Source organism: Herbaspirillum sp. NPDC087042 (genome assembly GCF_044745245.1).
In the GTDB taxonomy this organism is placed as follows: Bacteria; Pseudomonadota; Gammaproteobacteria; order Burkholderiales; family Burkholderiaceae_D; genus Herbaspirillum.
Window position 1 is genome coordinate 1 of the sequence record NZ_JBIUZW010000007.1, and the last position, 56196, is coordinate 56196.

The 56196-nt window shown below is 63.8% G+C and carries 53 protein-coding genes (1 of these 53 only partly in view); 37 read left to right on the forward strand and 16 right to left on the reverse strand.

The features are described from left to right. The 5 genes from rpsI to erpA all read left to right on the forward strand — a co-directional run. Window positions 1-281, forward strand: a 281-nt coding sequence (gene rpsI / locus ACIPHN_RS11135; RefSeq protein ID WP_400436095.1) for a 30S ribosomal protein S9, incomplete at its 5' end; no start/stop codon positions are given. A gap of 298 nt (window positions 282-579) precedes the next feature. After that, window positions 580-1617, forward strand: a complete 1038-nt coding sequence (gene argC, locus ACIPHN_RS11140; protein ID WP_400436097.1) for an N-acetyl-gamma-glutamyl-phosphate reductase — start codon at window positions 580-582, stop codon at window positions 1615-1617. 23 nt (window positions 1618-1640) lie between these two features. After that, window positions 1641-2351, forward strand: coding sequence for a DUF6776 family protein (locus ACIPHN_RS11145; RefSeq protein WP_400436099.1), 711 nt, complete (start codon window positions 1641-1643; stop codon window positions 2349-2351). 9 nt (window positions 2352-2360) lie between these two features. Further along, window positions 2361-2756, forward strand: coding sequence for a polymer-forming cytoskeletal protein (locus ACIPHN_RS11150; RefSeq protein WP_400436100.1), 396 nt, complete (start codon window positions 2361-2363; stop codon window positions 2754-2756). A 73-nt stretch (window positions 2757-2829) separates the two neighbouring features. Then, a complete protein-coding gene (erpA, locus tag ACIPHN_RS11155) occupies window positions 2830-3195 on the forward strand; it encodes an iron-sulfur cluster insertion protein ErpA (RefSeq protein WP_400436102.1) in 366 nt (121 codons plus the stop codon). Between the two features lie 150 nt (window positions 3196-3345). On the opposite strand, the gene hemL is transcribed toward erpA, so the two are convergent. Together hemL and ACIPHN_RS11165 are read right to left on the reverse strand one after the other, a co-directional pair. Further along, window positions 3346-4629, reverse strand: a complete 1284-nt coding sequence (gene hemL / locus ACIPHN_RS11160; RefSeq protein ID WP_400436103.1) for a glutamate-1-semialdehyde 2,1-aminomutase — start codon at window positions 4627-4629, stop codon at window positions 3346-3348. A gap of 30 nt (window positions 4630-4659) precedes the next feature. Continuing rightward, a complete protein-coding gene (locus ACIPHN_RS11165; protein WP_400436104.1) occupies window positions 4660-5508 on the reverse strand; it encodes a hydroxymethylpyrimidine/phosphomethylpyrimidine kinase in 849 nt (282 codons plus the stop codon). 104 nt (window positions 5509-5612) lie between these two features. Here ACIPHN_RS11165 and ACIPHN_RS11170 point away from each other — a divergent pair, with 104 nt between their 5' ends. The 4 genes from ACIPHN_RS11170 (at window position 5613) to ACIPHN_RS11185 (ending at window position 11102) form a co-directional block, all read left to right on the forward strand. Next, window positions 5613-5765 carry a rubredoxin gene (locus ACIPHN_RS11170; protein WP_006461975.1) on the forward strand — a complete coding sequence of 51 codons (153 nt, stop codon included), beginning with the start codon at window positions 5613-5615 and terminating at the stop codon, window positions 5763-5765. 318 nt (window positions 5766-6083) lie between these two features. Then, window positions 6084-6674, forward strand: coding sequence for a chemotaxis protein CheW (locus ACIPHN_RS11175; protein WP_400436105.1), 591 nt, complete (start codon window positions 6084-6086; stop codon window positions 6672-6674). 89 nt (window positions 6675-6763) lie between these two features. Then, window positions 6764-8926 (forward strand): methyl-accepting chemotaxis protein, encoded by a 2163-nt coding sequence (locus ACIPHN_RS11180; protein ID WP_400436106.1) that lies wholly within the window; start codon window positions 6764-6766, stop codon window positions 8924-8926. A gap of 22 nt (window positions 8927-8948) precedes the next feature. After that, the gene (locus ACIPHN_RS11185) at window positions 8949-11102 is read left to right on the forward strand and encodes a chemotaxis protein CheA (RefSeq protein WP_400436107.1); all 2154 of its coding nucleotides are present in this window, start codon (window positions 8949-8951) and stop codon (window positions 11100-11102) included. A gap of 32 nt (window positions 11103-11134) precedes the next feature. On the opposite strand, the gene ACIPHN_RS11190 is transcribed toward ACIPHN_RS11185, so the two are convergent. After that, window positions 11135-11341, reverse strand: a complete 207-nt coding sequence (locus ACIPHN_RS11190; protein WP_400436109.1) for a hypothetical protein — start codon at window positions 11339-11341, stop codon at window positions 11135-11137. Window positions 11342-11458: 117 nt separating this feature from the next. Here ACIPHN_RS11190 and ACIPHN_RS11195 point away from each other — a divergent pair, with 117 nt between their 5' ends. Further along, window positions 11459-12379 (forward strand): LysR family transcriptional regulator, encoded by a 921-nt coding sequence (locus tag ACIPHN_RS11195; RefSeq protein ID WP_400436111.1) that lies wholly within the window; start codon window positions 11459-11461, stop codon window positions 12377-12379. A gap of 31 nt (window positions 12380-12410) precedes the next feature. Here the strand turns inward: ACIPHN_RS11195 and ACIPHN_RS11200 are convergent, their stop codons facing one another. The 3 genes from ACIPHN_RS11200 to ACIPHN_RS11210 all read right to left on the reverse strand — a co-directional run bounded on the left by ACIPHN_RS11200 (window position 12411) and on the right by ACIPHN_RS11210 (window position 15585). After that, window positions 12411-13268 (reverse strand): sulfurtransferase, encoded by an 858-nt coding sequence (locus ACIPHN_RS11200; RefSeq protein ID WP_400436112.1) that lies wholly within the window; start codon window positions 13266-13268, stop codon window positions 12411-12413. 43 nt (window positions 13269-13311) lie between these two features. Further along, window positions 13312-14229 (reverse strand): DMT family transporter, encoded by a 918-nt coding sequence (locus ACIPHN_RS11205; protein WP_400436114.1) that lies wholly within the window; start codon window positions 14227-14229, stop codon window positions 13312-13314. 237 nt (window positions 14230-14466) lie between these two features. Next, window positions 14467-15585 carry an aromatic ring-hydroxylating dioxygenase subunit alpha gene (locus ACIPHN_RS11210; RefSeq protein WP_400436115.1) on the reverse strand — a complete coding sequence of 373 codons (1119 nt, stop codon included), beginning with the start codon at window positions 15583-15585 and terminating at the stop codon, window positions 14467-14469. Window positions 15586-15853: 268 nt separating this feature from the next. Between ACIPHN_RS11210 and ACIPHN_RS11215 the strand changes: the two genes are divergently transcribed. The 5 genes from ACIPHN_RS11215 to ACIPHN_RS11235 all read left to right on the forward strand — a co-directional run bounded on the left by ACIPHN_RS11215 (window position 15854) and on the right by ACIPHN_RS11235 (window position 21335). After that, entirely contained in the window at window positions 15854-16117 is a 264-nt protein-coding gene (locus ACIPHN_RS11215; protein ID WP_400436116.1) for an exodeoxyribonuclease VII small subunit, read from the forward strand. After that, a complete protein-coding gene (locus tag ACIPHN_RS11220) occupies window positions 16117-17070 on the forward strand; it encodes a polyprenyl synthetase family protein (protein WP_400436118.1) in 954 nt (317 codons plus the stop codon). The genes ACIPHN_RS11215 and ACIPHN_RS11220 overlap by 1 nt, the downstream gene beginning before the upstream one ends. Window positions 17071-17146: 76 nt before the next feature. Then, on the forward strand, window positions 17147-19012 hold the full coding sequence (dxs, locus tag ACIPHN_RS11225; RefSeq protein ID WP_400436119.1) for a 1-deoxy-D-xylulose-5-phosphate synthase: 1866 nt from the start codon (window positions 17147-17149) through the stop codon (window positions 19010-19012). Between the two features lie 313 nt (window positions 19013-19325). Continuing rightward, complete coding sequence (locus tag ACIPHN_RS11230; RefSeq protein WP_400436120.1) at window positions 19326-20336, forward strand: AraC family transcriptional regulator; 1011 nt, start codon at window positions 19326-19328, stop codon at window positions 20334-20336. Between the two features lie 147 nt (window positions 20337-20483). Further along, window positions 20484-21335 (forward strand): oxidoreductase, encoded by an 852-nt coding sequence (locus ACIPHN_RS11235; protein WP_400436122.1) that lies wholly within the window; start codon window positions 20484-20486, stop codon window positions 21333-21335. A 9-nt stretch (window positions 21336-21344) separates the two neighbouring features. Here the strand turns inward: ACIPHN_RS11235 and ACIPHN_RS11240 are convergent, their stop codons facing one another. Further along, window positions 21345-21899, reverse strand: a complete 555-nt coding sequence (locus ACIPHN_RS11240) for a cob(I)yrinic acid a,c-diamide adenosyltransferase (protein WP_400436124.1) — start codon at window positions 21897-21899, stop codon at window positions 21345-21347. 310 nt (window positions 21900-22209) lie between these two features. Between ACIPHN_RS11240 and ACIPHN_RS11245 the strand changes: the two genes are divergently transcribed. The 6 genes from ACIPHN_RS11245 (at window position 22210) to ACIPHN_RS11270 (ending at window position 30407) form a co-directional block, all read left to right on the forward strand. Next, window positions 22210-23625, forward strand: coding sequence for an FAD-binding oxidoreductase (locus ACIPHN_RS11245; RefSeq protein ID WP_400436126.1), 1416 nt, complete (start codon window positions 22210-22212; stop codon window positions 23623-23625). A gap of 140 nt (window positions 23626-23765) precedes the next feature. After that, a complete protein-coding gene (locus ACIPHN_RS11250; protein ID WP_400436128.1) occupies window positions 23766-24656 on the forward strand; it encodes a LysR substrate-binding domain-containing protein in 891 nt (296 codons plus the stop codon). A gap of 257 nt (window positions 24657-24913) precedes the next feature. Further along, complete coding sequence (locus tag ACIPHN_RS11255; protein WP_400436129.1) at window positions 24914-26401, forward strand: FAD-linked oxidase C-terminal domain-containing protein; 1488 nt, start codon at window positions 24914-24916, stop codon at window positions 26399-26401. Between the two features lie 2 nt (window positions 26402-26403). Then, window positions 26404-27486, forward strand: coding sequence for a glycolate oxidase subunit GlcE (gene glcE, locus ACIPHN_RS11260; RefSeq protein ID WP_400436131.1), 1083 nt, complete (start codon window positions 26404-26406; stop codon window positions 27484-27486). 22 nt (window positions 27487-27508) lie between these two features. Continuing rightward, window positions 27509-28753, forward strand: coding sequence for a glycolate oxidase subunit GlcF (gene glcF, locus ACIPHN_RS11265; RefSeq protein ID WP_400436132.1), 1245 nt, complete (start codon window positions 27509-27511; stop codon window positions 28751-28753). 364 nt (window positions 28754-29117) lie between these two features. Next, entirely contained in the window at window positions 29118-30407 is a 1290-nt protein-coding gene (locus tag ACIPHN_RS11270) for a dicarboxylate/amino acid:cation symporter (RefSeq protein ID WP_400436134.1), read from the forward strand. Window positions 30408-30486: 79 nt separating this feature from the next. Here ACIPHN_RS11270 and ACIPHN_RS11275 read toward each other — a convergent pair whose 3' ends face one another. The 4 genes from ACIPHN_RS11275 to ACIPHN_RS11290 form a co-directional block, all read right to left on the reverse strand. Beyond that, window positions 30487-30960, reverse strand: a complete 474-nt coding sequence (locus ACIPHN_RS11275) for a PPC domain-containing DNA-binding protein (protein WP_400436135.1) — start codon at window positions 30958-30960, stop codon at window positions 30487-30489. A 2-nt stretch (window positions 30961-30962) separates the two neighbouring features. Then, on the reverse strand, window positions 30963-31535 hold the full coding sequence (locus ACIPHN_RS11280; RefSeq protein ID WP_400436137.1) for a hypothetical protein: 573 nt from the start codon (window positions 31533-31535) through the stop codon (window positions 30963-30965). Beyond that, entirely contained in the window at window positions 31532-33148 is a 1617-nt protein-coding gene (locus ACIPHN_RS11285; protein WP_400436464.1) for an acyl-CoA synthetase, read from the reverse strand. The genes ACIPHN_RS11280 and ACIPHN_RS11285 overlap by 4 nt, the downstream gene beginning before the upstream one ends. A gap of 118 nt (window positions 33149-33266) precedes the next feature. Then, on the reverse strand, window positions 33267-34448 hold the full coding sequence (locus ACIPHN_RS11290; RefSeq protein WP_400436139.1) for an acetyl-CoA acetyltransferase: 1182 nt from the start codon (window positions 34446-34448) through the stop codon (window positions 33267-33269). Window positions 34449-35032: 584 nt separating this feature from the next. Here ACIPHN_RS11290 and ACIPHN_RS11295 point away from each other — a divergent pair. The 4 genes from ACIPHN_RS11295 (at window position 35033) to ACIPHN_RS11310 (ending at window position 39761) form a co-directional block, all read left to right on the forward strand. Then, window positions 35033-36067, forward strand: a complete 1035-nt coding sequence (locus tag ACIPHN_RS11295; RefSeq protein ID WP_400436140.1) for a TRAP transporter substrate-binding protein — start codon at window positions 35033-35035, stop codon at window positions 36065-36067. Between the two features lie 104 nt (window positions 36068-36171). Then, entirely contained in the window at window positions 36172-38055 is a 1884-nt protein-coding gene (locus tag ACIPHN_RS11300) for a TRAP transporter large permease subunit (protein ID WP_400436142.1), read from the forward strand. Window positions 38056-38175: 120 nt separating this feature from the next. Beyond that, window positions 38176-38946, forward strand: coding sequence for an SDR family NAD(P)-dependent oxidoreductase (locus tag ACIPHN_RS11305; protein WP_400436143.1), 771 nt, complete (start codon window positions 38176-38178; stop codon window positions 38944-38946). 14 nt (window positions 38947-38960) lie between these two features. Beyond that, window positions 38961-39761 carry an SDR family NAD(P)-dependent oxidoreductase gene (locus ACIPHN_RS11310; RefSeq protein WP_400436145.1) on the forward strand — a complete coding sequence of 267 codons (801 nt, stop codon included), beginning with the start codon at window positions 38961-38963 and terminating at the stop codon, window positions 39759-39761. A 134-nt stretch (window positions 39762-39895) separates the two neighbouring features. Here ACIPHN_RS11310 and ACIPHN_RS11315 read toward each other — a convergent pair whose 3' ends face one another. Further along, a complete protein-coding gene (locus tag ACIPHN_RS11315; protein WP_400436146.1) occupies window positions 39896-40810 on the reverse strand; it encodes a LysR family transcriptional regulator in 915 nt (304 codons plus the stop codon). A 191-nt stretch (window positions 40811-41001) separates the two neighbouring features. Here ACIPHN_RS11315 and ACIPHN_RS11320 point away from each other — a divergent pair, with 191 nt between their 5' ends. The 4 genes from ACIPHN_RS11320 (at window position 41002) to ACIPHN_RS11335 (ending at window position 46694) form a co-directional block, all read left to right on the forward strand. Beyond that, window positions 41002-42147, forward strand: a complete 1146-nt coding sequence (locus tag ACIPHN_RS11320; RefSeq protein WP_400436148.1) for a sigma-54-dependent Fis family transcriptional regulator — start codon at window positions 41002-41004, stop codon at window positions 42145-42147. A 70-nt stretch (window positions 42148-42217) separates the two neighbouring features. Further along, window positions 42218-43234, forward strand: a complete 1017-nt coding sequence (gene ilvC, locus ACIPHN_RS11325) for a ketol-acid reductoisomerase (protein WP_400436150.1) — start codon at window positions 42218-42220, stop codon at window positions 43232-43234. 284 nt (window positions 43235-43518) lie between these two features. Then, window positions 43519-45813: an EAL domain-containing protein gene (locus tag ACIPHN_RS11330; protein ID WP_400436466.1), complete on the forward strand. Its 2295-nt coding sequence runs from the start codon at window positions 43519-43521 to the stop codon at window positions 45811-45813. Continuing rightward, on the forward strand, window positions 45810-46694 hold the full coding sequence (locus ACIPHN_RS11335; protein ID WP_400436152.1) for a phosphate/phosphite/phosphonate ABC transporter substrate-binding protein: 885 nt from the start codon (window positions 45810-45812) through the stop codon (window positions 46692-46694). The genes ACIPHN_RS11330 and ACIPHN_RS11335 overlap by 4 nt, the downstream gene beginning before the upstream one ends. A gap of 12 nt (window positions 46695-46706) precedes the next feature. Here the strand turns inward: ACIPHN_RS11335 and ACIPHN_RS11340 are convergent, their stop codons facing one another. Continuing rightward, entirely contained in the window at window positions 46707-47192 is a 486-nt protein-coding gene (locus ACIPHN_RS11340) for a glutathione peroxidase (RefSeq protein WP_400436154.1), read from the reverse strand. Between the two features lie 76 nt (window positions 47193-47268). Further along, entirely contained in the window at window positions 47269-48297 is a 1029-nt protein-coding gene (locus ACIPHN_RS11345; protein ID WP_400436156.1) for a type IV pilus twitching motility protein PilT, read from the reverse strand. Window positions 48298-48378: 81 nt separating this feature from the next. Between ACIPHN_RS11345 and ACIPHN_RS11350 the strand changes: the two genes are divergently transcribed. Genes ACIPHN_RS11350 through ACIPHN_RS11365 form a run of 4 tightly spaced genes read left to right on the forward strand, consistent with a single transcriptional unit; the run spans window position 48379 to window position 50951 of the window. Then, on the forward strand, window positions 48379-49080 hold the full coding sequence (locus ACIPHN_RS11350) for a YggS family pyridoxal phosphate-dependent enzyme (protein ID WP_400436157.1): 702 nt from the start codon (window positions 48379-48381) through the stop codon (window positions 49078-49080). 47 nt (window positions 49081-49127) lie between these two features. Then, on the forward strand, window positions 49128-49940 hold the full coding sequence (proC, locus tag ACIPHN_RS11355; protein WP_400436158.1) for a pyrroline-5-carboxylate reductase: 813 nt from the start codon (window positions 49128-49130) through the stop codon (window positions 49938-49940). Next, window positions 49940-50701: a peptidoglycan DD-metalloendopeptidase family protein gene (locus tag ACIPHN_RS11360; protein WP_400436159.1), complete on the forward strand. Its 762-nt coding sequence runs from the start codon at window positions 49940-49942 to the stop codon at window positions 50699-50701. The genes proC and ACIPHN_RS11360 overlap by 1 nt, the downstream gene beginning before the upstream one ends. Window positions 50702-50723: 22 nt before the next feature. Then, window positions 50724-50951, forward strand: a complete 228-nt coding sequence (locus ACIPHN_RS11365) for a hypothetical protein (RefSeq protein ID WP_400436160.1) — start codon at window positions 50724-50726, stop codon at window positions 50949-50951. An 11-nt stretch (window positions 50952-50962) separates the two neighbouring features. Here the strand turns inward: ACIPHN_RS11365 and ACIPHN_RS11370 are convergent, their stop codons facing one another. Then, window positions 50963-51622 carry a thiopurine S-methyltransferase gene (locus tag ACIPHN_RS11370; protein WP_400436162.1) on the reverse strand — a complete coding sequence of 220 codons (660 nt, stop codon included), beginning with the start codon at window positions 51620-51622 and terminating at the stop codon, window positions 50963-50965. A 36-nt stretch (window positions 51623-51658) separates the two neighbouring features. Beyond that, on the reverse strand, window positions 51659-52513 hold the full coding sequence (gene ubiA, locus ACIPHN_RS11375) for a 4-hydroxybenzoate octaprenyltransferase (RefSeq protein WP_400436164.1): 855 nt from the start codon (window positions 52511-52513) through the stop codon (window positions 51659-51661). Window positions 52514-52831: 318 nt separating this feature from the next. On the opposite strand from ubiA, the gene ugpB reads away from it, so the two are divergent. From ugpB to ACIPHN_RS11395, 4 genes are all read left to right on the forward strand, one after another. Continuing rightward, entirely contained in the window at window positions 52832-54145 is a 1314-nt protein-coding gene (gene ugpB / locus ACIPHN_RS11380) for a sn-glycerol-3-phosphate ABC transporter substrate-binding protein UgpB (protein ID WP_400436165.1), read from the forward strand. A 162-nt stretch (window positions 54146-54307) separates the two neighbouring features. After that, window positions 54308-55192, forward strand: coding sequence for a sn-glycerol-3-phosphate ABC transporter permease UgpA (gene ugpA, locus ACIPHN_RS11385; protein WP_400436167.1), 885 nt, complete (start codon window positions 54308-54310; stop codon window positions 55190-55192). 34 nt (window positions 55193-55226) lie between these two features. Beyond that, window positions 55227-56078, forward strand: coding sequence for a sn-glycerol-3-phosphate ABC transporter permease UgpE (gene ugpE / locus ACIPHN_RS11390; protein ID WP_400436169.1), 852 nt, complete (start codon window positions 55227-55229; stop codon window positions 56076-56078). 49 nt (window positions 56079-56127) lie between these two features. Beyond that, window positions 56128-56196, forward strand: partial view of a sn-glycerol-3-phosphate import ATP-binding protein UgpC gene (locus ACIPHN_RS11395; protein ID WP_400436171.1) — the start only. It continues 1026 nt past the right edge of the window; only the first 69 of its 1095 coding nucleotides appear in the window; it begins with the start codon at window positions 56128-56130; its stop codon lies beyond the right edge, outside the window.

Genomic DNA, 56196 nt, shown 5'->3' on the forward strand with positions numbered 1-56196 from the left:
ACTTCTCCCGTGAAACCGGCCTGATGGTGATCCGTCAGGCGCTGGAACTGACCGGCAACGTCGAACGTTTCGACATCAAGGTGAACGTCCACGGTGGCGGCGAATCCGGCCAGGCCGGCGCTGTTCGCCACGGCATCACCCGCGCCCTGATCGACTACGACGCTGGCCTGAAGTCGGCTCTGTCGAACGCAGGCTTCGTCACTCGTGACGCGCGTGAAGTCGAACGTAAGAAGGTTGGTCTGCGCAAGGCACGTCGCGCAAAGCAATTCTCGAAGCGTTAATCGCCTCTTGTATTACGGAAAGCCGTCGGCACTCGTGCCGGCGGCTTTTTGCTTTTCCGGCATGGCCGGAATCGTCGGCATCGGCCTGTCCTGCGCCCCGGGAGTCACGCGCCCCCTGGTTTGACCGGCTTGCCTGGCGAGGCCTTTTTTGGGCCGAATCTCGAAATACTTCCCGAAGGGAAATCAGCGGGAAATATTCTCCTGCTAGAATGAAAAGCTTTCCAGCGTGCCCGGCACGCGCGTCAGGCGCTTGGTCGCCACGGCGTATTTTCTTCGCCTTTTTTCGCAAGGACCAGACATGATCAAGGTAGGTATCGTTGGCGGAACCGGTTACACCGGCGTCGAATTGCTGCGTATTTTCGCCACTCACCCCGAAGCCCGGGTGCAGGCGGTGACCTCGCGCAAGGAAGATGGCATGCCCGTGGCCGAGATGTATCCGTCCCTGCGCGGCCGTGTGGACGTGGCCTTCTCCTCGCCCGACAAGGCCAAGCTGACCGAATGCGACGTGGTCTTCTTCGCCACCCCGCACGGCGTGGCCATGGCCCAGGCGCCCGAGCTGCTGGCTGCCGGCGTGAAGGTGATCGACCTGGCGGCCGACTTCCGCATGCAGGACGTGGCCGCCTTCGAGAAGTGGTACAAGCTGCCGCACAGCTGCACCGACCTGTTGAAGGAAGCCGCCTACGGCCTGCCCGAACTGAACCGCGATGCCATCCGCAAGGCGCGCCTGGTGGGCAATCCGGGCTGCTATCCGACCACCATGCAGCTGGGCTTCGCGCCGCTGCTCAAGGCCGGTGTGATCGATGCCTCGCACCTGATCGCCGATTGCAAGTCGGGCGTCTCCGGCGCCGGTCGCAAGGCCGAGCTGAGCCTGCTGTTCTCGGAAGCCTCCGACAACTTCAAGGCCTATGGCGTGTCGGGTCACCGTCATTTGCCCGAGACCATCGAGCGTCTCTCGCACCTCACCAGCGACAAGGTCGGCCTGCTGTTCACGCCGCACCTGGTGCCGATGATCCGCGGCATGCATTCCACGCTGTATGCGCGCCTGAGCAAGGATATCGACAACGCCGCCCTGCAGGCCCTGTTCGAGGATGCCTACAAGGATGAGCCCTTCGTCGACGTGCTGCCCTTCGGCGCGCACCCCGAAACCCGCACCACGCGCGCTTCCAACATGCTGCGCCTGGCCGTGCATCGCCCGGACAACGGCGACACCGTGGTGGTGCTGGTGGTCCAGGACAACCTGGTCAAGGGCGCTTCCGGCCAGGCGGTGCAGTGCATGAACCTGATGTTCGGACTGGATGAGACCACCGGTCTGCAGCAAGTGCCGGTCCTGCCGTGAAGTACCGTCTATGGCGTCGGCGCATGAGCATTTCAGCGCCGAAGATGACCATCAAGCGCCACTTGCCCTGGCCGGTGATGGCATTGCTGTGGGCGCTGGTCATCGCAGTGGGGGCGTCGGCGGCGGTCTGGACCTACAAGCTGGGTCGCAACCATCTGCCCGGCCTGGAGGTTTCCGGCGATGCCGGGGAACAGATGGACCAGCTCAGCGAGCAGGTCCGGAAGCTGACCACTGAAAACGAGCGCTTGCAATCGGCCTCCAGTGCGTCGCAGAATGAGCTGAAGATTGCCCAGACGGCACAGGCCCAGCTGGCCTCGCAGGTCAAGAATCTGGAGGCGGAAAACAACCGCCAGAAGGAAGACCTGGCCTTCTTCGACAGCCTGTTGCCGACCAACCTGGGGGCGCCTGGCATCACCATCCAGCGCTTCAAGGCCGAACAGGCGGCGCCCGACCAGCTGCGCTATCGCGTGCTGGTCATGCAGGGTGGTGGTGGAACGCAGCAATTTGCAGGAAACCTACAACTTAGTGTCAATATTATCCAGGGTGGCAAGAGTGCTATCCTTAACTTTCCGGAAGGCAATGCAGCCGATCAGGCTCGCTACCGACTCGCATTCAAGTATTACCAGCGGGTAGAAGGCTTGCTCAATATTCCGGAGGGGGCGACCATCAAGTCGGTTGCTGTCCGTGTTCTCGACCGCGGCCAGGTTCGCGCCCAGCAGTCGGTAGATCTGTGAGGTGATTCCATGTTTACACGCAAGACCAAGAGTACGATCGACAGCCTGATCGGCATGTCCACCAGCATCAAGGGCGATGTTGGCTTCAAGGGGGGCCTGCGCATCGATGGCAGCATCAATGGCAATATCAACGCCGAAAGCGGTCAGCCCAGCGTGCTGGTCATTTCCGAGCATGCCAAGGTGGTCGGCGAGGTGCACGCGGCCCACCTGATCGTCAACGGCGAGATCATCGGTGACGTCCATTCCACCGAACTGCTCGAGCTGCAACCCAAGGCTCGCATTACCGGCAACGTCTTCTACAAGGCGCTGGAGATGCATGGCGGCGCGCTGGTGTCCGGCAAGCTCAGCCATGACCAGGCCGGGGAGACCCCGGTGCTGAAGCTGGCGGCATCATCGGAAGCATGAATTTGCGCAAGCGCTTATAATTGATCCATCGATCAGACGTATTGATCCGCCTCAAGCCAAGCAGGAGCCCGAAATGAATGCCGTAGCCGAACTGCAACAAACCGATATGCCCGCCCCGATCAACTTCAGCGACAGCGCAGCCGCCAAGGTGGCCCAGCTGATCGAGGAAGAAGGCAATCCCGACCTGAAACTGCGCGTGTTCGTGCAGGGTGGTGGTTGCTCGGGTTTCCAGTATGGTTTCACCTTCGATGAAATCGTCAACGAAGACGACACCACCATGAGCAAGAACGGTGTCCAGCTGCTGATCGACTCCATGAGCTACCAGTACCTGGTGGGCGCCGAGATCGACTACAAGGATGACCTGGAAGGTGCGCAATTCGTCATCAAGAACCCGAACGCTTCCACGACCTGCGGTTGCGGCTCGTCGTTCTCGGTGTAATCGAGTCGTACTGGCCTCTTGTGGCGCGGCGCAGGCCGCGCGGCAGGGCAAGCAAGAGACCGCAAAAGACAGCAAGATAAAAAAAGGACGCCCAGGCGTCCTTTTTTCATGCCCGTGCGGGGCCTGCCCGCACGTTGCCTTTAGCGGCGTTCAGCCGAGTTCGGCGAAGGCCTTGGCGGCGGCCGCGATGGTTTCCTCGATGATGGCATCGCTGTGCTGGGCCGACACGAAACCGGCCTCGAAGGCCGACGGCGCGAAATACACGCCCGCATCCAGCATCTTGTGGAAGAAGCGGTTGAAGCGCTCCTTGTCCCCCTTCATGACTTCGGCATAGCTGGTCGGCACGGCCTGGTCGAAATACAGACCGAACATGCCGCCAATGGCGTCAGCCGCAAAGCTGACGCCGGCCGCCTTGGCGGCAGCGGCCAGGCCATCGGCCAGCTTGCGGGTCTGGCGGCCCAGGCTGGTGTAGAAGTCCGGCTGCTGGATGATCTTCAGCGTGGCCATGCCTGCGGCCACCGTGACCGGGTTGCCCGACAGCGTGCCGGCCTGGTAGACGCCACCCAGCGGTGCGAGGTGCTTCATCACCTCGGCACGGCCGCCGAAGGCCGCCACCGGCAGGCCACCGCCGATCACCTTGCCCAGCGCGGTCAGGTCTGGGACGATGCCATTCAATTCCTGGGCACCACCACGGGCCACGCGGAAGCCCGACATCACTTCGTCGAAGATCAGGATGGCGCCGTACTCGGTACATAGGCGACGCATGGTGCGCAGGAACTCATCGGAGGCGCGCACCAGGTTCATGTTGCCGGCCACCGGTTCCACGATCACGCAGGCGATCTCATTGCCGGAGGCCTTGAAGACTTCTTCCAGCTGGGCGGCATTGTTGTAGTCCAGCACCAGCGTGTGCTTGGCGAAGTCTTCCGGCACGCCGGCCGAGGTCGGGTTGCCGAAGGTCAGCAAGCCGCTGCCGGCCTTGACCAGCAGGGAATCGGCGTGGCCGTGGTAGCAGCCTTCGAACTTGATGATCTTGTCACGGCCGGTGGCGCCGCGCGCCAGGCGCAGCGCGCTCATGGTGGCTTCGGTGCCGGACGAGACCAGGCGGATCTGCTCGATGGAGGGCACCAGCTTGATGATCTCCTCGGCCATCTCGATCTCGGCCTCGGTCGGGGCGCCGAAGGACAAGCCGCGTGCCGCCGCCTGCTGCACGGCCTTGACCACTTCCGGGTGGGCGTGACCGACGATGGCGGGGCCCCAGGAGCCGATGTAGTCGATGTAGCGCTTGCCCTCGGCATCCCAGAACCAGGGGCCTTCGGCGCGTTCGATGAAGCGGGGCGTGCCGCCTACCGAGCGGAAGGCGCGTACCGGGGAATTGACACCACCCGGCGTGCTTTGTTGGGCGCGGGCGAAGAGCGAAGCATTGGTCTTGGTCATGGGCTGCGAAGGAAGAAATCCAGTATCGGTTCAGTTGAGGGAAGGGGGCGCGTCCAGATCCCGGGGATCTTCGGACTCGCGCGCCCAGAAATAGCGGTCAGGTACCAGTTTGCCCATGCCGAAGCGCTGGGCATTGGCCAGCGCTGCAAGCGTGAACTCCTGCGCTTCGGAGGCCGCCAGCGGCACCTCCAGGCCATTGGCCAGCATGGCCGTCATGGCGGCCGAGAGGGTCGTGCCTGCACCGACGAAGGAGCCGGGCAGGCGCTGCCAGGCGTCCTGGCGCACCAGGCCGGATTCATCGAAGAGCGAATTGGCGATTTCCTGTAGATCGGTCTGGGTATTGGTCACCAGCAGGTATTCGCATCCCATCTCGATGATGCGCATGGCGTCCAGCATCAGGGTGTCGCCTGGCACCGGTTCGCGCCAGGTCTCGGCCAGCCGTGTCAGCTCGCCCGCCGAGGCGACCAGTACGGTGGCTTGCGGAATGAGCAGTTCGCGGATGGCGATCAGGCGGTCGTCTTCGTCCTCCTGGTTGGCCAGGGCGCTGGTGAAGGGATCCAGGATCAGCGGCACGTCCGGGTAATCGGAGACGATCTCGGCGATCACCGAGATATTTTCGATGCTGCCGACGGCGCCCACCTTGAAGGCGGCGATCGCCATGTCTTCCAGGATCACGCGTGCCTGGTCGGCCACCCAGTCCACGTCGACGATCTGGACGTCTTCCACACGGGCGGTGTCGCCGATGAGCAGGGCGGTCACGACCGACAAGCCATGGCAGCCCATGGCTGCATAGGTAGCCAGATCGGCCTGGATGCCGGTGGCGCCGACCGGGTCGGCGGCGCCGAAGCTCAGGATGAGAGGAGGAGTTTGGTTTTGCACGTCGAGTAGATTAAGATAGCTGACTTAGCATTTTACTTGATTGATTTTAGGGATTGTCAGCCGTGACCGATAGCAAAAGCAGCCAAACCGAATTCAAAACCTGGATGTGCCTGATCTGTGGTTGGATCTATGACGAGGAAGCAGGCCTGCCGGAAGAAGGCATCGCGCCCGGTACCCGCTGGGACGATGTACCCATCAACTGGACCTGTCCGGAATGTGGTGCCCGTAAAGAAGACTTTGAAATGGTCGCGATCTGAGTGGCTGTTGATTTTCCTGCCAGGTGAGAAGCCTGGCCTCCGCAAGTCCCGATGGCGCTTCCCCGTTTTTTCTCGGGAGCGCCATGCCTCCCCCTCTTTTCCCGAAATCCAGTATTTGATCTATATCAAATGCAGCGCATTTCGTCGCATTTCTCCATCACTTCAGGATTGCAGCCGGTCAAAGTGCTTGCCCGAAGGAAATTTCACGGCGTTTCTGAGTAAAATCGAGGCTTGTCTGCGTCGGTCAGGTCACGCCCGTACATCGGGGTCGACCGAATGCGAGCCGATGTTGTCATTTTTCTGTTCCAAGAGCCAGGCATGTCCCAATTGAAGGATTTCGTGATCGACGCGCAGCATTCCGGTCTGGGCGACACGCTGCGCATGCCTGCCGGCGAGGACTTGCAGGCTTTTCAGGCCTCGCTGCTGGCGCGCATGGCCGCCCGTGCCGCCGATAGCCTGCCGGGACGCCGCCTGGCCGTCTGCATCGGCGCGCATGCCTGCCTGATCGCGCTGGACCAGGCCGGCGAGATCCTGCCCTTGCGCCAGCAGCAGCTCACCCACGTACCGTCGACCCGCCCCTGGTTCCGTGGCCTGCTCAACATCCGTGGCAACCTGATCGGCGTGGCCGATCTGGCCGCCATGGCCGGGGCAGCCCTGCTGCCGGCCGGCTCCGACAGCCATGTGCTGGTGATGGCATCCAGTCTGGTCCCGCAATGCGGCCTGCTGGTGTCGCAGGTACATGGGTTGCGGGATATCTCAGAAATGTCACGAATCTCGAACAACGACGAGATTGAAAATGATTTGCATGGGGTAATCGGGCGTTATAAAGACAAGGGCGGCATGGTCTGGGCGGAGCTGGACCTGGCGCGCCTGAGCCAGGATCCGGAATTCCTGCAGGTCGGGCGCTAGCCGCCGGCACCAGGGGGCGCAGCGGATCTCGCCAGACAGATCGGCCATATCTGCTCCAGAAAAAGAGAAGAGGGATGGGAACATCGGGAATGCAATCGCGCTTGACGCCGCTATCGAAGAAGGCCTACCCGGCTGCGGCCCAGGTGCGCGTACGCCGCATGCGGCTGCCTTACCTCAACCGTTTTTCCCTGCGCACCCAGACGCGGCTCCTGCTGGCGCTGCTGTCCTTGTCCCTGACGGCGCTGTTCCTGTTCCTCTGGCTGGGATCGCGCATCTACATCCTGGCCACCTTGCAGACCAATCTTGCCTCCGACCTGGTGATGCATTCGCAGCGTATCGGCAAGGCCGTGCCCAATGCCATCCAGGGCAATCCCGAGGCGTTCGTCCAGTTGTCCCAGAGTCGTAACGAGTTCAACCGCGACCTGTTGCTGCTGACCTCGGGCGGTGCCTATCAGGGCAATACCATCGAACCCGCGGATGCCGCCATCAAACCGGCGCTGGAAAATGTGGCGCGGCTGTGGCGCCGCACCGACCAGGCAGCCGACACCATCTTGCGGCTGGAAAAGGAGCTGACCGGTTTCGGTACCACCCTGCGGCAGTTGAACCAGTTGCTGCCGCTGATGCTGGACCTGAGCGAGCAGATCGCCATGCTGCAATCCCAGGGCCGGCCTACCCCGCACGAAATGACGGCCGCCAGCCAGCTGGTGATGCTGAGCCTGCGCCTGGGGCGCAGCTCCAACGAATTCCTGACCTCCGAGGGCGTCAATCCGGAAACCGCCTTCATGCTGGGCAAGGACATCACGGCCTTTGGCGACCTGTTGACCAGCCTGCTCAAGGGCAATGAGATGCTGCGCCTGCGTGCGGTCACCGACGCGGACATGCGCGAGAAGCTGCAGCGACTGGAGGTGGTGTTCGGCAAATACCAGCCGCAGGTGGCCGGCATCCTGGGCAACCTGCAGAATTTCATCGCCGCCAAGCAATCCGAGCAACTGGTCTTTGTCGAGAACGAGACCTTGAAGCGCAACCTGACCAAATTGCAGGAGCATTACCGCATCGCCCTCAAATCGCGCTCCTGGACCTTCTGGGCCATGCTGGCGACGATGATTACGGCCCTGCTCAGCGCCATCGGCATCGCCCTGGTGCAATTGCAGGCCAGTCGCGACAATGCCGCCGCCGCCGAGGAGCGTCAGCGGCTGGCGGAGTTGCAGCGCCAGCTGGCGCAGCAGGAGGAAGAGAAGGCCATGCGCGTCAATCACCTGACCCAGACCGCCATCCTGCGCCTGATGAATGAGTTGCAGAAGGTCGCCGATGGCGACCTGACGGTCCGTACCACGGTCTCCGACGACATCACCGGCGCCATCGCCGATTCGGTCAACTACACCGTCGAAGCCCTGCGCGCGCTGGTGGAGCAGGTGACCCAGATGGCCTCCAAGGTGGCGATCAGTTCCGAACAAGTGCGCGGCACCACGACCGAGCTGGGTGCGGCCGCGCAAGCGCAGGCCCGGCGCATCCAGCACATTGCCCAGTCGATGCTGGAGATGTCCGGGCAGATCACCGGCGTATCGGTATCGGCCGATGAATCCGCCGAGGTGGCCCGGCATTCCGTGGTGGTGGCCGAGCGGGGCGCACGGGCGGTGGAAGAGGCGGTCAAGGCCATGGATGGCATCGGCCAGCAGATCCGCGAAACCTCCGGTCGCATCACCCGGCTGGGGCAATCCTCGCAGATGATCGGCGAGATCACCGAGCTCATCTCCGACATTACCGAGCGTACCAATGTGCTGGCCCTGAATGCCGCCATCCAGGCAGCGTCGGCCGGCGAGGCCGGACGCGGATTTTCGGTGGTGGCCGAGGAGGTCCAGCACCTGGCCGAACGCTCCAGCGCCGCCACCCGCGAGATCGGCGCCCTGGTCCGCATGATCCAGGCCGATACCCGCGACGTGGTGGTGGCCATGGAGCGATCGACCGCCGGCGTCACCGATGGCGCCGTGCTCTCGGATGCCGCCGGCAACGCGCTGGCCGATATCCGCAGGGTCTCCGACAAGCTGGCCGAGCTGATCGGGGGCATGGCCGTGTCCACGCGTGAACAGGCGGTCTCGGCGGGTGGAGTGGCCCGGCAGATCCAGGGCATCCTGACCGAAAACGACATCATCGAGCAAAGTCGCGAACAGGTCTCGGCGCTCTACGAAGAACTGTGGGGCGCGGCCCAGCAACTGGAAAGTTCGGTCTCGCGCTTCCGTGTAACGGTCTCCTGAGTTCGCCCCGGCAAGGCAAGCGATGAATCTCCCTGTCTCCATCAATCCCGCGCTCCAGGCAGACCCGTTCTCTCCCTCCCTGCAGGACACCGTGCGCCCCCTGCTGAAGATCGTGCGGCAGCAGGGCAGCAGCTGGCGCGCCCGGGTCGAGAGCGGCTTGCGCTGCGCGGCACCGGCCTTGTACCTGCGTTCGCTGGTGGCCGTGCGTGACTATGCCCGCAGTGTCCACGCCCGGCAGCTGGAAGACGCCAGCAGCGCGATGGTGCAGCAACTGGAGCAATTGCAGGAGAACGATGCCGGCATCGATGCCGGCGAGCTCGATATGCTGGAGCAGGCCGTTGCCGCCATCGTCCTCATGGTCGAGCAAGGCGGCGCACCTGCCCGGTCGGCGCTGGTGTCGACGACGGTCACCGACGACTCCGCGCAATCGGTGCAATCGGCGCAGGACCTGCTCGATACCGGCCTGCTGCCGGTCTTCCTGGAAGAGGCGCAGGAGCTCATGGACAGCATCGGCGATGGCTTGCAGGCGGCCAGGCAGGGGCGTCCCGATCCGCTTGCCCTGGATGCCCTGGCGCGTCCGCTGCACACGCTCAAGGGCAGCGCCCGCATGGTGGGCGCCTTGCGCCTGAGCCATTGCCTGCACGAGATGGAAAGCGTCTTGCGGCACCGGTCACCGCATCGGGATGGCGGTGTCGACATGGCCGCCCTGCATGCGCTGTATGGGCAAGCCCAGGATCACTTTGTCGCGCTGGAGCAGCGGGTGGCATTGGACGCCGTGCCCCGCGAGGGCGCAACGCCATCGCGCGGACCGGTGATCAGGATCAAGACCAGCGTACTGGACAGGTTGCTCAATCAGGTCGGCGAGGTGGCGATCTCCCGCTCGCATCTGGAGAATGAGGTGGCGGCCTTGCAGCGTGATTCCCGCGCCTTGGGCGAACACCTCGCAACGCTGGCGCAGCAACTGCGGCAGTTGCAGGCTACCCCATGGCGGACCAGTGGCGGCCACGACGACGAGGCCGCGCAGCAAGGTCTGGCGCAGACCCTGGGGGCTTACCTCGACGAAGTCGGCATGTGTCACCGGCAACTGCAGCTCACCGTCGGCAAGACCCGTGAGGGTCTGCGCCAGCAGGCCCGCTATACGCGTGACCTGCAACAGGAGCTGATGTCGGCGCGCATGGTCAGGTTCGACAGCATCCGGGTGCGCCTGCAGCATCTGGTGCGACAGGTCGCCGTCGATGCCGGCAAGCCCTTGCAATTGAACCTCGCCGATGGTGGCCTGCAGATAGACCGCGCCATCCTGGAACGACTCATGGGGCCGCTGGAGCATCTCCTGCGCAACGCTGCGGTGCACGGCATCGAAGGCCGGTCCGAGCGCCTGGCTGCCGGCAAGCAGGAGAGCGGTCAGTTAAGCGTGCAGGCACGCCACGAAGGCAACGAAGCCGTGATCCGCATCAGCGACGACGGTCGTGGGCTGGATCTCGAATCGATCCGCCGCAAGGCCTTGCAACTGGGCTTGCCGGGTGCGGCCAGCGCTACCGAAGCGCGTCTTGCCGAACTGATCTTTGCACCGGGACTGAGCACGTCGCCGCAACTGTCGGCCCTGGCCGGGCGCGGCATCGGCATGGATGTGGTGCGCGCCGAAGTGGCCGCCCTGGGGGGCTGGATGACCGTGCATTCACAGCCCGGGCAGGGCGTGACGCTGACGCTTTTCCTGCCGCTGTCGCTGGCGGTCCAGCATGTCTGCCTGCTGCGGCACGGACAGCAGCACTATGCGATTCCTTCCATGCTCATCGACAGCGTCCAGCAGTTGCGTGGCGAGCAGGCTGCGCAGGCGCTGATGCAAGGTACGCTGAGCCTTCATGGCCGTACGCTGGCGCTGCATCCACTGCATGCGCTGCTGGACGAGCCGGCGGTCGCCGCACCGTCGGCAATGGCATCGTCGGTCTATGCATTGCTCATCAAGAGTGGCGAGGAGCGCATGGCCATCATGGTCGATCATGTCAGCGGCAATCGCGAGGTGGTGGTCAAGCCGGTCGGCCCACAGCTGGCCTCGCTGGCCGGCGTGGTGGGGGCCACCCTGCTGGGCGATGGACAGATCGTCCTGATCCTCAATCCGCTCTTGCTGGCCGGTGCCTGCCGCCCGGAGAGCATGACCGCAGTGGCGGGCGTACAATAGCGCGCTCCGGCCTGCGTCCTGAGCTTGGGCGCTCAGCGGCAGCGCCGCTTGCGTCTGGGACGTCCCGACGCCGGACCGGTGTGCAGCGGTTCGTCACGCCAGTCCCCGGCAGCGTCAGCGGCCGCGACGGGCGGTACGGCGGGCTGCTTTCGCAGCACCCAGCGCATGCCGATGCTGCCGACGAAACCGAGCAGGCCAAGCAATAACAGGAAGTCTTCAAGCACGATCCATCCTTTCATCGAGCCGCGCCCGGGATGGGCATGGGGGATGGCGTCAATGTAGGCTGGCAGGACGCGCGGCGCCAATATCAAATCAGGCTGCGCACCATCTCAAAACGATATGGCAGGGGAGACGACATGATTTCCATCCGGCAGTTGCGCTACTTCGTCGAGATCGTCGAAGCGCGCGGCTATACCCGCGCCGCGGAGCGACTGTTCATCGCACAGTCGGCGCTGAGTCGCCAGGTCAAGGAGCTGGAGGCGGTGCTGGATGTGGTGCTGCTCAAGCGCGAGGCCAAGCATTTCGAGCTGACCCAGGCCGGTCAGGATTTCTACGAACGCAGTCGCAAGATCCTGCTCGACCTCGATCGTGCCGTGGCGCAGGCGCGCACCATCGGCAAGGGCGAGCATGGCGAGCTGCGCCTGCTGCATTCCAGTTCGGTGCCGTTGTCGGCGCCATTGGGGCCGACGCTCAACGAGGCACTCAAGGCCTTCCCCGGCATCTCGCTGGAAATCTCGCAAGCCCCCTCCGAGTACCAGGCGCGCGAGATCGTGGAAGGCAGTGCCGATATCGGCCTGGCACGCCTGCCCATCCTGCGCGCCAATCCCAACCTGGAATCCACCGTGCTCTATCGCGAGCGTCTGGTGGCCGCGGTACCGGCCAATCATCACCTGGCACAACGTCAGGAGGTCGAGATCGCCGAGTTGCGTGATGAGTTCTTCGTGACGGTGCCGCATCGCGATCGCGGCGGCTTGAGTTACCTGGTGGCCGAGCGCTGCATCGCGCATGGTTTCTACCCGCGCGTGGCGCGGGCCACTTCGCGCAAGAACTCGCTGCTGAGCCTGGTCAATGCCGGCTTCGGTATCGCCGTGGTGCCGCAGAGCATGGCCAGTATTTCGCTGTCGGCCGGCGTCAGTTTCCCGGCCCTGAAGGATGCCGACTTCCAGTCGGAAGTGGCGCTGCTGCGGCGGCGCGATGCGCCGGCCATGGTGCAGCAGTTCGTCGAGACTTTCATCGCCCGCCTGCGTGAGGCGGGCTTGTCGGCGCCGGCGCAGTAAGGCGGCGCCGTGCCGAACTGTGTGGCGGACGTCAGTTGCCTGTCGCCACCGGACGGGCCGGGTCCGAACTCCATTCGCTCCACGAACCCGGATAGAGGCTGGCACCTGCCAGTCCCGCCACTTCCAGTGCCAGCAGGTTGTGGCAGGCGGTCACGCCGGAGCCGCACTGCATGACGGCCGCCTGGGGATCGCCCACTACCGTGAGCCATTCCTGGCGCAGTTGCGTGGCATCCTTGAAGCGGCCATCGGCTTGCAGGTTGTCCTTGAAGAAGCGGTTCTTCGCGCCGGGGATATGGCCGCCGACTGCATCCATCGTCTCGTTCTCGCCGCGGAAGCGGTCCGGTGCGCGCGCATCGACCACCTGCAGCGTCGGGGTCGACAGGTTCGCCAGCAGGGCCTGTACATCCACGCTCTTGACCAGCGCGGACAGGTCCTGGAGATTGCCCGGTGTCGCCGCCGGTGGAAGCTCCGTGCTCAGCGGCTCGCCCAGTCCCTGCCAGGCCGCCACACCACCGTCGAGCACCGCCACGTCAGCGTGGCCGATCCAGCGCAGCATCCACCACAGACGCGCAGCGTACATGCCGCCGTGGCCGTCATAGGCCACGACCTGGGTGTCGTTGCTGATGCCCAGCGCGCGCATGGCCTGCACGAACTGCTGGCGATCGGGCAGCGGATGGCGGCCATGGAAGCGGCCGCTGGCATCGGTTTTGGGGCCCGACAACAGTTCATCGAGATGGACAAAGCGTGCCAGCGGCAGGTGGCCGGCGGCATAGGCATCGCGCCCGGCGTTCGGGTTGACCAGGTCATGGCGGCAATCGACGATGACCAGGTTCAGGTACTGCGCGCGCGCCTTGAGTTCGGTGGCGCTGATCAGGGTTTGGTAGATCATGCTGTTCTCCTTGTAGGTATCTATGGGGTGTCGGGGCGCTGTCTCAGACCTCGGTGGCGATGGGATCGACCTTGGGCAGGTTCTTGGCTGCGCTCTGGCTGCGTCGCTGGTTGTGATAGGTCGCCAGGATGCCACTGGCCAGGATGATCGCGATGCCCAGCCAGCCGACCCAGCCCGGCGCGTCATTCCAGATGAGCACCCCGAACAGGCTGGAGAAGACGATGCCCGTGTATTGCAGGTTGGCCGTCACCAGGGTATTGCCGAGCCGGTAGGCGCGCGTCATGGCGATCTGCGCCGTGGTCGCGGTCAAGCCTATCATGATCACCAGCAGCGCGCCCTGCCAGGAGTGACCGTGCCAGAGGGGGATCTTGCCGGCGGCGACATTGCCCGCCAGTCCGGCCACCACACCGGTCAGGGAAAAGTAGAACACCACGCGGTATTCGGGTTCCCCCAGCAGGCCCAGCTTGCGCACCTGCAGGTAGACCATCGCCGAGAGCACCCCCGACACCAGCGCGATGGCACCGCCCAGCAACTGCTCGCCATTGAGCGAAGGGCGCATCAACAGGGCCACGCCGATGAAACTGAGCAGCACCGTGCCGGCCAGGCCCCATTCGAACTTCTTGTTGCCCTGCCACCAGCCGGCGGCAAAGAGCATGGCTGCAATCCAGATCGAGGACATGTAGTTCAGCGTGGTGGCGGTGGCGACCGGCAAGAGGCTGAACGAATAGAACCACATCCACAGCGAGATCACGCCGATGCTGCCACGGATGAGGTGGTCACGCGGGAAGGGGGTGCGGAAGGTGCCGCCACGCAGGCGTACCAGGGTGGCGATGACGGAGATCCCGATCAGGCCGCGACAGAGCACGATCTCGGCGGTCGTGTAGTAGTCGCTGGCCAGCTTGACACAGACGCCCATGATGGAAAAGAGGAATGAGGCGACGAGCATCCAGAGCGATTGCATGGCAGTGGTGGAGTGAGGAGAGTGGAGGGAGGAAGAAAGAGCGGGAGCACAAATGCACAACGGCAGCACCGGGAAAACCCGGTGCTGCCGTTGGTGTTGTTGCTGCTACTGCCAGGCCGCCGCGCCGCAAGCAAGGGGGGAGGGGGAGACGACAGTGACGGCGCAAGCTGCGTCCATCATGATCTTGCCGCTGCTGCCCCTGCATCCTGGATCCCCCTGCGCGGCCTGTGGCCTGGTTTATGGTGTTGTGCCTGGCGGAACGTCCAGCCGGCTCCGATACCATTCGTGGAAGTGTTGCATGCCGTCTTCCATGGGTGACTGGTAGGGACCGACTTCGCTGGTGCCGCGATCCATCAGTATACGACGACCGGCGTCCATGCGCTGGGCGATCTCATCATCCTCGACGCAGGTCTCCATGTAGGCGGCGCGTTCGGCCTCTACCAGCTCGCGCTCGAACAGCGCGATCTCTTCCGGATAGTAGAACTCCACCACATTGGTGGTCTTCTGCGGACCGGTCGGCCACAGCGTGGAGACCACCAGCACGTTGGGATACCACTCCACCATGATGTTGGGATAGAGCGTGAGCCAGATCGCGCCGAACTTGGGCGGTTCGCCATGGGAGAACTTGAGCAGCTTCTCCTGCCACTTGGCATAGGTGGGCGAGCCCGAGCGGGCCAGGCCATGGTTCACGCCCACGGTCTGGACGCTGTAGTCGTGGCCGAACTCCCACTTCAGGTCCGAGCAGCTCACGAAGTTGCCCAGGCCCGGATGGAAGGGCTCGACGTGGTAGTCCTCCAGATAGACCTCGATGAAGGTCTTCCAGTTGTAGTCGCACTCGTGGACCTCGGTGTGGTCGTACAGGTAACCGGAGAAATCCAGGTCCCGGGTCACACCCAGATGCTTGAGCTTGGCAGCGATGTCGACGCCATTGGCTTCGAAGAGCAGGCCGTTCCAGTTCTGCAGCGGCGTCTTGGACAGGTTCATGCACGGCGTCTCGCCGAAATGCGGCGCGCCGATCAGTTCACCCTTCAGATCGTAGGTCCAGCGATGCAGCGGGCAGACGATGTTGCTGGCATGGCCGCGGCCATCGAGCATCTTGGCCTGGCGATGGCGGCAGACATTGGACATCAGTTCGATGCCCTGGGCATTGCGAACCAGCATGCGGCCTTCGTTCTCCCACGGCAGGGTGGAATAGTCGCCGGCATTGGGAACCATCAGCTCATGGCCGACATAGCGGGGTCCCTGCTGGAAGAGTTGTTTCAGTTCCCGCTGGTAGAGCGGGTCGTCGAAGTAGACGCTGACGGGAAGTTGCGCGTTTGAGCGCGCCAATTTGGCAAAAGTAGCAAGATCGGACATTTCCGCCCCCAAATTAATTTGCACCAACCTAAGGAAGAAAATCCGCAAAAACCTATGTTCAAATAATATGAAGAGGAAATTTTGGACAGAACCGAGGATTATGCCATAAAACCCCCGTAAGGGGCCGGGTTTTGTGGCCAAAATGCCAGTATTCCAAGCGAATTTAGGTGTCGAACCTGAAAAGCGTCGGCAAATCCACACCCTCAATTGATTTGGGAATCCCCGGTTTGTTCTAAAATACCGGGTTAGATTTTTTCAATGGGTCGATATGCCTAGAACCTCTGCCACTGCCGCCTCCGCCGCGTCGCCCGCCTCCTTCGAGCAAGCCATGCAAGAGCTGGAACAGCTCGTGGCCCAGATGGAAGCCGGCGAACTGCCGCTGGAAGCCTCCGTGGCCGCCTACAAGCGCGGCTCGGAACTGGTGAAATTCTGCGCCGCCCAACTGGACAAGGTGGACAGCCAGGTCAAGCTGCTCGAAGGCGACATGCTCAAGCCCTTCCAGGCCACCGACGCTGCCGCCGGAGACGATTGATGAATGCACATATCCCGGCCGCAAGTGCCTTGGCCTCGCTGGGCTTTTCCGACTGGATGGGCCAGGTACAGGCCGGCATGGAAGGCGTGCTGGACCGCTTCCTGCCGCCGACCTCGGTGGTCCCGGCGCGCCTGCACGACGCCATGCGCTACACCGCCATGGAGGGCGGCAAGCGCGTGCGCCCGCTGCTGGTCTATGCCGCCGGTGATGTCTTCGATACGCCGCGCGCCTTGCTGGAGCGCGCCGCCGCCGCCGTGGAAATGATCCATGTCTATTCGCTGGTGCATGACGACATGCCCTGCATGGATGACGACGCCCTGCGCCGTGGCAAGCCCACCGTGCACGTGAAGTACGACGAAGCCACCGCCCTGCTGGTGGGCGACGCCCTGCAGGCGCAGGCCTTCGCCACGCTGGCGGCGCCGCTGGAGGCCGAACCGGGTGCTGCCGCTGCCGATGCGGCCCTGCCGGCGCGGCAGTTGCGCATGGTCAGCCTGCTGGCCCAGGCCTCCGGTTCGGTGGGCATGTGCGGTGGCCAGGCCATCGACCTGGCCAGCGTGGGCATGACGCTGTCGCTGTCGGAGCTGGAACAGATGCATCGCCTCAAGACCGGTGCCCTGCTGCGCGCGGCCGTGCTGCTGGGCGCGCTGGGCGGCAAGGCCCTGAGCGCCGACGAAAGCGCGGCCCTGGACGACTATGCCCGCGCCATCGGCCTGGCCTTCCAGGTGGTCGACGACATCCTCGACGCCACCGCCGACTCGGCCACGCTGGGCAAGACGGCGGGCAAGGATGCGGCCGACAACAAGCCGACCTATGTCTCCATCCTCGGCCTGGCCGAGTCGCAGGCATTGGCCGAAAAGCTGCGCGGCAACGCGCACCAGGCCCTGGCCGGGTTTGGCGACAAGGCGCGCCGCCTGCGCGAACTGGCCGACCTGATCGTGCAACGAAAGACCTGAACCAGGCATGAAGACGGACCGCGTGCCGCAACGACTGCGACGGCGCGGCCTTCAGACCCAACCACGGTAACAACAGATGCTGCTCAATACCATCAACGATCCGGCCGACCTGCGCCGCCTGTCCCGCCATCAACTCAAGCCGCTGGCCGAGGAGTTGCGCGGCTTCCTGCTGGACGCGGTGTCCAAGACCGGCGGCCACCTCTCGTCCAACCTGGGCACGGTGGAATTGACCATCGCGCTGCACTACGTCTTCAATACGCCTGAGGACCGCATCGTCTGGGATGTCGGCCACCAGACCTATCCGCACAAGATCCTCACCGGCCGCCGCGACCGCATGGGCACGCTGCGTCAGCAGGAAGGCATCTCGGGCTTCCCGCGCCGGGTCGAGAGCCAATACGACACCTTCGGCACCGCGCACTCCTCGACCTCGATCTCGGCAGCGCTGGGCATGGCCCTGGGCGCGAAGACGCAAGGCTCCGACCGTCACGCCATTGCCGTCATCGGCGATGGCGCCATGACCGCCGGCATGGCCTTCGAAGCGCTCAACAATGCGGGCGTGCACGATGACATCAACCTGCTGGTCATCCTCAACGACAACGACATGTCGATCTCGCCGCCGGTGGGCGCGCTGAACCGCTACCTGGCACGCCTGATGTCAGGCAAGTTCTACGCCAAGGCACGTGACGTGGGCAAGTCGGTGCTGCCCGGTCCCGTGCTGGAGCTGGCCAAGCGCCTGGAAGAGCATGCCAAGGGCATGGTGGTCCCGGCCACCATGTTCGAGGAATTCGGCTTCAACTACATCGGCCCCATCGACGGCCACGACCTCGATTCGCTGATCCCCACCCTGCAGAACCTGAAGCACCTGAAGGGCCCGCAGTTCCTGCACGTGGTCACCAAGAAGGGCCAGGGCTACAAGCTGGCCGAGGCCGACCCGGTGCTCTACCACGGTCCCGGCAAGTTCAATCCCAGCGAAGGCATCAAGCCCAGCGCCGGCGGCAAGCAGACCTATACCCAGGTCTTCGGCGAGTGGCTGTGCGACATGGGCGCTGCCGACGAGAAGCTGGTGGGCATCACTCCGGCCATGCGCGAAGGCTCGGGCATGGTGGCCTTCGAAAAGAAATTCCCCAAGCGCTACTACGACGTGGGCATCGCCGAGCAGCACGCGGTGACATTCGCCGCCGGCCTGGCCTGTGAAGGCATGAAGCCGGTGGTGGCGATCTACTCGACCTTCCTGCAACGCGCCTACGACCAGCTGATCCACGACGTGGCCCTGCAGAACCTGGACGTGACCTTCGCGCTGGATCGCGCCGGCCTGGTCGGCGCCGATGGTGCCACCCACGCCGGCAACTACGACCTGGCCTTCCTGCGCTGTATTCCCAACATGGTGGTGATGGCTGCCGCCGACGAGGACGAGTGCCGCAAGATGCTCTCCACCGCCTACCAGTATCCGGGACCGGCGGCGGTGCGTTACCCGCGTGGCGCCGGCGTCGGTGCCGCCGTGGACAAGACGCTGGACACCCTGCCCCTGGGTCGTGGCGAGATCCGCCGCAACGGCAAGGATGTCGCCATCCTGGCCTTCGGCAGCATGCTGGCCCCGGCTCTGGGCGCGGGCGAGAAGCTCAATGCCACGGTCGCCAACATGCGCTTCATCAAGCCGTTGGACGTGGAACTGGTCAAGCAACTGGCTGCTTCGCACGATGCACTGGTGACGGTGGAAGAGGGCTGCATCATGGGCGGCGCCGGTGCGGCCGTCTCCGAGGCACTGGCGGCGGCCGGCATCAACAAGCCGGTGCTGCACCTGGGCCTGCCAGACCGCTTCATCGATCATGGCGACGTGAATCAGTTGCTGGCGCAATGCGGCCTGGACGCAGGCGGTATCGCCGAGTCCATCGTGCAGCGCTTCGGCAAGGACCAGCCGCGTTTGGTGGTCAACAACGGCTGAGTCTATCGAGATTAGTTTTTGCCCATGCAAGACTAAGGACATCACCGGCCGGAAATAACAAAACGCCCCGCGTATCTACGCGGGGCGTTTTACATTGGATGCCCGCCTGTCTCGTGGCTTGACTCCGATCGAGACAGGACGTTTGCGCTCAAGGCGTGCCAACGGGGGATCAGCGGGCGAACTCAGGTGCTGCTGGCACATATTGCCGATGAATTGGCGTGTCCTGCATGATTGCCTGCATGCGCTGCATTTAAACTGGCCACCGCCGTTGTGTTCCTGCGGAACAAATGATGCAGGCGGAGGAGATTCATTGATGGCAGGCAAGCTCACATTTTCGTTGGATATCGGTTGGCGGGCATTGTTGAAGGACATGGGCTACGAGCCAGGGCATGTCCTGCGTAGGGCAGGTCTCCCGGAGGATATGTTTGTCCGTCAAGAGACGGGTCTTTCCACCGAGGCTTACTTTCGCTTTTGGAGAGCGCTCGAGGCGGAGGCTGATGACCCGATGTTCGCGTTGCGTATCGTTGAGACGGTATCTGTCGACGCATTTTCCCCCCCGCTGTTCGCTGCGCTCTGCAGTGCGAACCTGATGCAGGCGGTGCAGCGCCTGGCGAAATACAAGCAGCTGGTCGCACCCATGTGCCTTGACGTGGCATCAGGGCGTGCCGGTGAGCTCACGGTATCGCCGCGCTGGCTGTCGGTCCACACCGAGGTACCGTATTCCCTGCAGGTTGCCGAGATCGGTTTCTTTCTGCGATTGGGGCGGCTGGCGCTACGTGAACCCATCAGCGCTCTGCGCGTGAGCTTGCCCGTGCTGCCGCCAGATCGCTTTCTTCGCCGGTATGAGCGCTTCTTTGGCGTACCCGTCCAATACGGTTCCGTGCCGAGCATTACATTCTCGGCCGTCGATGCGTTGCGCCCGTTTCTGACCGCCAACGCTGGCATGTGGAGAGTCTTCGAGCCCGAGCTACGCCGGCGCCTCAGCGAACTCGATGCCACATCGACGACGGCCGAACGTGTTCGCGCGGTCCTGTTGGAGCTCCTGCCCGGCAATGGCGCGACCATTGAAAAGACCGCAGAACGCCTTGCAATGAGCAAACGCACATTGCAGCGCCGACTCGAGGATGAAGGCGAGAATTTCCGCGCATTGCTCAACGGGACGCGGGAGAGCCTGGCTCGCCACTACCTGGGAAACACCAGCCTGTCGGGCGGGGAAATCGCCTTCTTGTTGGGTTTTGAAGATCCCAATTCCTTTTACCGTGCCTTCATGGACTGGACCGGCGAGACGCCGGACAGCGCCCGGCATCCGTTGCGGATGAATTGAACATGGAAGGCGTGATGGCGCCGTTGGCCTGGAGTGTGGCGCAGTTGGCTAGCGATGCGTCGTCCTTGGCTGCGTAAAGTGCCTGGGTACAGGACATCGTCCTGGACCGGCATTCTCTCCCGACAACCATTTATTTCATTCCATCCCATGAACATCAAAGTTGCTCTTGTAACCGGCGCGTCTTCCGGCATCGGCGAAGCCACCGCGCTCGAATTGAAGGCCCTGGGCTATACCGTGTTCGCCGCTGCGCGTCGTGTCGAGCGCATGCGTGCACTTGCGAACGCAGGTATCCATGTACTCGCCATGGATGTGACCGATGACGTAACGATGCAGGCCGCCATCGATGAAATCATCGCCAACTCGGGCCGCATCGACGTTCTGGTGAATAACGCTGGCTATGGCTCGTATGGTGCGGTCGAGGACGTCTCTCTTGCCGAGGCGCGCGCCCAATTCGACGTGAACGTCTTCGGTGCCGTACGCCTGACGCAACTCGTGCTACCGCACATGCGCTCGCAACGCCGCGGGACCGTCGTGAACATCACCTCCATGGGAGGAAAGATCTACACGCCCCTGGGGGCTTGGTATCACGGCACGAAATTCGCCTTGGAAGCCATCAGCGATTGCCTGCGTCTGGAAGTGCAGCCGTTCGGCATTGACGTCGTCGTGATCGAGCCGGGCGGTATCAAGACCGAATGGGCTGGCATCGCCGCCAACAAGCTGCAGGAGGTTTCCGGCAAAGGGGCTTACGCCAGCCAGGCAGCGGCAATGGCCGAGGCCATGATCGGCGAATCCAGCCGGAAGCGGCAATCCCCACCGGAATTGATTGCCGAGACCATCGGCAAGGCCGTGAGCGCGCGTCGGCCCAGGACGCGCTACGCCGTTGGTTTTGGGGCAAAGCCGATGATCTTCATCCGGCGGCTGCTGTCGGACCGCGCCTTCGATGCTTTCATGCGCATGGCCACCGGTACGGCGCGTGGTGCGGATACGCGCCGCCTCTAAACCTTTCCGTCAGCGCTCCCGCCCCTTCTGCCACAGCACATCCTGCCCACCCGCCTCGCGATTAAGTACCCGCGCCAGCACGAAGCACAGGTCGGAGAGGCGATTGAGATACTGGCGTGCCGGCGCATTCACGCCGGCCTCGGCCTTCTCCAGCATGACCACGCTGCGCTCGGCGCGCCGGCATACCGTGCGACACACATGCGCCAGCGCAGCCGTGCGGGCGCCGCCGGGGAGGATGAATTCCTTCAGCGGCGGCAGGGTGGCGTTGTATTTTTCCAGCAGGGCATCCACGCGCGCCAGGTGCGCATCGCCCAGCACCACATAACCGGGGATGCACAGCTCGCCGCCCAGGTCGAAGAGATCATGCTGGATCGAGACCAGCTCCTCGCGCAATGCCTCGGGCAGCGTCTCGCACAACAGCAGGCCCAGTTGTGAATTGAGTTCATCCACATCGCCCAGCGCCTGGATGCGCAGGTTGTCCTTGCCCACCCGGCTGCCATCGCCCAGGCCGGTGCTGCCGTCGTCGCCGGTACGGGTGGCGATCTTCGAAAGTCGGTGTCCCATCATTGCTCCTTGTTGAACTGCGCGAGCTTAAACGGGCAGGGCGCACAGGGCAACTCCCTGCAAGCCCGGTGCAGCAATAGGTAATCATGCGTAAATTATTCACTTGCATCACCGGTCCGCTATGAACGGTATGGGAGATTTGGCCATCCACTTCGCCGCAAGAGAGTAAAATTCATCAGTTGAATCAGTGGTCAGTCCACTGGAGTGGCGGGGGTTGCCGCTCCACTGCCCGCCGATGTCCTGCATTGCGTCCCATCCCACAAGACAGACAACAGGGATGCGAGAACCCACGGAGACCTGAGAGAACAGCATGAATCACCTAGTTGATGCCCGGAAACTGAAACGCCCCGTCCCCCAAGCCCTGCTCGACGAACTGCAAGCCCTGTTCGGCGAGCGCTTCTCGACCTCGCTGGCCATGCGCGAGCACCACGGTCGCGACGAGTCCTCGTATGACCCGATGCTGCCCGATGCCGTGGTCTTCGCCCACAGTACCGAGGAAGTCGCCGCCTTCGTCCAGGCCTGCAGCCGCTACGACACCCCGATCATCCCCTACGGCACCGGCACCTCGCTGGAAGGCCACGTGCTGGCCCTGCAGGGCGGCGTGACGGTGGACCTGTCGCAGATGAACCAGGTGCTGGCCGTGAATGCCGAAGACCTGACCGCGACTGTCCAGGCCGGCGTGACCCGCAAGCAGCTGAACCTGGAGATCAAGGACACGGGCCTGTTCTTCCCCATCGACCCGGGCGCCGACGCCTCGCTGGGCGGCATGGCTTCGACCCGCGCCTCCGGCACCAATGCCGTGCGCTACGGCACGATGAAGGAAAACACCCTGACCCTGACGGTGGTCACCGCCGAGGGCAAGATCATCAAGACCGGTACCCGCGCCAAGAAATCCTCGGCCGGCTACGACCTGACCCGCGTCTACGTGGGCAGCGAAGGCACCCTGGGCATCATCACCGAAGTGACCGTGCGCCTCTATCCGCAGCCCGAGGCGATCTCGGCGGCGATCTGCTCCTTCCCCAGCGTGGCCGATGCGGTCAATACCGTCATCCAGACCATCCAGATGGGGGTGCCGCTGGCGCGTGTGGAGCTGCTCGATGAAAACGGCGTGCGCGCCATCAACGCCCACGACAAGCTGACCCTGCCGGTCAATCCGCTGCTGCTGTTCGAATTCCATGGCAGCGAGAACGGCGTCAAGGAACAGGCCGAGCTGGTCCAGGACCTCGCCAACGAGAACCACGCCCTGGGCTTCGAATGGGCCACCCGCCCGGAAGACCGCACCCGCCTGTGGACTGCCCGTCACAACGCCTATTTCGCGCTGCTGCAGCTGCGCCCGGGCGCGCGCGCCATCTCCACCGATTGCTGCGTGCCGATCTCGCGCCTGGCCGAGTGCGTGCTGGCCACCAAGGCCGATTGCGAAGAGCAGGGCCTGACCCACGCCATCATCGGCCACGTCGGCGACGGCAATTTCCACGTGCAGATGATGGTCGATCCCAATGATCCGGCCGACGTCGCCCGTGCCGAAGGCGTCAATGCCCGCATGGTGGCACGCGCCCTGGACATGGATGGCACCTGCACCGGCGAGCATGGCGTGGGCCTGCACAAGATGGACTTCCTGATCCAGGAGCATGGCGAAGGCGCCATCGCCGTGATGCGCGCCATCAAGCATGCCCTCGATCCGAAGAACATCATGAACCCGGGCAAGATCCTGCGCTGGGAACAGTGAGTCTGGCGCGGTCCGGCGCTGCCGGTCCGCGCGGTTTGTCCCGTCAGGGCGTGCCGTTTGAGCGTCCCGTCTGAGTTGTCGGTTTTTTTGTTACCCGCGGTCACCCGCCCTTGAGCAAGAGCAGCAGGAATCCACCACCCATGGCCACCCGCCTACCGCCCGTCCACGCGTTGTCCGCCTTCGAAGCCGCCGCGCGTCACAATTCCTTCGCCATTGCGGCCGAAGAGCTTTGCATCACGCCCTCGGCGCTGTCGCACCGTATCCGCCTGCTGGAGGAATTCGTCGGCGAGCGCCTGTTCTACCGTGACGGCCGTTCCATCGGCCTGTCCGAATTCGGTCGCCGCTACCTCGACGTGGTGCGCTCGGCACTGCGCACCCTGACCGACTTCCCCATGCCGCACCGTAACGCCGCGGTGCAGCCCAAGATCAAGGTGATGTTGCCGCCGACCTTCGCGCGCCACCTGCTGATGCCGCGCATCGCCGACTTCACCCAGCGCCATCCCGAGATCGTGGTGGAGCTTTACCTGTCGGTACCGCTGTACGACCTGTCGCTGTCGGAAAGCGATGTCGAGATCCGCTTCGGCGCCGGCAACTATCCCAACATCGTCACCGAGAAACTGTTCGAGGAGCCCGCCTTTGTGGTGGCCAGCCCGTCCTATCTCAAGAGCCTGCCGCCGATGCGTTCGCCCGCCGACCTGCAGCATGCGACCCTGCTGCGCTCGGCGCTGGAGCCCTGGCAGCCCTGGTTCGAGGCCGCCGGTCTGAAGGACTGGGTCGAGCCGTCCGCCGGCCTGCGCGTGGATGACCTGGGCCTGCTGCTGGAAGCGGTGCGCCATGGTTACGGCGTGGGCCTCACGCGCCAGCATTTCGCCGAGGAGCTGCTGGCCCGGGGTGAGATCGTCGAACTCTTCGACGTGCGCCTGCGCACACCGCCCCATGCCTACTATGTCGTCTACGAACGCGCCGTGCGCGAACGCCCCGAGGTCGACACCTTCATCAGCTGGATGCAGAACGCCTTCCGCCACATCTGAAGCACAGCCCACCTGAGGCTGGCGCCTCGTCCACACCGGCCGCCCTGAAAATAATTCACGGCGGCCGAAAATTCTTTTCAGTGGGCACTGCAGCACAATTGCGCCTTGCGGCCAGGGAAAATTCGTTACACTTGTCGGATTGAACAGGCCCGTCCAGAGCGGGCCGATAACGAACGAGACAGTGCGATCCGTGCAGCGTGACGCAAACAGGGACGTCCGCACATCCACGCCTGCCTAGCCCAACGCCGAGGTCCAGCATGAATGCTCCCGCCCAACCGTCTTTCGCGCCGGCCCGCCAGCGCGAAGTCGTCGATGCCCTGCGCCGGGCCGTGCCCGCGCATTGCGTGCTCTTCGATGAAGAAGACACCCGCCCCTATGAATGCGACGGCCTGGCCGCCTACCGGCAATTGCCGATGGTGGTGGTGCTGCCCGAGAACGAGGCGCAGGTGGTCGCCATCATGAAGGCCTGCCATGCGCTGGGCGTGCAGATCGTGCCGCGCGGCGCCGGTACCGGTCTGTCGGGTGGCGCCATGCCGATTGCCGATGGCGTGGTGCTCTCCACGGCCAAGTTCAATCAGATCCTCAAGATGGACAAGTATTCGCGTACCGCCGTGGTCCAGCCCGGCGTGCGCAACCTGGCCATCTCGGAAGCCGCCGCGCCCCATGGGCTCTATTACGCGCCGGACCCGTCCTCGCAGATCGCCTGCACCATCGGCGGCAACGTCGCCGAGAACTCGGGCGGCGTGCATTGCCTCAAGTACGGCCTGACGGTGCATAACGTGCTGCGCGTGCGCATGGTCACCAGCGAAGGCGATGTGGTGGAGCTGGGCGGCGGCGCACTGGATGCGCCGGGCCTGGACCTGCTGGCCGTCTTCATTGGTTCGGAAGGCATGCTGGGCGTGGTCACCGAGGTGACCGTCAAGCTCGTGCCCAAGCCGCAGGCCGCGCGCGTGATCATGGCGTCCTTCGATGACGTCGTGAAGGGCGGCAATGCGGTGGCCAACGTGATTGCCGCCGGCATCATTCCGGCCGGACTGGAGATGATGGACAAGACCAGCTCGCGCATGGTGGAGCCCTTCGTGAAGGCCGGTTACGACGTCAATGCCGAAGCCATCCTGCTGTGCGAATCCGACGGCACCGTCGAAGAGGTGGAAGAGGAGATCGGCCGCATGACCGATGTGCTCAACGCCAGCGGCGCCACGGCGATCGCCTGTTCGCAGTCCGAGGCCGAGCGCCTGCGTTTCTGGTCGGGCCGCAAGAATGCCTTCCCGGCCGCCGGCCGCATCTCGCCCGACTACTACTGCATGGATGGCACCATCCCGCGCAAGAACCTGGCGCAAGTGCTGCTGGGCATCGCCGAGATGGAAAAGAAGTATGGCCTGCGCTGCGCCAACGTCTTCCATGCCGGTGACGGCAACCTGCATCCGCTGATCCTCTTCGATGCCAACATCGCCGACGAATTCCACCGCGCCGAACTGTTCGGTGCCGAGATCCTGGAGCTGTGCGTGGAAGTGGGCGGTACCATCACCGGCGAACACGGCGTGGGCATCGAGAAGATCAACTCGATGTGCGTGCAGTTCTCCCCGGCCGAGCGCGAGACCTTCTTCAAGCTCAAGCGCGCCTTCGATACCGCCTTCCTGCTCAACCCGGACAAGGCCATTCCCACCCTGCACCGCTGCGCCGAGTACGGCAAGATGCACGTGCAGCGTGGCCAGATGCGCTTCCCCGATCTGCCGAGATTCTGACCATGCAAGACCACGCACAACAACAGGACATGAGTGCCGTATTGGCCTCCTTCCGCGAACGCATCCTGCAAGGCCGTCCGCTGCAGATCCGTGGCGCCGGCACCAAGGACTGGTATGGCCAGGCGCCACGCGGCGAGGTGCTCGACACCCGTGCCTACAGCGGCATCATCGACTATGAACCGACCGAGCTGGTCATCACTGCGCGCTGCGGCACGCCGCTTTCCGAGATCGACGCCGCCCTGGCGCAGCACAACCAGATGCTGGCCTGGGAGCCGCCCCGCTTTGGCGGTGCCGCCACCGTCGGCGGCATGGTGGCCGCCGGCCTGTCCGGTCCCGCGCGCGCCAGTGCCGGTGCGGTGCGCGACTTCGTGCTGGGGGCCGTGCTGATGGATGCCCAGGGCGAGGAACTGCATTTCGGCGGACAGGTGATGAAGAACGTCGCCGGCTACGATATCTCGCGCCTGCTGGCTGGCTCGTTGGGGACCCTGGGCCTGATCCTGCAGGTCTCGCTGAAGGTCTTGCCGCGTCCCTTCGCCAGCAGCACACGTGTCTTCGAGATCAACCAGGAAGGCGCGCTGCGCCTCCTGAACCAGAGTGCCGGCCAGCCGCTGCCGCTGGTGGCCAGTGCCTGGACCAGCGATGTGCTGACCATCCGCCTGTCCGGCGCGCAAGCCGCCGTCGATGCGGCCATCAAGAAGCTGGGTGGCACCGAGCTGGCCAATGGCGATGATTTCTGGAGCGACCTGCGCGAGCAGAGCCATGCCTTCTTCGCGCAGCCCGAGCAGCCGCTGTGGCGTCTGTCGCTGCCCTCGGTGGCGCCGCCGCTGGACCTGCCCGGCCGCCAGTTGATCGAGTGGGGCGGGGCGCAACGCTGGTTGCGTCCGGACGGCGCCGTCGATGCCGCCACCCTGCGCGCTGCTGCGCAATCCGTGGGCGGGCATGCCAGCCTGCATCGCGGTGGCGACAAGGCAGTGGGCGTATTCCATCCCCTGTCAGCCTCGGTGGAAAAGATCCACCGCCAACTCAAGCAGCAATTCGACCCGCGCGGCCTGTTCAACCCCGGCCGCCTGTACGCCAGCCTGTAAGCGACCTAGCCAGCGATCTCTCATGCAGACCAACTTAGCCGATTTCATCCGCAACACCCAGGCCGGCGAGGAAGCCGACAGCATCCTGCGCTCCTGCGTGCATTGCGGTTTCTGTACCGCGACCTGTCCGACCTACCAATTGCTGGGCGATGAACTGGATGGCCCGCGTGGCCGCATCTACCTCATCAAGCAGGTACTCGAAGGCAAGCCGGCCACGGCCGCCACGCAATCGCACCTGGACCGCTGCCTGACCTGCCGCAATTGCGAATCGACCTGCCCGTCGGGTGTGCAATACGGGCGCCTGGTCGATATCGGCCGCAAGGTGGTGGAGCAGCAGGTGCCGCGTCCGCTGTCGCAACGCGTGATGCGCACGGCCCTGAAAGAACTGGTGCCGCGCAAGTGGATCTTCCGTCCGGCCATGAAGGTCGGCCAACTGGTGCGCCCGCTCTTGCCCAAGCTGCTGCAGAACAAGGTGCCGGCGGCACAGGATGCCGGTCGCTGGCCTACCCGCAGCCATGCGCGCCAGATGCTGCTGCTGGAAGGCTGCGTGCAGCCTTCCATGTCGCCCAACATCAACAGTGCCACCGCACGCGTGCTCGACGCACTGGGCGTGCAGCTGTTTGCGCCGCCCAAGGCCGGTTGCTGCGGCGCCATCCGCTTCCACATGAATGACCAGGACGGCGGCCTGGACGACATGCGTCGCAACATCGATGCCTGGTGGCCCTACATCGAAGGGCGCGACGGCATCCGTGCCGACACCATCGTCATGAATGCCTCGGGCTGCGGCGTCACCGTCAAGGAATACGGCCACCTGCTGCAACACGATCCGGCCTATGCCGAGAAGGCGCGCTGCATTTCGCAGATGACCCGCGACATCAGCGAGATCCTGCCCGAGTTCGAGCAGGAGTTGCAGCAAAAGCTGCAGCACTTCAATGGCAAGCGCGTGGCCTACCATCCTCCCTGCACGCTGCAGCACGGCCAGAAGATCCGCGGCAAGGTCGAAGGTATCCTCAAGTCGGCCGGCGTGGACGTGCAACTGTGCGCCGACAGCCATCTGTGCTGCGGCTCGGCCGGTACCTATTCCATCCTGCAACCGGAGCTGTCCTATCGCCTGCGCGACAACAAGATCAGCAAGCTGGAAGCCACCGATCCCGACATGATCGTCACCGGCAATATCGGTTGCGTGACGCACCTGCAATCGGGTACCGATACCCCGGTGCGACACTGGATCGAATTGCTGGACGCCGCTCTGCAGGCGCATTCCTGACGATCCGCTGACGACCTGTTGACGATGCATTGATGCCGCCTCGACATCCCTGAAGTTTCCGCCAGTACAACGAAGCCCCGCTCTGCGGGGCTTTTTTGTAGCCAATTTGACTACGCCCGGGGCAATTTGTCCCCATTTATCCAAACCGGCTTGACGGCGGGGGGCATAAGTCAATAAGCTTCGTCCTTTTTTCCGCACAACGGGAAAAAAGCGGCCAGGGTTTCTCACCAGAAACGGTCGCGATCCAATAATCCACGGCATCGACGTCCCTGTCATTGCACCGGCCGGCGTCAGCGCAACAAGCATTACATCATCGTCCTCTCATCGGCGGTTGTGCCGGTGGCGAGCGAGGGCAGGAGAACACATGAAGAAACGCATCCCACAAGCCGCCTATATCTTTGCCGCCATGCTGCTGGGCATCCTGGTCGGTTATCTCATTTTCACCCACTACGAAAAGGGCGATGCCAAGGAGCTGGCCGGCTACGTCTCGATCGCGTCCGACCTGTTCCTGCGCCTGATCAAGATGGTCATCGCGCCGCTGGTCTTCTCGACCCTGGTGGTCGGTATCGCCCACATGGGTGACGCCAAGTCGGTGGGCCGCATCTTCGGCAAGTCGCTGCTGTGGTTCCTGATCGCCTCGCTGGTGTCGCTGGCGCTGGGCATGATCATGGCCAACCTGCTGCAACCGGGTGCCGGTGTGGCGCTGCCGTCGCCGGACGCTGCCGGTGCGGGCCTGGCCACCAGCAAGTTCACCGTCAAGGAATTCTTCAACCACCTGGTGCCCAAGTCGGTGGTCGAAGCCATGGCGCAGAATGAAATCCTGCAGGTGGTGGTGTTCTCGATGTTCTTCGGCATCGCGCTGGCCTCGCTGGGCGAACGCGGCAAGGCCCTGCTGGCCGTGATCGACGACCTGTCGCACACCATGCTCAAGATCACCGGTTACGTGATGAAGTTCGCACCGGTGGCGGTGTTCGCCGCCATGGCCGCGACGGTGGCCGTCAATGGCCTGGACATCCTGGTCAGCTTCGCCGTCTTCATGCGCGACTTCTACCTGTCGCTGGTGCTGCTGTGGGTGCTGCTGATCGGCGTGGGCTTCATCTTCCTGAAGAAGCGCATCTTCCACCTGCTGGCCCTGATCAAGGAAGCCTTCCTGCTGGCCTTCGCCACGGCAAGCTCGGAAGCGGCCTACCCCAAGCTGCTGGATGCGCTGGACCGTTTCGGCGTCAAGCGCAAGATCTCCAGCTTCGTCATGCCCATGGGTTATTCGTTCAACCTTGACGGCTCGATGATCTACTGCACCTTCGCGACGCTGTTTATCGCCCAGGCCTACGGCATCCACATGCCCATCTCCACCCAGATCACCATGATGCTGGTGCTGATGCTGACCTCCAAGGGTATCGCCGGCGTGCCGCGTGCCTCCCTGGTGGTGATCGCCGCGACCCTGCACCAGTTCAACATCCCCGAAGCGGGCCTGCTGGTGATCCTGGGTATCGATACCTTCCTGGACATGGGTCGTTCGGCCACCAACGCCGTGGGCAACTCGATCGCTTCGGCCGTCGTGGCCAAGTGGGAAGGTGGCTTGTTGAGCGAGGCAGAAGCCGCCCGTGCGGAAATCGCGATCGAAGCCGAAGCGGAATCGTCGCTGCATTCCTGAGATTGATCCGGCTCCCGGAGCCGGCTTGCCTCATCGAAAAATGCCGTTCAGTGTTGCACTGAACGGCATTTTTTTCATGTCAGGCCGGCACGGCCTCGGCCTGCTCCACCGCGATCCATTCCTGCAGGGTGATCTCGATGGTGATGAAGGACAGGTTGGCACCACGCACGAAGCGGCCGGCAAAGATCTTGCCGTCGGTGTCGGCGACCACGCCCTGCAGCGGATGGTGAGGGGACTTGTCGTCGGAGAAACCGATCTCGCCGAAGACGTTGAGGATTTCCACGCCGGGGCCGTTGACTTCCATCTCGCGCAGTCCGGCCGGGGTGGCGTATTGCAGGTGGGCGTCGATGAGGCTGCCGATGGCGCCGCGCACGATGGCGGTCTTCATGCCATGCTGGCGGCACAGTGCCTCCACGCTTTCCGTGATGTCCTGGTTGGGTTTGAGACGGGCCATGACCAGCTTGCCTAGTCGGCCCTGTTCTACGTGGATGTGGTTGTCGCGTTCGTCGGTGTTGTCTGTGGTGTCTGTGGTGTCATTGGAGAGCGAAGTCATCATCATTCCATGGGTGTCGGATGCAATAGACTGAAGTGCGTCTCTTCATCGCTGTTGACGACGAAGGCGCCCCGGGAGAACAAGCACAGGCGGATGATGAGCGGATCGTCGCCCACTTCCACCGTGTCCAGCAGGAGATGGCCGCCGTGGAGGGCGCCATCGCCATCGATAAAACCTGAGTGGCAATGCAGCAGTACTTTTCCATCGGCATTCTGGCCCACCGTGATGGCCCCGGTGACAAAGCTGATCACGCCTTCCAGCACATGGGGCGGGCCATAGTCATAGGGACGGTCAGGGTCCTCGGTGGTCTCGATGCGATGGTAGTGCAGGCGGCGCGCGGTGCCGCCGCACAGGCGCCCGACACCGCCACGCTGGCCGTAGCGGGCCAGCACGCGGCGCAGGGCAGGGCCGACCAGGGCGCCCGGCTGCAGCGTGATGCGCAGTTCCTCGGCCGGTTCGGCCTCCAGGTCCAGCGTGCGCGGATAGCTTGGCTGGCCTGCATGCAGGAACTTGCGCACCGCCACGAAGCCGGTGCCAGCGGCGCCGGCCTCGGCGGGCTTGGTCGACAGTTTCATAGCCGGTAGTCCCCCTGTTCTTCCAGCAAGGCCTTGATCTGCTTCTTGACGATCTTGCCGTAGCCCGACTTGGGCATGGTGTCCCAGTACACGAAGCGGCGCGGCCACTTGTACTTGCCGATGCGCTCCTCCAGGTGCGCCAGCAGCGCGTCGCTGCTGACCTGTTGCCCCGGCTTGCAGACGATCACCGCCAGTCCGCTCTCGCCCCACTTGGGGTCGGGCACGCCCAGCACCGCCACTTCGGAGACCGCAGGATGGGTCAGCAGCGCTTCCTCGATCTCGCGCGGATAGACGTTGGATCCACCCGAGATGTACATGTCCGAGGAACGTCCGGTGATGTAGAGGAAGCCGTCGCCATCCACATGGCCGAGGTCGCCGGTATGGAACCAGTCATGCTTGAAGGCCTTGGCATTGGCCTCGGGATTGTTGTGATAACCCATGAACACGGCCGGTCCGCGCACGCAGATCTCGCCGGTCTCGAAGGGCGCCAGCTCCTGGCCATCGTCGTTGAGGATGGCGACCTGCATGCCGGTGCGTGGCATGCCGCAGGTCCCCACGCGCGCCTGCGGATGGGCGTCATCGTCGAAGTGCAGGTAGGGCGGCAGGAAGGTAATGTTGCCGGTCACCTCGCCCAGGCCGTAGTACTGCACCAGTACCTTGCCGAGTTTTTTCAGCGCGTACACCTGGTCGGCGCGGTACATGGGCGCGCCGGCATAGATGACGTGCTTCAGCGACGAGTGATCGTAGCGGTCCACCGAGGCATCCTCGACCAGGATCTTGACGATGGTGGGGACGGTGAACATGTTATCCACCTTGTATTTCTCCACCAGCTGCCAGGCTTCCTCGACCACCAGCCGCTCCGAGGAGAGCAGGATGCTGGCCGCGCCGCGCGCGGTATTGATGACCGCATGCACGCCGGCTCCATGCGAGAGCGGTGCCACCACCAGCGAGCGCGACAGGTGGTTCAGGCCCGGCATCAGGTCGGCCAGGTGGTTGGTGACCACGAAGGCCATCTGGCCATGCGAGAGCATGCCCGCCTTGGGATGGCCGGTAGTGCCGGAGGTGTAGAAGAACCACAGCGGGTCTTCGTAGTCGACTTCCACTTCGCGGAAGGGCTGCGGCTCACCCTCGGCCACCAGCGCCTCGTAATCCAGTTCGCCCGGCCGCGCGTCGGCCAGTGCGATCACGTGTTCCAGGGCGGGGGAGGCGGCCCGGACGGCGTCGACATAGTGGGCGAAGCCGCGATCGTAGAGCATCACGCTGGCACCGCTGGACTGGCCCAGGTAGGCCGCCTCGGGCGGCGTGATGCGGAAGTTGGTCGGCACCCAGACTACGCCCAGCTTGAAGGCAGCCCAGGCACTTTCGAAGATCTGCTGGTTGTTGCGCGAATGGACCAGCATCTTGTCGCCCTTCTTCACGCCCCGTTTGGTCAGGGCGTGGGCCAGCGCATCGACGCGGTCGTTGATCTGCTTCCAGGTGACGATCTTGTCGCTGCCGGCGTCACCGGCCTGGCACAGGATCAGGCCGGGCTCGTCCGGATGGCGGCGCGCCACGTCCGACAGCAGGCGGCCCAGGTTCATGACTTTCTTTAACATCGTCTCACTCGTCCCGATTTTTCTGATGGAAATTGGCGTGCTTCTTTATGTTCTTCTTGTCGATCTTCTCAAGTCCGTTCGACCTGGGTAGCGGCCCAGCCGGGCCTGCCCAGGCCGAACGGACAGCCGGCGACGATCAGCTCACGCGTTCCAGGATGCTCACGTAGTTGGCCACGGCCGCGCCACCCATGTTGAACACGCCCGCATAGCGCGCATTGGCGATCTGCATGTCGCCCGCATCGTGGGCCGCCTGCATGGCCGCCATCACGTGCATGGAGACACCGGTGGCGCCCACCGGGTGACCCTTGGACTTCAGGCCGCCCGAAGGATTGACCGGCAGCTTGCCATCCTTGGCGGTGATGCCCTCGGCGATCACGCGCGCGCCCTGGCCGTGCGGGGCCAGGCCCATGGCTTCGTATTCCAGCAGTTCGGCTACCGTGAAGCAGTCGTGGGTTTCCACCAGCGACAGCTCATTCAGGGATAGGCGCGCCTGGCCCAGGGCATTCTTCCAGGCCAGTTCGGCGGCTTCGAAGCGGGTCGGGTCGCGGCGCGACAGCGGCAGGTAGTCGTTCACGTGCACGGCCGCGCGGAACTGCACCGCACGCGGCATGGACTTGGCCACGTCGGCTGCGCTGATGACCAGGGCGGCGGCGCCGTCGGAGATCAGCGAGCAGTCGGTGCGCTTCAGGGGACCGGCCACGAAGGGATTCTTCTCCGAGACATTGCGGCAGAAATCGAAACCGAAATCCTTGCGCATGTGGGCATAGGGATTGGACAGGCCATTCTTGTGATTCTTGGCGGCAATCATGGCCAGCGCATCGGACTGGTCGCCGAAGCGGTCGAAATAGCTTTGCGCGATCTTGCCGAACACACCGGCGAAGCCACCGGGGATGCCCGCTTCTTCCTTGGCATAGCAGGCCTTGAGCAGCACCTCGCCCACCTGCGGCGTGGCCAGCTCGGTCATCTTCTCGAAACCGATCACCAGCACGTGCCTGGATTGGCCGGCCTTGATCGATTGCAGGCCCGAGTGGATCGCCGCCGAGCCGGTGGCGCAGGCATTCTCCAGGCGCGTAGCCGGCTTGAAGCGCAATTGCGGCAGGCTGTTCATGACCAGCGAGGAGGGGAAGTCCTGGTACAGGAAGCCGGCATTGAAGGTGCCGACGTGGATGGAATCGATATCTTCCGGTTGCAGGCCGGCGTGTTCGATGGCGGCCTTGGCGACCTGGCCGATCAGCACTTCCGTATCGATGCCGTCGAGCTTGCCGAATTGCGAGTGATGCCAGCCGGTAATGCAGGGTGAGGATGCAGTAGCAGTCATGGTGTGTCCTTGTAAGACTTGGTCGATGGAGCGCGGTGGCTCCGGTTCACGCCAGGGCAATATGCAATATCGGTGCCACACGTCAGCAAACGTCCTCCTGCCAGGCAGGCGTCATCGGCAGCACACGGGCTCCAGCGCGGTTGCGCCCACGATAGCACGACTTGACGTTAACGTAAGTCGCTGCGGCGCAGCATGGTCATGCCTGCGGCCTGGCAGACAGTACACCTGTCGACACCTGCGACAGTCGGTGGACAGGGATGCGACAGGTGTCGCATGGCCCGGCGGGTTTGCGGTGAAATGATGGAGACCTCAAATTGCATCAAATAAATTGCCGCCGGCGGCGCTTCTGCCCTTGTACAGGGCCGCCCTTATCGCAGAGAATACAGGCGCAATGCCGACGACAATGGGGATCCGTCCGGCTCGCCGACGCCACGTCGGCGACTTGGCATCCTAATTGCTCTATGAAGGCATGGGCAGTGTTGACATTCCCGGGACAGGGAGCTGCACGCCAGTATCCGCAGCATCTTGTTGTAGCAGCACCGGATTGCGCAATTTCATAAAGACGATAAACAGGAGACAAGCAGATGGGACATTCCACCGGCAAGATCACGCGCCGTCATTTTCTGAAGACCGCCTCGGTCGCCTCGGCGGCGGCTGCAACAGGTCTGGCCAGTACCTCCGCCCATGCGGCCGAGTTCACCTTCAAGTACGCCAACAACCTGCCGGTGACGCATCCGATGAATGCGCGCGCCAAGGAAATGGCGGCCGCCATCGCCGAGCAATCCAAGGGCCGCATCGAGCTGCAGCTCTATCCCAACAACCAGCTGGGCACCGACACCGACATGCTCTCGCAGGTGCGTGCCGGCGCGATCGACTTCTTCACGCTCTCGCCGCTGATCCTGGGTACCCTGGTGCCGGCCGCGCAGATCTCGGGCATCGGCTTCGCCTTCAAGGATTACAGCCAGGTCTGGCCCGCCATGGATGGCGAGCTGGGCGCCCATGTGCGCAAGCAGATCGAAGCCAAGTCCACCCTGTTCGCCTTCGAGAAGATCTGGGACAACGGCTATCGCCAGATCACCAACAGCAGCAAGGCCATCAAGACCGCCGATGATCTCAAGGGCATGAAGCTGCGCGTGCCGCCCAGCCCGCTGTGGACTTCGATGTTCAAGGCCTTCGATTCGGCCCCGACCTCGATCAACTTCGCCGAAGTCTATTCCGCCCTGCAGACCAAGATCGTCGAAGGCCAGGAAAACCCGCTGGCCATCATCTCCACGGCCAAGCTCTACGAAGTGCAGAAGTACTGCTCCATCACCAACCACATGTGGGATGGTTTCTGGTTCCTGGGCAACAAGAAGTCCTTCGAGCGCCTGCCCAAGGATCTGCAGGAGATCATGACCCGCAACATCAACGAGGCCGGCATGAACCAGCGCGCCGACGTGCGCAAGCTCAACGACTCGCTGATCGATGACATGAAGGGCAAGGGGCTGGCATTCAACAATGCCGATGCCGATTCCTTCCGTGCCAAGCTGCGCAGCGCCGGTTTCTACGCCGAGTGGAAGAAGAAGTTCGGCGACGAGCCCTGGGCACTGCTGGAGAAGTACACCGGCAAGCTGGCCTGAGGCTGAGCCCGGGTCTGGCCATGGGGCGGCGCTGGCCGCCCCGGTCAGATCGTCTTGACTTGCCTTGCCCCGACTTGCCCTGACTTCACCCTAGCTGGAGCTTGATGATGGAAGCTGCAATGACTTACCGCACCCCGGTAAATACCAATCCGGCCGCGCGCGCGCTGGTGGCCGTCAACCGCATGGTCATGCATGTGGTGGGCGCGATCGCCGCGGCACTCGTGCTGGCCGAGACGGCGGTGCTGTTGACCGGCGTCGTCTACCGCTACGCCCTGCATGACCCGCTGGTGTGGTCCGATGAACTGGCCTCCATCCTCTTCATCTGGCTGTCCATGCTGGGCGCGGTGCTGGCGCTGGATCGCGGCGAGCATATGCGGCTCACTGCCATCATCAACAAGTGCTCCGAGAAGGGCCGCATCTGGCTCGAAACGGTGGCGGCGATGGTGGTCTGCATCTTCGTCCTGATGGTGATCCACCCGGCGGTGGACCACTCGGTCGAGCAGATGGCCATCACCACGCCGGCCCTGGAAATTCCCGATGGATTGCGCGCCGCCGCTCTGCCGGTGGGCGCCATCCTGATGTTGCTGGCGGCGGTCTCGCGCATGGCCGCGGTCAGCTCGCTGCGCCTGCTGCTCTCGGCCCTGGCCGTGGTGGCCGTGATCGGCGGCGGCCTGTGGCTGGCCAAGCCGGCCCTGCTGGCCATGGGCAACTACAACCTGATCGTGTTCTTCGTGCTGCTGATCGGCGTGTGCGTGGCCGGTGGCATCCCCATCGCCTTTGCCTTCGGGACCGCCACCATGGCCTACCTGGCGCTGGCCACCAATGCGCCGCTGATGATCGTGGTCAGCCGCATGGATGAGGGCATGTCCAGCCTGATCCTGCTGTCGGTGCCGCTGTTCGTGCTGCTGGGCTCGCTGCTGGAAATGTCGGGTCTGGCCAAGACCCTGATCGATTTCATGGGCGCGCTGCTGGGCCATGTGCGTGGCGGCCTGCAATACGTGCTGTTGGGCGCGATGTTCCTGGTGTCGGGCATCTCCGGCTCCAAGGCCGCTGACATGGCGGCGATTGCCCCGGCATTGTTCCCCGAAATGAAGAAGCGCGGCTCCAAGCCGGAAGAACTGGTGGCGCTGCTGTCGTCGTCCGGCGCCATGACCGAGACCATTCCGCCCAGCCTGGTGTTGATCACCATTGGCGCGGTCTGCAGCGTCTCGATCACGGCCCTGTTCATCGGCGGCCTGATGCCGGCCGCCATTGCCACCATCGCCATCGCCGTGGTGTGCTGGCTGCGCGCCCGTCGCGAACCGATGCCCAACGTCAAGCGCGCACCGCTGTCGCTGATCCTGAAGACCCTGGTCGCCGCCATTCCCGCGCTGGCCTTGCCCATGCTGATCCGCGTGGCGGTCATCGAGGGCGTGGCCACGGCCACCGAAGTCGCCACCATCGGCGTGGCCTATACGGTGGTGGTCGGCCTGATCATGCACCTGTTCATGAAGCACCTGAACTTCAAGCGTCTCTATCCCATGCTGGTGGAATCGGCCGCCCTGTCAGGCGCGATCCTGCTCATCATCGGCATGGCCACCTCGATGGCCTGGGCGCTGACGCAGTCGGGCTTTTCGGCCAAGCTGGTGGCGCTGATGCAAGGCGTGCCGGGTGGCGGCACCGGCTTCCTGCTGATCACCATCGTCATCTTCATCGTGCTGGGCAGCCTGCTGGAAGGCATTCCCGCCATCGTCCTGTTCGGCCCGCTGCTGTTCCCGGTGGCGCGTTCGCTGGGCGTGCATGACGTGCACTACGCCATGGTGGTGATCCTGGCCATGGGCATCGGCCTGTTCGCACCGCCTTTCGGCGTGGGCTTCTATGCCGCCTGCGCCATCGGCAAGGTATCGCCGGACGGCGTCTTCAACCGGGTCTGGGGCTATCTGGCGGCGCTGGTGGTGGCGCTGCTGGTGGTGGCCTTCGTGCCCTGGCTTTCCATCGGTTTCCTCTGATCCCCTCACACCGGTCATGCGAGCGAGATCACGGAGTTTCAATGATTGACCTGCTAACGACTTAGAAAAACGGCGGCCCCCTCCCTTCCTCGCGGGGCCGCCAACATCCACGGAGACAATATGAATCGCAATGATAGCGGCGCCCGCGTGGCGCTCGTGACGGGCGGAGCCATGGGTATCGGCGCCAGCATCTCGCAGCAACTGGCTGCCAGCGGCCACACCGTCCTGGTGGCCGACATCAACCTGGAGGCTGCCGCCAAGACTGCCGCCGCCCTGGTGGCCGAGGGCCACCGGGCCGCGCCGATCCAGATCGACCTGGGCAACCCGGAGTCGATCGCCGCCGCCTTCGCCAACGTGGACAAGGACTACGGGCGCTGCGACGTGCTGGTCAACAATGCCGGCGTGGCGCGCACCTATTCCTTCCTCGACTATCCGCTGGAGAACTGGCTGCAGACCATGAACGTCAACGTCACCGGTGTGCTGCTGGCCGGCCAGCATGCGGCGCGCATGATGCTGCGGCAGAAGTGGGGCCGCATCGTCAACATCTCCTCGATCTCGGGCATTCGCGCCGGCGCCGGTCGCACCGCCTATGGCACCTCGAAGTCGGCCGTCATCGGCCTGACCCGCCAGATGGCCATCGAACTGGCGCAGTACGGCATTACCGTCAACAGCGTCGCGCCCGGACCGGTCGATACACCCATGACCCAGGCCATGCATTCGGAACAGACCCGCGAGAGCTATTACCGCGTGGTGCCGATGCGCCGCTATGGCACCACCGACGAGATCGCCTCGGCGGTGAGCTTCCTGGCCTCGGAGGAATCCTCCTATATCACCGGCCACGTGATCCCGGTCGATGGCGGCTTCGTCGCCGGCGGCGTCCTGGATATCTGAGAGAGGAACACGCAATGAACAAACTCATGGAAGGCAAGGTCATCATCGTCACCGGCGCAGGTTCGGTGGGCGAAGGATGGGGTAACGGCAAGGCCGCGGCCGCCTTGTATGCGCGCGAGGGCGGGCGCGTGCTGGCGGTGGATCGCAGCATCGAGGCCGCGTTGCAGACGCAGGAGATCATCCGCAGCGAAGGGGGTGTCTGCGAGGTGCTGGCTGCGGACGTCTCCAAAGGCGCCGACGTCAAGGCCATCGCCGACGCCGCCATGGATCACTTCGGCCGCGTCGACGTGCTGCACAACAATGTCGGCATCGCCGAAGTCGGTGGCCCGGTGGAGACCAGCGAAGAGAGCTGGAACCGCCTGGTGGCGGTGAACCAGACCAGCCTGTTCCTGACCCACAAGCATGTGCTGCCCATCATGGAGAAGCAGAAGAAGGGCGCCATCGTCAACATTTCCTCGCTGGCGGCATTGCGCTGGATCGGCTTCCCTTACCTGGGCTATACGGCGACCAAGGCGGCCATCCTGGCCTTCACCAAGAACGTGGCGATGCAGTACGCGCCCATGGGCATCCGCGCCAATTGCGTGCTGCCCGGCCTGATGGATACGCCGATGATCCGCGAACCGCTCAAGGCCTCCTATGGCGGCGATATCGAAGCCATGCGCGCCAAGCGCCATGCGCAATGCCCGATGGGCTTCATGGGCGATGCCTGGGACGTGGCGCACGCCTCGCTGTTCCTGGCCTCCGACAATGCGCGCTACATCACGGGCCTGGACCTGATCGTGGATGGGGGCTTGTCGCTGCGCTGTGCTGGCTGACGGCTGACGGCTGACGGCCGACAGCCGGGTATACGCTTCGCTTACCGCATGCGCCCGGGCGTGGAAGCCGAGGCGCATGGGGCTTGATGGCCTGGACGTCGAGACGTCCGGGCCTTTTTTGTCCCTGGGTGATTCTAGATGTGCGCGCTGCCCGGCGCCGGACGCAACTTGCGCCATACCTCGACGGCGGTATCGGCAAAGGTGCGGATGCAGGGGTTGCTGTTTTCCTTGTTCCAGATCACCGCGACCTCCACCATCGGCGCATCGATCAGCGGCTTGAAGACGGTGGTCTCCAGGTGCATGGCCTGCATCGAGGTCGGCACCATGGCCACGCCCAGGCCTTCGCCCACGAGATTGACGATGGTTTGCTGCAGGTTGGCTTCCAGCACGATGCGCGGGCGGAAGCCGCGTGACTGGCAGTGGCCGACGATGAGATCGAACACCACCGGGGCAATCGTGCGCGGGATGCTGACGAAGGGATCCTCGGCCAGCTCGGCGGCCGAGATCGCCGCCTTGCCCGCCAGGCGATGATCGCGTGGCAGCACCGCCAGCAAGGGCTCGGCGAAGATCGTATGGCTGTCGAGCCGGCTGCAGTCCTCGGGACGGTACATGATGCCCACGTCCACCTTCTCATCCTCGATATCGGTGGCCAGCAGGTTGGGGACGTATTCGGTCAGGCGCATGTCCACCTCGGGATAGGCGGCCGAGTAGTGGCGCGTCACCGAGGGCAGGATGTTATAGGCGGTGGACATCATGAATCCCACCTTCAGGGCACCGCTCTTGCCGGTGCTCGATGACGAGACGTTACGTTTTGCTCGCTCCAGTGCCTTGAAAATTTCTGTGGTGTCACGATAAAAATATTTGCCGGCCGCGGTCAGCTGGATGGCCCGTTTGCTGCGGTCGAACAATTGCGCCCCCAGCTCCCGCTCCAGCGCTGCAATCTGCCGTGTGAGCGGCGGTTGCGAGATATGCAACAGCTCCGCAGCACGGCCGAAATGCAGGGTTTCTGCTACGGTGCGGAAATAGGTGAGATGTCTCAGCTCGATCATTTGATACCTTCAAGGTAATGATTCTGTCTGTACATTGTATTGGAAGTCATCGGAGTGTCTCGTTATTCTTTGCCGCAGATGTGCCATTGCGACACCTCTCCGGGGCGGCCAAAAGCCTGGCCCCGCGTATAAAGAGCCGGCTCCCCGGGAAGCGGGTTCGACAAAAAAGCAGTTCTAGACAGGAGACCATCATGCCGACACAAACGGTAGCTCTACCTTTGGCAGACAGTGACGTCCGGACCGCCCGTTCCTCTTCCTCTCCCTCCAAGCGCCATGCGCCCCGCTATCGCGAGATCGACCTGCTCGCCGCCGGCGACGCGGTCATGCGCGACCTGGTCGAGCGCGGCAAGCGCCTGATCGACCGTGGCATCCCGGTGCTGATCCTGGGCGAGACCGGTACCGGCAAGGAATATCTCTCGCGCGCGCTGCATGACTACAGCGCGCGCCGCCAGGCGGCCTGGATCGCGGTCAACTGTGCGTCGATCCCCGAGAGCCTGGCCGAGAGCGAGCTGTTCGGCTACTGCAAGGGCGCCTTCTCCGGCGCCTTGCCGGGCGGCATGAAGGGCAAGGTGCAGCAGGCCGATGGCGGCACGCTGTTCCTGGACGAGATCGGCGACATGCCCTTTGCCCTGCAGACGCGCCTCTTGCGCGTGCTCTCGGAGCGTGAAGTGATCCCGCTGGGCGCGATGCGTCCGGTGCCGGTGGATGTGCAGCTGATCTGCGCCACCCATCAGGATCTGAAGACGCTGATCGCGCAGGGCCGTTTCCGCGAAGACTTGTACTACCGCATCGCCGGTGGCGTGCTGCGCCTGCCGGCCCTGCGCGAACGGGCTGACCGCCGCGCGCTGGTCATGCAGATGATTGCCGATGAACTGGATGAGCAAGCCGGTGAGCACGTCATCGCACCGGCCGCGCTGCAACGCCTGCTGGCCTATCCCTGGCCGGGCAACCTGCGCCAGATGCATGCGGTGATCCGCTATAGCTGCGCGGTGATGAACGAGGGGCGTATCGAGCTGCATGACCTGCCCGAAGAATTGATGCAATTCCAGGCGGCGCCGCTGGCCCAGGTCCACCCGATCAGCCGCGCCGCCCACCTCCGTCCCCTGATGTCACAAGCAGAAGGAGAACCCTTGCCCGTTGCATCGTCCGGCGATCCGTACCGGGACGAGCGCACACGCGTCATCGCTGCCTTGAACGGCAGCCGCTGGAACATCTCTGCCGCCTCGCGGCAACTGGGGATGTGCCGTGCTTCGCTCTATCGCAAGCTGCGGCAGCTGGATATTCCCCATGTGCGCGACCAGGCCATGCCGGCCTATCCCGCGTATGCAGTCGCCTGAATCGAACTCAACAATTTACCGGCCGGCATCGAACATGTCCGGCCACCTTCCATCACTCTTTAGGAACCCCATGAAAGTCTTCTACGACAAGGATGCCGACCTCTCGCTGATCAAGAACAAGAACGTGACCATCATCGGTTACGGTTCGCAAGGTCACGCTCACGCGCTGAACCTGAAGGATTCGGGCGTGAAGGTTACCGTCGGTTTGCGTCGCGGCGGCGCTTCCTGGTCCAAGGCCGAGAAGGCCGGCCTGAAGGTCGCCGAAGTCAACGACGCGGTCAAGGACGCTGACGTCATCATGATCCTGCTGCCCGACGAAAACATCGGTCAGGTCTATGCCGAGAACGTCGCTCCCTTCGCCAAGCAAGGCGCGACCGTCGCTTTCGCGCACGGCTTCAACATCCACTACGGCCAAGTCGTGCCGCGCGCTGACCTGGACATCATCATGATCGCGCCGAAGGCCCCTGGTCACACCGTGCGTTCGACCTACAGCCAGGGTGGCGGCGTGCCCCACCTGATCGCCGTGCATCAGGACAAGTCCGGCAGCGCCCGTGACCTGGCCCTGTCGTACGCCACCGCCAACGGCGGCGGCCGTGCCGGCATCATCGAAACCAACTTCCGCGAAGAAACCGAAACCGACCTGTTCGGCGAACAGGCCGTGCTGTGCGGCGGTACCGTGGACCTGATCAAGGCCGGTTTCGAAACCCTGGTGGAAGCCGGTTACGCGCCGGAAATGGCTTACTTCGAGTGCCTGCACGAACTGAAGTTGATCGTCGACCTGATCTATGAAGGCGGCATCGCCAACATGAACTACTCGATCTCCAACAACGCCGAATACGGCGAGTACGTGACCGGCCCGCGCGTGATCAACGCCGAGAGCAAGGCGGCCATGAAGAAGGTCCTGGAAGACATCCAGACCGGCGAATACGCCAAGAGCTTCATCCTGGAAAACAAGGCCGGTGCACCGACCCTGATGTCGCGTCGTCGCATCAACGCCGAACACCAGATCGAAATCGTGGGCGAGAAGCTGCGCGCCATGATGCCCTGGATCAAGGCCAACAAGCTGGTCGACCAGACCAGGAACTGATCGGTCGCGGATCGAACACTGTTCGCTGTTACTGTCAGGGGAAACGCCACGGGAGACCGTGGCGTTTTCATTTGCGCATTTTTACAGGGCGGTGGCGTGCGCGCGCACGCTTGTCATGAACTGGACATATTGGCGCATTACCCTGAGCGGGTAAAAAAAGGATTGCGTCAGCGCCGGATCTCCCGGCGCCATGTTCAAGCGGGTGGGGATTGCGTAAGCCGTTATTGTTCGAGCCGAAAGGGCTGCTGACCAGACTGCTCGCGGGCAGGGGCGTGTCGGCGGGGCTGGTATTGCTGTCGGTCTGCGTACTGGCCGTGGCGTGGTATTTCACGATCATCCGCATCGAGAATGAAAAGCAGCTGGCCATCACGGCCTCCATTGCCGACAGTCGCAACGTGGCTGCCATCGTCTCGGCCAATCTCGATGAAGTGCTGGGCAAGACCCTGCTGTATTCGCGCATCGGCCAGTCCATGCTCAATGGCGAGCAATCTTCGTCGGCCTACTTCAATCCACTCTTCAATGGCGATTCGGCCTACCTGCGCGTGGCCATGTTCGATGCCACCGGTCGCCTGGTCTATTCCTCCGCACGGCAGAAGAACGAGCCCGAGCTGAGCCGCCTCATCAATGCCGGCTACATGAGCTCGCTGACGGGATCGGCCTCCTCGGTCGAGCACAATGCCATGATCATCAATCCGCCCAACAACCGCGACGGCTACAGCTGGCGCGTGCCGCTGCTGATCCCGCTGCAGAACGGACGGGGCGAGTTGCAGGGCTTCTTCGCGGCCATCCTCGACCTGGGTTATTTCCTGAAGACCTACCAGGAAGTCAGCGTGGCCGGCTCCAGTCGTATCGAGATCCTCAATGCGGCCGGCCTGCAACTGGCCGAGCTGTCCGGGGGCATCCTCTCGGGCGGCTCCAATTATGCGGGCCAGGAGTACGCCACCTTCCTGCTGACAGGCAAGGGTGATGGCCTGATCCATGCCTTGCGTCCCGGCGACCAGGTGCAGCATGTGGGGGTGCAGCGACGCCTGGCGCATTATCCGCTGGCTGTGGTGGTGAGCCGTGATCCGCAAGTGCTGATGGCCCGGCTGTGGCCGGCGCACCGGCAGTACTACCTGCAGGCCATGCTGGTGTCGCTGCTGATCATGCTGCTCACTGCCGGCCTGGTGAACCTGGCGCACCGGCGGCGCTACCTGTACGAGAAGCTGCTCTATTCAGAGCGCGAGAAGAGCGGCCTGATCCACCAGCTCGAACAGGAAAAGAGCCGCGCCTACCAGCTGGCCTCGCACGACTATCTCACCGGCATCCCCAACCGCATGCTGTTCTACGAGCTGGCCGCCACCGAGCTCTCGCGCGCCAAGCGCAGCCGCAACCTGTATGCGCTGTTCTTCCTCGACCTCGACAAGTTCAAGCTCATCAACGATACCCAGGGCCATGCCGTGGGGGATGCACTGTTGCAGGAAGTGGCGCGGCGCCTGCGCGCGGCGGTGCGCGAGTACGACCTGGTGGCGCGCCTGGGTGGCGACGAGTTCGTGGTGCTGGTGTCGGAAATCCGCAGCGAGGAGCGCGTGGCCGAGATCGCCGACAAGCTCGTCGAGACCCTGCGCGCGCCTTATCCCGACCTGCAGGGGCGCCATGTCGAGACCGCGCCCAGCATCGGCATCGCACTCTATCCGCGCGACGGCCAGCGCATCGAGACACTGATGAGCAATGCCGACGCCGCCATGTACAGCGCCAAGAGCGCCGGCAGTGGCCTGTATCGCTTCTACGATGCCTCGCTCAATGCGATCGCAGTGCGTGGACTGGAGTTGCTGGGGCGCTTCCGCCAGGCGCTCAAGGACAACGAGTTCTGCCTGCATTACCAGCCCAAGGTGGAGCTGCAGAACTACCGTGTGGTCGGCATGGAAGCGCTGATCCGCTGGCAGCATCCCGAGCATGGCCTGATCTTCCCCGGCGAATTCATCAGCCTGGCCGAGTCGCATGACCTGGTGCAGCCGCTGGGGCGCTGGATCATCGAGGCCGTGTGTCGCCAGCTGGCGCAATGGCGCGCGCAGGGGGTGCCGCTGCTGCCGGTGGCCATCAATGTCTCGGCCCGCCAGCTGGACGACGAGAGCCTGATCGCCACCGTGCGCGACGCCTTGCGACGCCACCATCTCAGCGCCGACCTGCTGGAGATCGAGGTGACCGAAAGCTGTTTCATCGCCGACCTGGAGCAGGCCCGCATCACGCTGGAGAAGCTGCGCGACGAAGGCCTGAAGATCTACCTGGACGACTACGGCACCGGTTACTCCAGCCTCAGCCATATCAAGGCGCTGCCGGTGTATGCGCTCAAGATAGACCGCTCCTTCATCCGCGATATCCGCAACGACAACAGCGACGGCATGATCGTGGCCTCCACCGTCACGCTGGCGCGCAATCTCGGCCTGAAGGTGGTGGCCGAGGGGGTGGAAACCCGGGAGCAGTTGATGCACCTGAAACTGATGGGCTGCGACCAGGTGCAGGGCTTCTACCTGCAGCGCCCGGTACCGGCGGCACAGCTGGAAGCCATGTTGCAGAAAGGCAGGTTCGAATTCACATGAAGAGCGTGCGTAGCAGCCTGTTGTTGATCCTCGCGCTGTGCCTGGCCGGCCCGGTACTGGCACAGGGCAAGCGTGCCTGCGAGCGTCCCGAGCGCCTGCGCTTTTCCTTTGTGCCGCAAGGCAGCGACCAGGAGCAGCAGAGCGCACTCAATCCCTTGCTGGAAGAACTGCGCGACAAGCTGAAGATGCCGGTGGACCTGGTGGTGCCAACCTCCTATGGCGCGGTGATCGAGGGCTTGATCGCCGGCGCGGTCGATGTGGCGCGGCTGGGGCCGGCGTCCTACGTGACGGCGCATCGTGGTGATGCACGCATTACGCCCTTTGCCTCGATGGAACAGGTGGAACCCAATTTCGCCGCGCAGGGTGGTGTCTCGGCGGTGTACTACTCGCTGCTGGTGACGCGCCAGCAAGGGCCCTATGACAGCGTGGCCTCGCTGGTCGGCAAGGTGCTGGCGCTGGCCGATCCCGACAGCACGTCGGGGGCGCTGATCCCGCGTCACATCTTCGCGCGCCAGTACAACCTGCGGCTGGACCGGTATTTTTCGCGCATCGGCTATTCCGGCAACCATGAGCAATCGGTGCTGGCGGTGTTGAACCGCAATGCCGATGCCGCCTTCGTGGCCAGTACCAATCTCTCGCGCATGATCAGCGATGGCAAGCTGCACCGGCGCGACCTGCGTGTGCTGTGGCGCTCGGCGCCTATCCCTTTTGATCCCTTCGTCTATCGCGGACAGCTGTGCGGCGATATTCGCGACAAGATCCGCGCGGTCTTCCTTGACCACAATGCGCCGCGTGTGAAGGAAACCCTGCGCAGCCTGCGGGCCACGCATTTCGTGCCGGTGCGCGATGCGGATTACCGCATCATCCGCGAGCTGCCCTGAGCCGGGCCAGCCTCACTGGGCCAGCAGGGCCTCGATATCGGAAATCATTTCCTCGGGCCGCGTCTGCGGGGCGTAGCGCTTGATGACGCGGCCATCGCGACCGACCAGGAACTTGGTGAAGTTCCACTTGATGGCCTTGCTGCCCAGCAGCCCCGGCGCTTCCTTCTTGAGGTATTTGAAGAGCGGTGCGGCCTGGTCGCCATTGACGTCGATCTTGGCGAACAGCGGGAAGCTGACGCCATAGTTCTTTTCGCAGAAGGCGCCGATTTCCTCGGCATTGCCCGGCTCCTGCGCGCCGAACTGGTTGCAGGGGAAGGCCATCACTTCCAGTCCGCGCGCCTTGAACTGGCGGTGGATGGCTTCCAGGCCATTGTATTGCGGCGTGAAGCCGCACTTGCTGGCGGTATTGACGATGAGCAGGACCTTGCCTTGCACCTGGCCAAGATCGAATTCGCTGCCATCGGCCAGCTGGGGATGGAAATCGTAGAGGGTGGTCATGTTTTTTCCTGTCGGCATTGCCCGTGTCGGGTCGCCGCCATTCTAAACCTCGGCGCCGCCGGCTGCATGTGCCGCGTCAATCCTGACGGACATGGGCGCGCGCCACCTGTGGCGTGATGCGGCCCTGTTGCAGCAGTTGCGCCAGGCACGCCTCCAGGGTCTGCATGCCGGCCGCCGCACCGGCCTGCATGGCCGAATAGAGCTGGGCGCTGCGTCCTTCACGGATCAGGTGGCGCACCGCCGGGGTGGCCACCAGCAGTTCATGGGCGGCGATGCGTCCATTGCCATCCTGCGTTGGCAGCAGCGTCTGCGCGATCACCCCTTGCAGCGATCCGGCCAGCATGGCGCGGGCGGTTTCCTTTTCGCCGGCGGGGAAGAGATCGACGATGCGCTCCATGGTCCGCGCCGCCGAATCCGAATGCAGCGTCCCCAGGACCAGGTGGCCGGTGTCGGCGGCACTCAGGGCCAGGCGCACGGTGGCGGCATCGCGCAACTCGCCTACCAGCAACACGTCGGGATCCTGGCGCAAGGCCGCGCGCAGGGCGTGGGCGGTGCTGCGGGTGTGCAGGCCGACCTCGCGCTGGGTCACCAGGGCGCGGCGCGGGTGGTGGATGAACTCGACGGGGTCCTCGATGGTCAGGATGTGCACCGCCCGCTGTTCGTTGATATGTCGCACCATCGCCGCCAGGGTGGTGCTCTTGCCCGAGCCGGTAGGGCCGGTCACCAGCACCAGGCCGCGTTCGCGCAGGGCCAGTTCGGCGCACAGGGCGGGCGCGCCCAGCAGGGCCAGGGTCGGCGGCTCCAGCCCGAGATGGCGGATGGCGGCGGCCGGTCCGCACTGCTGATGGAAGGCGTGGACACGGAAGCGGCCCAGCGCCGGCAATTGCAGGGCGAAGTCGCATTCCAGGCCGCTGGCATAGCTGGCCTGTTGTCGGGGTGGCATGACGGCGAGCAGGAGATCCTGCAATTGCGATGCCTCCAGCGGCTGCAGGTTGATGCGGCGCATTGCCCCATGTACCCGTAGCCAGGGTGGCAAGCCGGTGCACAGGTGAAGGTCGGAGGCCTGATTTCTCACGGCAAATGCCAGTAGCACGGCAATGTCCATTTATAATCCTTTAATCCTTGCAAGGATCACCTGATCAATCTGTTTATTTCCCCCGCAGGCTAGCCGCTCCCGGCCCGGATTATGTCGTCAATCGCCCAGAACCTACAACGCGTACAGCACCAGATCACCGCCGCCACCGAAAAATCGGGACGTAGCTCCTCGGCGGTGCAATTGCTGGCGGTGTCCAAGACCTTTGATGCCTCCGCCGTGCTGGACGCGGTACAGGCCGGGCAGCGCGCCTTCGGTGAAAACTATCTGCAGGAAGCGCTGGAGAAGATCGCCGCCTTGCCGGCACTGGCGCCGCAGGCCAGTCTGGAGTGGCATTTCATCGGTCCCATCCAGAGCAACAAGACCCGCCCCATCGCCGAGCATTTCGACTGGGTGCATTCGGTGGACCGGCTCAAGGTCGCCCAGCGCCTCTCCGAGCAGCGTCCGGCGGAACTGGCACCATTGAATATCTGTCTGCAGGTCAACATCAGCGACGAGGACAGCAAGAGCGGCCTGACGCCCGCCGAGCTGCCGCAGGTGGCGGCGCAGGTAGCGCAGCTGCCGCGCTTGCGCCTGCGCGGCCTGATGGCCATCCCGGCGCCGAGCGCGGATGTGGCGCAGCAACGCGCCGCCTTTGCCGCGGTGCGCCGCTTGCAGGAGCAGTTGCAGGCGGAGGGACTGGCGCTCGATACGCTGTCCATGGGCATGTCGGCCGACCTCGATGCGGCCGTGGCCGAAGGCGCCACCATTGTGCGCATCGGCAGCGCCATCTTCGGCGCGCGGCACGCCGCCTGAATTTCAATCATTAACGGTCTCAACCCCGGAACACACAAGGAGCGGAAGTGAAGATAGCGTTTATCGGCGGCGGCAACATGGCTGCGGCACTGATCGGTGGCCTGGTTGGCAAGGTCGCTGCGGCCCAGGACATCCACGTGGTCGATATCAATCTGGACGCCCTGGCGGCGTTGCGGGACAAGTTCGGCGTCTCCACCGCAGCGGCCATCGATGGCGCCATCACCGGTGTCGATGTGGTTGTGCTGGCGGTCAAGCCGCAACAGATGCGCGACGTGGTCGCCGTGCTCAAGCCCTTCATCGGTGCGCAACTGGTGGTCTCGATCGCCGCCGGCATCCGCATCGTCGATATCTCGCGCTGGCTCGACGGTCACGAAGCCATCGTGCGTGCCATGCCCAATACACCGGCGCTGATCGGCATGGGCATTACCGGCGTGGCGCCGCATGAGCGCGTTTCCACGCTGCAACGTGCCCAGGCCGATTCCATCCTCAAGGCGGTCGGCGAGACGCTGTGGGTGGGCGGCGAAGAACAGCTCGACGCCGTCACCGCGGTGTCCGGTTCCGGTCCGGCCTATGTGTTCTACTTCCTGGAGGCGATGGAGCAGGCCGCCGCCGCACTGGGCCTGTCGCCCGCCGATGGCCTGCAACTGGCCAAGGCCACCTTTGCCGGTGCGACCGAACTGGCGCGACGTTCCGATGAATCGGTGGCGACCCTGCGTGAACGCGTGACCTCCAAGGGCGGTACCACCTATGCGGCGCTGACCAGCCTGGAAGCGGCCGGCGTGAAGGATGCCATCGCCCGGGCGGTGCAAGCCGCCGCCGTGCGCAGCAAGGAGCTGGGCGACGAGTTCGGCAAGGCCTGATGAAGCGGTTTGCCACACCTGTTGCCCTGCTGGCGGCCTTGCCGCTGGCGCTGGCACTGCTCTTGGCGGGCTGCGCCTCGACCGCCGACAGCGAGGGTTACTACACCGTCAAGCGCGGCGATACGCTCTACAGCATCGGCCGCGACTTCGACCAGAGCCCGGCCAACCTGCGCAGCTGGAACCGGCTGCGCAATCCCGACGACCTGGAAGTCGGCCAGCGCATCATGGTGCGTCCGCCGGCAGGCGTGGTGGCGCGGACCGGGGCAGGGCAAAGCAGCCGGCCGGCTGCAACGGCGCAAGCGTCTGCTGCCGCCAAGCCCAAGGCCAAAACGGCGGCCAAACCGTCTGCCAAGCCGCAGGATGACGACGATGCATCGGCCCCCGCCGCGGCCGATGCCAAGCTGGACTGGATGTGGCCCACCCAGGGCAAGTCCGCGCCCAGCGGCGACAGTTACAAGAAGGGCATCGATATCGCCGGCAGTGAAGGACAGTCGGTGGTGGCTGCCGCTGCGGGCAAGGTGACCTATGCCGGCCACGGCATCCGTGGCTACGGCAACATGGTGATCATCAAGCACACGCCGCAATTGCTGTCGGTCTATGCGCACAACAAGACCATCACGGTCAAGGAAGGCGACACCGTCACGCGCGGCCAGCAGGTGGCCACCATGGGCAGCAGCGACACCAGTCGCGTCAAGCTGTATTTTGAAATCCGCCGCAACGGCAAGCCGGTCAACGTGATGGCCTTGCTGCCGGCGCGCTGAAACCGTTCAATGAGGTAGGGCCATGGCCAAGCTGGAAGACATAGTCAGGAAACAGAAAACCGGCGCGACCTTCGTGATCAGCGCCCAGATGCTGCAGATGAGTCCGCGCGACTTCGATGCGCTGGCCCAGGCTTGGGACGACGATGGCGGCCCCGGCTTCAATGTCGCCGGGGTGCCGTTCCGGGTCGTGGTGGAGGGCGAGTTCGTCATCAGCCGGGTCACTGTGATCCGGACCACGGCCGAGGTGTAGCGCGGTCGCTTTTAGCCCTTGCGCCGCAGGCGATACACCACCGTATCCAGCGCCGTCAGGCCGCGTTCGATGAACTTGGGTTCCTTCTCCAGGATATCGCGGCGGTCGATGGCGGCCGTGTCGCTGTGCGGGCTGAACAGGCGCAGCACTTCGTCTTCGGCCACCGAGAAGGGCGGGCCATCCATCTTTTCCTGCGCGTATTCGAGCGTGATCACCAGGCTTTGCGCCGCGCCCGGCAGGCGGCCGTAGATGTCGCTGGCATAGCGCGCGCGCATGGCCGGCGGCAGCGCGATCAGCGCGGCGCGGTCGTAGGCACCGGCGCAGGTGGCCAGGGTGGCGTCTTCCAGGGCGAAGATGTCGCCGCAGACCAGTTCGATGTTGCCGGCCACGTAGTGCCGGCCCTGCGCCGACTCATGCAGCACCGGCGTCAACTGGTTCTCGCTGAAGAACTGCGTGATCGCCAGTTCCGACAATTCCACCCCCAGCACGCGATGGCCCTGTTCGGCCAGCCACAGCATGTCCAGCGACTTGCCGCACAGCGGCACCAGCACCGTGCTGCCGGCCGGCAGGCCCAGTTGCGGCCAGTACTTCTGCAGCAGCGGGGTCACCCGCGACTGGTGAAAATGGGTGCGGCCTTCGTGCCAGCGATCCAGCCAGAATTGAGCTTCCATCCCGTCTCCTTGAGGTGTAGTGGCGATTGCCCGTGCTCAGCGCAACAGGTAATCCAGCGCGACGCCGGCAAAGATCGCCGCGCCCAGCCAGTTGTTGTTGTTGAAGGCCGCGAAGCAGCGCATGCGGTCGCGTCCGCGGATGAGCGTGTAGTGGTAGACCGCGAAGCCGCAGGCCACCAGCATGCCGGCCGTGAACCACAGCCCCAGGCCATATTGCAGGCCGACCACCCAGATCAGCGCCAGCGCCACCACGTAGCACAGCATCACGGCCAGCACGTCGTGGCGGCCGAAGGTGATGGCCGAGGTCTTGATGCCGATCTTGAGGTCGTCATCGCGGTCCACCATCGCATATTCGGTGTCATAGGCCACCGCCCAGAAGATGTTGGCCACCAGCAGCACCCAGGCCGCCAGCGGTACCGTGCCGGTGACCGTGGCGAACCCCATCGGGATGCCGAAGCCGAAGGCGATGCCCAGGTAGGCCTGGGGGATGGCGAAGAAACGCTTGAAGTAGGGGTAGGTGGCGGCAATGATGACGGCGGCCACCGACAGTTGCATGGTCAGCGCATTGAGGGGCAGGATCAGCAGGAAGGACACCAGCGCCAGCACGCCGGCCACCATCAGGGCTTCCCACGAGCGGATCTTGCCGGAGGTCAAGGGACGCTGTTCGGTGCGTTTGACGTGGCGGTCGAAATCGCGGTCGGCGTAGTCGTTGATGGCGCAGCCGGCCGAGCGCATCAGTGCCGTGCCCAGGATGTAGATCACCAGCACGCGCCAGTCGGGCGCGCCACCGGCGGCTAGCCACAGGGCAATCAGCGTGGGCCACAGCAGGAGGAGGATGCCGATGGGTTTGTGGGCGCGCACCAGTTGCGCATAAAGCCAGAGCCTGTTCATTGCATGTCCGCAAAAAGCAAAGACCGCATTATAATTCGCGGCGCTATTTCCGCATTGTCGTGCTTTTTTGTGAGGGTGCGTGACAAGCCTGGTTCCAGGCTGACATGACGCTGACAAACGACTGACGCCATCGGGTTTTGCTTGGCGTCACGGCGTAAATATTATAAAAAGCGAACAAAAATTGATTGAGACACCCGGGGTTTGTGCTGCATAGCCGCATGCTTTTGCTTTGCAACGCGACACGGCTACCGCTAATGTAACGCGGCTGTCATGGTGCGTTGTTAGCATCAAACCCCCTTTTTTCGTGAGGTCCCCCTGATGAACATGATGAAAACACTGGTCGCGACCGGCGTATTGGCGACGATCACCTCTTCGGCCTTTGCCGCCACCGAGATCTCCTGGTGGCACTCCATGACCGGCGCCCTGGGCGAACGCGTCAATGCCCTGGCCGACGACTTCAACAAGACCCAGTCCGACTACAAGATCGTGCCCGTCTACAAGGGTACCTACGATGAATCGATGGCTGCCGCCATTGCCGCCTATCGTGCCGGCAACGCGCCGGACATCCTGCAGGTCTTCGAAGTGGGCACCGCCACCATGATCTACGCCAAGGGCGCGGTCAAACCGGTGTACGAAGTGATGCACCAGGCGGGCGAGAAGTTCGACCAGAACGCCTACGTGCCGGCGGTGGCGGGTTACTACTCGACCCCGAAGGGCATGATGTCCTTCCCCTTCAACAGCTCCACCACCATCATGTTCTACAACAAGGACATGTTCGCCAAGGCTGGCCTGGATCCCGAGAAGCCACCCGTGACCTGGCAGGAGTTCGTCGGCATGGCCGCCAAGATCAAGGCCAGCGGCGCCTCCTGTGCCTACACCACGACCTGGCAATCCTGGGTGCATTTGGAATCGTTTTCAACCTGGCATAACGTCGAGCTGGCGTCCAAGAACAACGGTTTCGGCGGCCTGGATGCGCGCCTGAAGATGAACAGCCCGCTGCACGTGCGCCACATCGAGAACCTGTCGAACTGGGCCAAGCAGGGCTACTTCACCTATGCCGGCCGTAAGGACGAGGCCAATGCCAAGTTCAACGCCGGCGAGTGCGCCATCATCACCGGTTCTTCCTCGGCCTATGCCGATATCCGCAAGAACGCCAAGTTCAAGTTCGGCGTGGCGGCACTGCCGTACTACAACGACGTGCAGGGCGCACCGCAGAACACCGTCATCGGTGGCGCTTCGCTGTGGGTGATGAATGGCAAGAAGGCCGACGAGTACAAGGGCGTGGCCAAGTTCTTCAGCTACCTGTCCAAGCCGGAAGTGGCCGCCAAGTGGCACCAGGATACCGGCTACCTGCCGGTCACCAAGGCTGCCTACGAGCTGACCAAGCAATCCGGTTTCTATGACCGCAATCCGGGTACCGACGTGGCCGTCAAGCAGATGATCGTCAAGACCACCGAGAAGTCGCGCGGCCTGCGTCTGGGCAACTACGCCCAGGTCCGCACCGTCTTCGACGAGGAACTGGAAAACGTCTGGACCGGCAAGAAGACCCCGAAGGAAGCCCTGGATTCGGCCGTCAAGCGTGGCGACGAACTGCTGGCCCGCTTCGAGAAGGCCAACAAGGGCAACCAGTAAGACCGGTTGTCTGATCGCAGCCGCGCGCCACCCGGCGCACGGCTGACGGATCCGGCGATTGCCTGCGTCATCGGCGCGTGCAATCGCCGGATGCCGTTTTCGGTATCCCCTGAAATCTGTTCAACCCTCTTTGACGCCAGGCGATCCCTGGCAGGAACGAACGTGGAAAAACGCGCGCGATTCACCTCGAAGTGGTTGCCGTATCTGCTGGTTGCACCGCAGATCATCATCACTTTGCTGTTCTTTTTCTGGCCGGCCATCCAGGCCATGTACCAGTCCATGCTGTTGCAGGATGCCTTCGGCGGCTATTCCGAATTCGTCTGGCTCGACAACTTCAAGGCCCTCTTCGGCGATCCGACCTACCTGGAGTCGTTCCGCACCACGGCCCTGTTCTCGGCGCTGGTGGCCTTCTTCGGGCTGGCGGTCTCGCTCCTGCTGGCGGTCTTCGCCGACCGGGTGCGCCGTGGCGCCTCGCTCTACAAGACCTTCCTGATCTGGCCCTATGCGGTCTCGCCGGTGGTGGTGGGCGTGCTGTGGATGTTCCTGCTCAGTCCCTCGCTGGGCATACTTTCGCACGTGCTGACCTGGCTGGGCCTGCCCTGGGACTACATGGTCAACGGCACCCACGCCATGATCCTCATCGTCGTGGCGGCCATCTGGAAGCAGATCAGCTACAACTTCCTGTTCTTCCTGGCGGGCCTGCAATCGATCCCCAAGTCGCTCATCGAAGCGGCCGCCATCGACGGCGCCGGACCGGTCAAGCGCTTCTTCACCATCGTCTTCCCGCTGATCTCGCCGACCACCTTCTTCCTGTTCGTGGTCAACGTGGTCTATGCCTTTTTCGATACCTTCGTCATCGTCGATGCCACCACCCACGGCGGCCCCGGCAAGGACACCGAGATCCTGGTCTACAAGGTCTTCTCGGATGGCTTCAAGGGCGGTGACCTGGGCAGTTCGGCGGCGCAATCGGTGGTGCTGATGGTGGTGGTGATCCTGCTCACCGTGGTGCAGTTCAAGTACGTTGAAAAGAAGGTGCAATACGCATGAAGACCATGATGATCCTCTCACACAAGGTGGCCCCATGATCGAGCGCCGTCCCCTCCTGGATTTCTTCAGCCATGTGGTACTGGTGCTGGGCGTGCTCACAGTGGTGTTCCCGCTCTACGTGGCCTTCGTGGCCAGCACCCAGACCGCCGAGCAGTCGGCGCTGTCGCCGCTGTCGCTGATGCCTGGCAGCGAATTCGTCAACAACTACAGCGCCGTGCTCTTCAAGGGCGCGGCCGGCAACGTGAGTGCGCCGCCGGTGCTGCACATGCTGTGGGTGAGCCTGGCGACCGCGCTGATCATCGCCATCGGCAAGATCTCCATTTCCATGCTGTCGGCCTTTGCCATCGTGTATTTCCGCTTCCCGGGCCGGGGCCTGTTCTTCTGGATGATCTTCGTGACGCTGATGCTGCCGGTGGAAGTGCGCATCACGCCGACCTACCAGGTGGTGTCCGACCTGGGCATGCTCAACAGCTACGCAGGTCTGAGCATCCCGCTGATCGCCTCGGCCACGGCCACTTTCCTGTTCCGCCAGTTCTTCCTGACGGTGCCTGACGAGCTGGCCGAAGCGGCGCGCATCGATGGCGCCGGCCCCCTGCGCTTCCTCAAGGATGTGCTGTGGCCGCTGTCGCGCACGAATGTGATTGCGCTGTTCGTGATCATGTTCATCTATGGCTGGAACCAGTACCTGTGGCCGCTGATGATCGCCACCGAGCCGGGCATGTACCCGATCGGCATCGGCATCAAGACCCTGATCTCCGGCGGCGATTCGGCCGTGGAATGGAACCTTGTCATGGCGACCATGATCCTGGCCATGTTGCCACCGGGCCTGGTGGTGGTGGTGATGCAGAAATGGTTCGTCAAGGGCCTGGTCGATTCCGAGAAATAATGTAGATCATTCAGATCAATCCAAGATAAGACAAGACAAGCAGACAGACATGGCAGCTATCCATCTCAAGCAAGTGCGCAAGACCTACGGCGCGGGCGCCAAGGCCGTCGACGTGATC

Coding starts and splice junctions, on each gene's coding strand:
- argC (WP_400436097.1), top strand. CDS start 580: ATGATCAAGGTAGGTATCGTTGGCGGAACCGGTTACACCGGCGTCGAA.
- ACIPHN_RS11145 (WP_400436099.1), top strand. CDS start 1,641: ATGAGCATTTCAGCGCCGAAGATGACCATCAAGCGCCACTTGCCCTGG.
- ACIPHN_RS11150 (WP_400436100.1), top strand. CDS start 2,361: ATGTTTACACGCAAGACCAAGAGTACGATCGACAGCCTGATCGGCATG.
- erpA (WP_400436102.1), top strand. CDS start 2,830: ATGAATGCCGTAGCCGAACTGCAACAAACCGATATGCCCGCCCCGATC.
- hemL (WP_400436103.1), bottom strand. CDS start 4,629: ATGACCAAGACCAATGCTTCGCTCTTCGCCCGCGCCCAACAAAGCACG.
- ACIPHN_RS11170 (WP_006461975.1), top strand. CDS start 5,613: ATGTGCCTGATCTGTGGTTGGATCTATGACGAGGAAGCAGGCCTGCCG.
- ACIPHN_RS11175 (WP_400436105.1), top strand. CDS start 6,084: ATGTCCCAATTGAAGGATTTCGTGATCGACGCGCAGCATTCCGGTCTG.
- ACIPHN_RS11180 (WP_400436106.1), top strand. CDS start 6,764: ATGCAATCGCGCTTGACGCCGCTATCGAAGAAGGCCTACCCGGCTGCG.
- ACIPHN_RS11185 (WP_400436107.1), top strand. CDS start 8,949: ATGAATCTCCCTGTCTCCATCAATCCCGCGCTCCAGGCAGACCCGTTC.
- ACIPHN_RS11190 (WP_400436109.1), bottom strand. CDS start 11,341: ATGAAAGGATGGATCGTGCTTGAAGACTTCCTGTTATTGCTTGGCCTG.
- ACIPHN_RS11195 (WP_400436111.1), top strand. CDS start 11,459: ATGATTTCCATCCGGCAGTTGCGCTACTTCGTCGAGATCGTCGAAGCG.
- ACIPHN_RS11200 (WP_400436112.1), bottom strand. CDS start 13,268: ATGATCTACCAAACCCTGATCAGCGCCACCGAACTCAAGGCGCGCGCG.
- ACIPHN_RS11205 (WP_400436114.1), bottom strand. CDS start 14,229: ATGCAATCGCTCTGGATGCTCGTCGCCTCATTCCTCTTTTCCATCATG.
- ACIPHN_RS11210 (WP_400436115.1), bottom strand. CDS start 15,585: ATGTCCGATCTTGCTACTTTTGCCAAATTGGCGCGCTCAAACGCGCAA.
- ACIPHN_RS11215 (WP_400436116.1), top strand. CDS start 15,854: ATGCCTAGAACCTCTGCCACTGCCGCCTCCGCCGCGTCGCCCGCCTCC.
- ACIPHN_RS11220 (WP_400436118.1), top strand. CDS start 16,117: ATGAATGCACATATCCCGGCCGCAAGTGCCTTGGCCTCGCTGGGCTTT.
- dxs (WP_400436119.1), top strand. CDS start 17,147: ATGCTGCTCAATACCATCAACGATCCGGCCGACCTGCGCCGCCTGTCC.
- ACIPHN_RS11230 (WP_400436120.1), top strand. CDS start 19,326: ATGGCAGGCAAGCTCACATTTTCGTTGGATATCGGTTGGCGGGCATTG.
- ACIPHN_RS11235 (WP_400436122.1), top strand. CDS start 20,484: ATGAACATCAAAGTTGCTCTTGTAACCGGCGCGTCTTCCGGCATCGGC.
- ACIPHN_RS11240 (WP_400436124.1), bottom strand. CDS start 21,899: ATGGGACACCGACTTTCGAAGATCGCCACCCGTACCGGCGACGACGGC.
- ACIPHN_RS11245 (WP_400436126.1), top strand. CDS start 22,210: ATGAATCACCTAGTTGATGCCCGGAAACTGAAACGCCCCGTCCCCCAA.
- ACIPHN_RS11250 (WP_400436128.1), top strand. CDS start 23,766: ATGGCCACCCGCCTACCGCCCGTCCACGCGTTGTCCGCCTTCGAAGCC.
- ACIPHN_RS11255 (WP_400436129.1), top strand. CDS start 24,914: ATGAATGCTCCCGCCCAACCGTCTTTCGCGCCGGCCCGCCAGCGCGAA.
- glcE (WP_400436131.1), top strand. CDS start 26,404: ATGCAAGACCACGCACAACAACAGGACATGAGTGCCGTATTGGCCTCC.
- glcF (WP_400436132.1), top strand. CDS start 27,509: ATGCAGACCAACTTAGCCGATTTCATCCGCAACACCCAGGCCGGCGAG.
- ACIPHN_RS11270 (WP_400436134.1), top strand. CDS start 29,118: ATGAAGAAACGCATCCCACAAGCCGCCTATATCTTTGCCGCCATGCTG.
- ACIPHN_RS11275 (WP_400436135.1), bottom strand. CDS start 30,960: ATGACTTCGCTCTCCAATGACACCACAGACACCACAGACAACACCGAC.
- ACIPHN_RS11280 (WP_400436137.1), bottom strand. CDS start 31,535: ATGAAACTGTCGACCAAGCCCGCCGAGGCCGGCGCCGCTGGCACCGGC.
- ACIPHN_RS11290 (WP_400436139.1), bottom strand. CDS start 34,448: ATGACTGCTACTGCATCCTCACCCTGCATTACCGGCTGGCATCACTCG.
- ACIPHN_RS11295 (WP_400436140.1), top strand. CDS start 35,033: ATGGGACATTCCACCGGCAAGATCACGCGCCGTCATTTTCTGAAGACC.
- ACIPHN_RS11300 (WP_400436142.1), top strand. CDS start 36,172: ATGATGGAAGCTGCAATGACTTACCGCACCCCGGTAAATACCAATCCG.
- ACIPHN_RS11305 (WP_400436143.1), top strand. CDS start 38,176: ATGAATCGCAATGATAGCGGCGCCCGCGTGGCGCTCGTGACGGGCGGA.
- ACIPHN_RS11310 (WP_400436145.1), top strand. CDS start 38,961: ATGAACAAACTCATGGAAGGCAAGGTCATCATCGTCACCGGCGCAGGT.
- ACIPHN_RS11315 (WP_400436146.1), bottom strand. CDS start 40,810: ATGATCGAGCTGAGACATCTCACCTATTTCCGCACCGTAGCAGAAACC.
- ACIPHN_RS11320 (WP_400436148.1), top strand. CDS start 41,002: ATGCCGACACAAACGGTAGCTCTACCTTTGGCAGACAGTGACGTCCGG.
- ilvC (WP_400436150.1), top strand. CDS start 42,218: ATGAAAGTCTTCTACGACAAGGATGCCGACCTCTCGCTGATCAAGAAC.
- ACIPHN_RS11335 (WP_400436152.1), top strand. CDS start 45,810: ATGAAGAGCGTGCGTAGCAGCCTGTTGTTGATCCTCGCGCTGTGCCTG.
- ACIPHN_RS11340 (WP_400436154.1), bottom strand. CDS start 47,192: ATGACCACCCTCTACGATTTCCATCCCCAGCTGGCCGATGGCAGCGAA.
- ACIPHN_RS11345 (WP_400436156.1), bottom strand. CDS start 48,297: ATGGACATTGCCGTGCTACTGGCATTTGCCGTGAGAAATCAGGCCTCC.
- ACIPHN_RS11350 (WP_400436157.1), top strand. CDS start 48,379: ATGTCGTCAATCGCCCAGAACCTACAACGCGTACAGCACCAGATCACC.
- ACIPHN_RS11360 (WP_400436159.1), top strand. CDS start 49,940: ATGAAGCGGTTTGCCACACCTGTTGCCCTGCTGGCGGCCTTGCCGCTG.
- ACIPHN_RS11365 (WP_400436160.1), top strand. CDS start 50,724: ATGGCCAAGCTGGAAGACATAGTCAGGAAACAGAAAACCGGCGCGACC.
- ACIPHN_RS11370 (WP_400436162.1), bottom strand. CDS start 51,622: ATGGAAGCTCAATTCTGGCTGGATCGCTGGCACGAAGGCCGCACCCAT.
- ubiA (WP_400436164.1), bottom strand. CDS start 52,513: ATGAACAGGCTCTGGCTTTATGCGCAACTGGTGCGCGCCCACAAACCC.
- ugpB (WP_400436165.1), top strand. CDS start 52,832: ATGAACATGATGAAAACACTGGTCGCGACCGGCGTATTGGCGACGATC.
- ugpE (WP_400436169.1), top strand. CDS start 55,227: ATGATCGAGCGCCGTCCCCTCCTGGATTTCTTCAGCCATGTGGTACTG.